The organism is Nocardia colli, from assembly GCF_008704205.1.
In the GTDB taxonomy this organism is placed as follows: Bacteria; Actinomycetota; Actinomycetes; order Mycobacteriales; family Mycobacteriaceae; genus Nocardia; species Nocardia colli.
The window spans coordinates 224,029-281,699 of sequence record NZ_VXLC01000001.1 but is presented as its reverse complement, the minus strand read 5'-3'; the positions used below and the strand labels follow the sequence as shown (position 1 = coordinate 281,699).

General features: G+C 68.0%; 51 protein-coding genes (2 of these 51 only partly in view). 31 read left to right on the top strand and 20 right to left on the bottom strand.

The features are described 5' to 3' along the window. The 6 genes from F3087_RS01425 to F3087_RS01400 all read right to left on the bottom strand — a co-directional run. Nucleotides 1-184, bottom strand: the 5' portion of a protein-coding gene (locus tag F3087_RS01425) for an endonuclease domain-containing protein (protein WP_150399925.1). It extends 683 nt beyond the left edge of the window; the window shows 184 of its 867 coding nt (coding positions 1-184); the start codon lies at nt 182-184; the stop codon falls past the left edge of the window. A gap of 1,098 nt (nt 185-1,282) precedes the next feature. Then, on the bottom strand, nt 1,283-2,110 hold the full coding sequence (locus F3087_RS01420) for a class II fructose-bisphosphate aldolase (RefSeq protein ID WP_150399924.1): 828 nt from the start codon (nt 2,108-2,110) through the stop codon (nt 1,283-1,285). A 42-nt stretch (nt 2,111-2,152) separates the two neighbouring features. Next, on the bottom strand, nt 2,153-3,106 hold the full coding sequence (locus tag F3087_RS01415; RefSeq protein ID WP_150399923.1) for a 1-phosphofructokinase: 954 nt from the start codon (nt 3,104-3,106) through the stop codon (nt 2,153-2,155). Then, on the bottom strand, nt 3,103-4,254 hold the full coding sequence (gene nagA, locus F3087_RS01410; RefSeq protein ID WP_150399922.1) for an N-acetylglucosamine-6-phosphate deacetylase: 1,152 nt from the start codon (nt 4,252-4,254) through the stop codon (nt 3,103-3,105). The genes F3087_RS01415 and nagA overlap by 4 nt, the downstream gene beginning before the upstream one ends. A gap of 274 nt (nt 4,255-4,528) precedes the next feature. After that, a complete protein-coding gene (locus F3087_RS01405) occupies nt 4,529-5,569 on the bottom strand; it encodes an ROK family protein (protein WP_150399921.1) in 1,041 nt (346 codons plus the stop codon). Nucleotides 5,570-5,642: 73 nt separating this feature from the next. Beyond that, complete coding sequence (locus F3087_RS01400; protein WP_191093731.1) at nt 5,643-6,587, bottom strand: SIS domain-containing protein; 945 nt, start codon at nt 6,585-6,587, stop codon at nt 5,643-5,645. Nucleotides 6,588-6,715: 128 nt separating this feature from the next. On the opposite strand from F3087_RS01400, the gene F3087_RS01395 reads away from it, so the two are divergent. The 10 genes from F3087_RS01395 to F3087_RS01350 all read left to right on the top strand — a co-directional run bounded on the left by F3087_RS01395 (nt 6,716) and on the right by F3087_RS01350 (nt 19,529). Then, on the top strand, nt 6,716-7,966 hold the full coding sequence (locus F3087_RS01395; RefSeq protein WP_223884762.1) for an extracellular solute-binding protein: 1,251 nt from the start codon (nt 6,716-6,718) through the stop codon (nt 7,964-7,966). 1 nt (nt 7,967) lies between these two features. Next, entirely contained in the window at nt 7,968-8,849 is an 882-nt protein-coding gene (locus F3087_RS01390; protein WP_150399920.1) for a carbohydrate ABC transporter permease, read from the top strand. Next, nucleotides 8,846-9,754, top strand: coding sequence for a carbohydrate ABC transporter permease (locus F3087_RS01385; protein WP_191093730.1), 909 nt, complete (start codon nt 8,846-8,848; stop codon nt 9,752-9,754). The genes F3087_RS01390 and F3087_RS01385 overlap by 4 nt, the downstream gene beginning before the upstream one ends. 134 nt (nt 9,755-9,888) lie before the next feature. Further along, nucleotides 9,889-11,286, top strand: a complete 1,398-nt coding sequence (locus F3087_RS01380) for a lipase family protein (protein WP_150399919.1) — start codon at nt 9,889-9,891, stop codon at nt 11,284-11,286. Nucleotides 11,287-11,353: 67 nt separating this feature from the next. After that, nucleotides 11,354-12,007, top strand: coding sequence for a TetR/AcrR family transcriptional regulator (locus F3087_RS01375; protein WP_150399918.1), 654 nt, complete (start codon nt 11,354-11,356; stop codon nt 12,005-12,007). Between the two features lie 139 nt (nt 12,008-12,146). After that, nucleotides 12,147-13,793 (top strand): AMP-binding protein, encoded by a 1,647-nt coding sequence (locus tag F3087_RS01370; protein WP_150399917.1) that lies wholly within the window; start codon nt 12,147-12,149, stop codon nt 13,791-13,793. Beyond that, a complete protein-coding gene (locus tag F3087_RS01365) occupies nt 13,793-15,898 on the top strand; it encodes a CocE/NonD family hydrolase (protein ID WP_191093729.1) in 2,106 nt (701 codons plus the stop codon). Before F3087_RS01370 ends, F3087_RS01365 begins: the two co-directional genes overlap by 1 nt. A 112-nt stretch (nt 15,899-16,010) precedes the next feature. Continuing rightward, a complete protein-coding gene (locus tag F3087_RS01360) occupies nt 16,011-16,802 on the top strand; it encodes a DeoR/GlpR family DNA-binding transcription regulator (protein ID WP_150399915.1) in 792 nt (263 codons plus the stop codon). A 436-nt stretch (nt 16,803-17,238) separates the two neighbouring features. Beyond that, on the top strand, nt 17,239-18,780 hold the full coding sequence (locus F3087_RS01355) for a cytochrome P450 (protein WP_150399914.1): 1,542 nt from the start codon (nt 17,239-17,241) through the stop codon (nt 18,778-18,780). An 8-nt stretch (nt 18,781-18,788) separates the two neighbouring features. Then, the gene (locus F3087_RS01350) at nt 18,789-19,529 is read left to right on the top strand and encodes a TetR/AcrR family transcriptional regulator (RefSeq protein ID WP_150399913.1); all 741 of its coding nucleotides are present in this window, start codon (nt 18,789-18,791) and stop codon (nt 19,527-19,529) included. A 25-nt stretch (nt 19,530-19,554) separates the two neighbouring features. Here F3087_RS01350 and pnuC read toward each other — a convergent pair whose 3' ends face one another. Then, the gene (pnuC, locus tag F3087_RS01345; RefSeq protein ID WP_150399912.1) at nt 19,555-20,271 is read right to left on the bottom strand and encodes a nicotinamide riboside transporter PnuC; all 717 of its coding nucleotides are present in this window, start codon (nt 20,269-20,271) and stop codon (nt 19,555-19,557) included. Nucleotides 20,272-20,398: 127 nt separating this feature from the next. On the opposite strand from pnuC, the gene F3087_RS01340 reads away from it, so the two are divergent. The 4 genes from F3087_RS01340 (at nt 20,399) to F3087_RS01325 (ending at nt 24,221) form a co-directional block, all read left to right on the top strand. Beyond that, on the top strand, nt 20,399-21,241 hold the full coding sequence (locus F3087_RS01340) for an ABC transporter ATP-binding protein (protein WP_150399911.1): 843 nt from the start codon (nt 20,399-20,401) through the stop codon (nt 21,239-21,241). Nucleotides 21,242-21,368: 127 nt separating this feature from the next. Then, nucleotides 21,369-22,115 carry an ABC transporter permease gene (locus F3087_RS01335; RefSeq protein ID WP_150399910.1) on the top strand — a complete coding sequence of 249 codons (747 nt, stop codon included), beginning with the start codon at nt 21,369-21,371 and terminating at the stop codon, nt 22,113-22,115. Between the two features lie 133 nt (nt 22,116-22,248). Beyond that, on the top strand, nt 22,249-23,046 hold the full coding sequence (locus tag F3087_RS01330; RefSeq protein ID WP_150399909.1) for an ABC transporter permease: 798 nt from the start codon (nt 22,249-22,251) through the stop codon (nt 23,044-23,046). Nucleotides 23,047-23,126: 80 nt separating this feature from the next. Further along, on the top strand, nt 23,127-24,221 hold the full coding sequence (locus tag F3087_RS01325; RefSeq protein WP_150399908.1) for an ABC transporter substrate-binding protein: 1,095 nt from the start codon (nt 23,127-23,129) through the stop codon (nt 24,219-24,221). On the opposite strand, the gene F3087_RS01320 is transcribed toward F3087_RS01325, so the two are convergent. Beyond that, nucleotides 24,218-25,240, bottom strand: coding sequence for an XdhC family protein (locus tag F3087_RS01320; RefSeq protein ID WP_150399907.1), 1,023 nt, complete (start codon nt 25,238-25,240; stop codon nt 24,218-24,220). The genes F3087_RS01325 and F3087_RS01320 overlap by 4 nt on opposite strands. 13 nt (nt 25,241-25,253) lie before the next feature. Then, nucleotides 25,254-25,853: a nucleotidyltransferase family protein gene (locus F3087_RS01315; protein ID WP_150399906.1), complete on the bottom strand. Its 600-nt coding sequence runs from the start codon at nt 25,851-25,853 to the stop codon at nt 25,254-25,256. A gap of 150 nt (nt 25,854-26,003) precedes the next feature. On the opposite strand from F3087_RS01315, the gene uraD reads away from it, so the two are divergent. Genes uraD through F3087_RS01295 form a run of 4 tightly spaced genes read left to right on the top strand, consistent with a single transcriptional unit; the run spans nt 26,004 to nt 29,083 of the window. Further along, the gene (gene uraD / locus F3087_RS01310; RefSeq protein ID WP_150399905.1) at nt 26,004-26,507 is read left to right on the top strand and encodes a 2-oxo-4-hydroxy-4-carboxy-5-ureidoimidazoline decarboxylase; all 504 of its coding nucleotides are present in this window, start codon (nt 26,004-26,006) and stop codon (nt 26,505-26,507) included. After that, nucleotides 26,504-26,821 carry a hydroxyisourate hydrolase gene (uraH, locus tag F3087_RS01305; RefSeq protein WP_150399904.1) on the top strand — a complete coding sequence of 106 codons (318 nt, stop codon included), beginning with the start codon at nt 26,504-26,506 and terminating at the stop codon, nt 26,819-26,821. Before uraD ends, uraH begins: the two co-directional genes overlap by 4 nt. 7 nt (nt 26,822-26,828) lie before the next feature. Continuing rightward, nucleotides 26,829-27,734, top strand: a complete 906-nt coding sequence (gene pucL / locus F3087_RS01300; RefSeq protein ID WP_150399903.1) for a factor-independent urate hydroxylase — start codon at nt 26,829-26,831, stop codon at nt 27,732-27,734. Continuing rightward, on the top strand, nt 27,722-29,083 hold the full coding sequence (locus F3087_RS01295; protein ID WP_150399902.1) for an 8-oxoguanine deaminase: 1,362 nt from the start codon (nt 27,722-27,724) through the stop codon (nt 29,081-29,083). Before pucL ends, F3087_RS01295 begins: the two co-directional genes overlap by 13 nt. 4 nt (nt 29,084-29,087) lie before the next feature. On the opposite strand, the gene F3087_RS01290 is transcribed toward F3087_RS01295, so the two are convergent. Next, nucleotides 29,088-29,474 (bottom strand): hypothetical protein, encoded by a 387-nt coding sequence (locus tag F3087_RS01290; RefSeq protein WP_150399901.1) that lies wholly within the window; start codon nt 29,472-29,474, stop codon nt 29,088-29,090. A gap of 231 nt (nt 29,475-29,705) precedes the next feature. On the opposite strand from F3087_RS01290, the gene F3087_RS01285 reads away from it, so the two are divergent. Next, nucleotides 29,706-32,591, top strand: coding sequence for a tetratricopeptide repeat protein (locus F3087_RS01285; protein ID WP_150399900.1), 2,886 nt, complete (start codon nt 29,706-29,708; stop codon nt 32,589-32,591). 4 nt (nt 32,592-32,595) lie between these two features. On the opposite strand, the gene F3087_RS01280 is transcribed toward F3087_RS01285, so the two are convergent. Then, the gene (locus F3087_RS01280; RefSeq protein ID WP_150399899.1) at nt 32,596-33,828 is read right to left on the bottom strand and encodes a M20 family metallopeptidase; all 1,233 of its coding nucleotides are present in this window, start codon (nt 33,826-33,828) and stop codon (nt 32,596-32,598) included. Further along, nucleotides 33,821-34,546, bottom strand: coding sequence for a 2OG-Fe dioxygenase family protein (locus F3087_RS45795; protein WP_191093728.1), 726 nt, complete (start codon nt 34,544-34,546; stop codon nt 33,821-33,823). The genes F3087_RS01280 and F3087_RS45795 overlap by 8 nt, the downstream gene beginning before the upstream one ends. Before the next feature lie 576 nt (nt 34,547-35,122). Here F3087_RS45795 and F3087_RS01270 point away from each other — a divergent pair. The 6 genes from F3087_RS01270 to F3087_RS01245 all read left to right on the top strand — a co-directional run bounded on the left by F3087_RS01270 (nt 35,123) and on the right by F3087_RS01245 (nt 42,454). Beyond that, nucleotides 35,123-35,980 carry an FAD binding domain-containing protein gene (locus F3087_RS01270; RefSeq protein ID WP_150399897.1) on the top strand — a complete coding sequence of 286 codons (858 nt, stop codon included), beginning with the start codon at nt 35,123-35,125 and terminating at the stop codon, nt 35,978-35,980. After that, a complete protein-coding gene (locus tag F3087_RS01265; protein ID WP_150399896.1) occupies nt 35,977-38,895 on the top strand; it encodes a molybdopterin-dependent oxidoreductase in 2,919 nt (972 codons plus the stop codon). The genes F3087_RS01270 and F3087_RS01265 overlap by 4 nt, the downstream gene beginning before the upstream one ends. Before the next feature lie 114 nt (nt 38,896-39,009). Next, entirely contained in the window at nt 39,010-40,200 is a 1,191-nt protein-coding gene (locus F3087_RS01260; protein WP_150400834.1) for a DUF6986 family protein, read from the top strand. Further along, nucleotides 40,197-41,165 (top strand): allantoicase, encoded by a 969-nt coding sequence (gene alc / locus F3087_RS01255; RefSeq protein WP_191093727.1) that lies wholly within the window; start codon nt 40,197-40,199, stop codon nt 41,163-41,165. Before F3087_RS01260 ends, alc begins: the two co-directional genes overlap by 4 nt. Next, nucleotides 41,162-42,082, top strand: a complete 921-nt coding sequence (gene puuE / locus F3087_RS01250) for an allantoinase PuuE (protein WP_150399895.1) — start codon at nt 41,162-41,164, stop codon at nt 42,080-42,082. The genes alc and puuE overlap by 4 nt, the downstream gene beginning before the upstream one ends. A gap of 177 nt (nt 42,083-42,259) precedes the next feature. Further along, nucleotides 42,260-42,454 (top strand): hypothetical protein, encoded by a 195-nt coding sequence (locus F3087_RS01245; protein WP_150399894.1) that lies wholly within the window; start codon nt 42,260-42,262, stop codon nt 42,452-42,454. A gap of 52 nt (nt 42,455-42,506) precedes the next feature. Here F3087_RS01245 and F3087_RS01240 read toward each other — a convergent pair whose 3' ends face one another. Beyond that, the gene (locus tag F3087_RS01240) at nt 42,507-43,640 is read right to left on the bottom strand and encodes a lipase family protein (RefSeq protein WP_150399893.1); all 1,134 of its coding nucleotides are present in this window, start codon (nt 43,638-43,640) and stop codon (nt 42,507-42,509) included. Between the two features lie 500 nt (nt 43,641-44,140). Between F3087_RS01240 and aceA the strand changes: the two genes are divergently transcribed. The 4 genes from aceA (at nt 44,141) to F3087_RS01220 (ending at nt 50,823) form a co-directional block, all read left to right on the top strand. Further along, nucleotides 44,141-45,430: an isocitrate lyase gene (gene aceA / locus F3087_RS01235; protein ID WP_150399892.1), complete on the top strand. Its 1,290-nt coding sequence runs from the start codon at nt 44,141-44,143 to the stop codon at nt 45,428-45,430. A gap of 195 nt (nt 45,431-45,625) precedes the next feature. After that, nucleotides 45,626-46,498, top strand: a complete 873-nt coding sequence (locus F3087_RS01230) for a 3-hydroxybutyryl-CoA dehydrogenase (protein WP_150399891.1) — start codon at nt 45,626-45,628, stop codon at nt 46,496-46,498. A gap of 90 nt (nt 46,499-46,588) precedes the next feature. After that, nucleotides 46,589-48,892, top strand: a complete 2,304-nt coding sequence (gene metE / locus F3087_RS01225) for a 5-methyltetrahydropteroyltriglutamate--homocysteine S-methyltransferase (RefSeq protein WP_150399890.1) — start codon at nt 46,589-46,591, stop codon at nt 48,890-48,892. 323 nt (nt 48,893-49,215) lie between these two features. Continuing rightward, entirely contained in the window at nt 49,216-50,823 is a 1,608-nt protein-coding gene (locus tag F3087_RS01220) for a DEAD/DEAH box helicase (protein WP_150399889.1), read from the top strand. Between the two features lie 33 nt (nt 50,824-50,856). On the opposite strand, the gene F3087_RS01215 is transcribed toward F3087_RS01220, so the two are convergent. Genes F3087_RS01215 through F3087_RS01205 form a run of 3 tightly spaced genes read right to left on the bottom strand, consistent with a single transcriptional unit; the run spans nt 50,857 to nt 52,594 of the window. Further along, a complete protein-coding gene (locus F3087_RS01215) occupies nt 50,857-51,885 on the bottom strand; it encodes a serine hydrolase domain-containing protein (protein ID WP_150399888.1) in 1,029 nt (342 codons plus the stop codon). Continuing rightward, on the bottom strand, nt 51,885-52,361 hold the full coding sequence (locus F3087_RS01210; protein WP_150399887.1) for a Clp protease N-terminal domain-containing protein: 477 nt from the start codon (nt 52,359-52,361) through the stop codon (nt 51,885-51,887). The genes F3087_RS01215 and F3087_RS01210 overlap by 1 nt, the downstream gene beginning before the upstream one ends. A gap of 2 nt (nt 52,362-52,363) precedes the next feature. After that, nucleotides 52,364-52,594 (bottom strand): hypothetical protein, encoded by a 231-nt coding sequence (locus F3087_RS01205; protein ID WP_150399886.1) that lies wholly within the window; start codon nt 52,592-52,594, stop codon nt 52,364-52,366. 73 nt (nt 52,595-52,667) lie between these two features. Here F3087_RS01205 and F3087_RS01200 point away from each other — a divergent pair, with 73 nt between their 5' ends. After that, nucleotides 52,668-53,081, top strand: coding sequence for a VOC family protein (locus tag F3087_RS01200; protein ID WP_223884761.1), 414 nt, complete (start codon nt 52,668-52,670; stop codon nt 53,079-53,081). Nucleotides 53,082-53,085: 4 nt separating this feature from the next. On the opposite strand, the gene F3087_RS01195 is transcribed toward F3087_RS01200, so the two are convergent. Together F3087_RS01195 and F3087_RS01190 are read right to left on the bottom strand one after the other, a co-directional pair. Further along, nucleotides 53,086-53,817 (bottom strand): ZIP family metal transporter, encoded by a 732-nt coding sequence (locus F3087_RS01195; protein WP_150399885.1) that lies wholly within the window; start codon nt 53,815-53,817, stop codon nt 53,086-53,088. Between the two features lie 79 nt (nt 53,818-53,896). Then, nucleotides 53,897-54,454: a TetR/AcrR family transcriptional regulator gene (locus tag F3087_RS01190; RefSeq protein WP_150399884.1), complete on the bottom strand. Its 558-nt coding sequence runs from the start codon at nt 54,452-54,454 to the stop codon at nt 53,897-53,899. 96 nt (nt 54,455-54,550) lie between these two features. Here F3087_RS01190 and F3087_RS01185 point away from each other — a divergent pair, with 96 nt between their 5' ends. Continuing rightward, nucleotides 54,551-55,864 carry a phthiocerol/phthiodiolone dimycocerosyl transferase family protein gene (locus tag F3087_RS01185; RefSeq protein WP_191093726.1) on the top strand — a complete coding sequence of 438 codons (1,314 nt, stop codon included), beginning with the start codon at nt 54,551-54,553 and terminating at the stop codon, nt 55,862-55,864. On the opposite strand, the gene F3087_RS01180 is transcribed toward F3087_RS01185, so the two are convergent. Continuing rightward, complete coding sequence (locus F3087_RS01180; RefSeq protein ID WP_150399882.1) at nt 55,839-57,050, bottom strand: AI-2E family transporter; 1,212 nt, start codon at nt 57,048-57,050, stop codon at nt 55,839-55,841. The genes F3087_RS01185 and F3087_RS01180 overlap by 26 nt on opposite strands. A gap of 68 nt (nt 57,051-57,118) precedes the next feature. Continuing rightward, a protein-coding gene (locus F3087_RS01175; RefSeq protein WP_150399881.1) for a hypothetical protein crosses the window boundary here: on the bottom strand, nt 57,119-57,671 show its 3' portion. Its footprint extends 3,446 nt past the window's final position; the window shows 553 of its 3,999 coding nt (coding positions 3,447-3,999); its start codon lies beyond the right edge, outside the window — the gene reads right to left on this strand; its stop codon occupies nt 57,119-57,121.

The window sequence follows — 57,671 nt, the reverse complement described above, 5'->3', positions numbered from 1 at the left end:
GAATCCCCGCACCCTTCGCCCAATATCCAGCGGCATGCGCGCGCCCCTTCGCATCCAACTGGATGCCCTTGCGCTGATACACATCCGGATGCACGCGTTCGAACTCCGTGCGCAACTGCCACGGGCGCACCAGCCCGGCGCGCAACGCCCAACTGCCCGGAAACGGTTCGTCAAGTTCCCCCATGCGTGCGATCCTGCCTGCCCGCCTCCACGGCGATCCCACCCTCGACGCGAGTTATCCCCAGTTCTCCCCAGAAATCGAGTTATCCACAACCCCGGCCCGCTCAATGTCCCAGCACCCCGCTCGCATAGCTGAAGACTTGGGTCTAGACACCGGTTTCATCGGCGAGCGGGACGTGACCAAGGCAAACCCCGAGTGCCCGCTCCGCCATGTGCCGTCGGAGGCCGGGTTTCCTCACCGAGCGGGACATGGCTGAGGCAATCTCCGAGTGTCTGGTCTGCCATGTCCCGTTCGCTGTCTGGCCTCGCGTCGAGTGGGACGTGATGGAGCGGGCGGGCGAGTATTTCCGCCGCGATGTCCCGTTGCGTGGTCGGCGGCCGGGGATTCGTCGGCGAGTGGGACTTAGGTGCGGCGAACTCCGAGTGCAGGCTCCTTCATGTCCCGTTCGCGCAGCTAGACGCCGGGTTTCGTTGGCGAGCGGGACCTGACTGCGGCAAATCCCGAGTGTCTGCGCCGTCATGTCCCGTTGGCGTCGGTTGAGGCCAGGTTTTGTCGGCGAGTGGGACCTGGTTGTGGCAAACGTCGAGTGCCAGTCCGTCATGGCCCGTTCGCGTGGTCGGCAGTCGGATTTGTCGGCGACTGGGACCTGACTGCGGCGACATCGTGTAGTCGTTCTGTTCATGCCTTGTCTGGAAGACGGGTTTTGTTGTCGGGCGGGACTTGGCCGTGGCAAACGTCGAATGCTGGCTCTGTGGTGTCCCGGTCCCGTGCTCGGATGCCTGGGTTTGTTGGTGAGTGGGACGTCGCTGTGGCAAAGGTCGAGTGGATGCTCTGTCATGTCCCGTTTGTGCAGCTGGACGGCTGGGTTTGTTGGTGAGTGGGACGTGGTGGTGGCGGGTTGTGAGTGTTGGCGCGGTGATGTCCCGTCCGACGGGTGTGGTGTTTCCTAGGGGACTCTCAGGTGTTGCAGGGGGAAGTGCTCAGGTGGGGTGGGCAGGGTTGGGGGTGAGCTTTGGTGGATCGGCTGCCCCGGTTCACCCCTCCCCGCGGTCGGCGGCGTTACTCCTGGCGTCGCCGACCGCATACTTCTGTCGGGTGTGGTTAGAGCGCCAGTAGCTGGAGGAAGTGTTCGACCTCGGCTTGGATGGCGGCTCGGGCGGGGGTGAGGTATTTGCGGGGGTCGGAGAGGGTGGGGCTGGTAGCGAGGGTGGTGCGGATCGCTTCGGTCATCAAGACGTTGAGGCGGGTGGCGATGTTGACCTTGGTGATGCCGTGTTCGACCGCGGCGCGGAGGCCGTCGTCGGGAACACCGGAGGAGCCGTGCAGGACCAGCGGGACGGGGACCTTCGTGGCGAGGTGAGCGATTAGGTCGTTGTCGAGGGTGGCGGTGCGGGTGTGCATGGCGTGCGAGGAACCGACGGCCACGGCCAGCGCGTCTACGCCGGTGCCGGCGACGAATTCGACGGCTTCGTCGGGGTCCGTGCGGACACCGGGGGCGTGCGCGCCGTCCTTGCCGCCGATCTCGCCGAGTTCGGCCTCGACATGCACGTCACGCTCGTGACACCAGCGGGTGATGTCGGCGGTAGCGGCGACGTTGGCGGCGTAGTCGAGGGTGGAACCGTCGTACATGACCGAGCGAATACCGAGTTCGACTGCGGCCCGGACCAATTCGGGCGAGGTCGCATGGTCGAGATGAACGGCGATGTCGGCAGTGCTGTCCGCCGCGATGCGCAGGCAAGCCAGGGCCAGCGGCGCGAGACTGCCGTGATAAGCCGCCGTGTTCTCCGAAAGTTGCAACACGACAGGCCGTTTCGCCGACTCCGCCGCCGCCGCGATAGCTTCGGCGTGCTCCAAGGTGATCACATTGAACGCACCGAGCCCACCCGGTCGCGCAGCGGTGATCAAGTCGGAAACGGGTGTCAACGGCATAGGTACATCTCCTGAGAAATCAACACATCCGCCCCGGTGGATTCACGGGGTGGTTTCTTGGCGGGTAGGTAGGTCCAGTTGGGTGACGCGGACGGTGGGGGCGATGCGGGTGCGCAGGCAGCGGTCGATCTCGCCGGCCACGGGGATCACCACGGCGGCGGCGGAGGTGGCTACGGCGTCGGTGAGGATGGCTGGCCAGTCGGGGACTTCGTCGGCGGTGAGCGAGGCGATGACCGCGGCGGTGGCGGAATCGCCTGCGCCGGTTGGGTTTCCGGCCAGCGGCTCGGGCAGGGTGGCGTACCAGGCGCCGTCGGCGGTGACGGCGACCATGCCGTCGGCCCCGCGGGTGGCGATGACCGCGCGGACACCGCTCTCGATGAGGGGATAGGCCGCGGTGACGACCTCGTCGGCGGTGGCGGGCTTGATGCCGGTGAGGCGGTGCAGTTCGTCGCCGTTGGGCATGAGGATGATGCCGGGGATCTGGGCGGCCAGGCGCAGGGCCTCGCCGTCGACATCGCAGATGGTGGGCACGTCGGCGGCGATCGCGGTGCGGGCGATCTCGGCGGGCAGCGACGGCGCGATGCCGCCGGGCAGCGACCCGGAGATGACCAGGCCGTCGACGTCGGGCAGCATGCCCGCGACCCGGACCGCGAGCTGTTCGGCGGCGTGCGGGTTGGAGACGCGGGCGCCGGGCTCCCACAGGGCGGTCGCGGTGCCGTCCTCGGATTCGCTGATCACCACGGTGCGGCGGACCCAGGGGAGCGCGTGCACGAAGTCGACCGGCATCTCCAGCTCGGCCGCGGCCGCGAAGGCGTGATCGGAGAAACCCGTTGCCCTGGCGTACTTTCCGAGTTGATTCAGCACCCGCGTGACGTTGATGCCCTTACCGCCGATGCGTTGTTCGACCGAGCGGACCCGATGTGCCTGGCCTCGTTCGAAGTGCTCGACGCGATAGGTCATGTCGTAGGCGGGATTCATCGTCACGGTGAGGATCACGACAACCACTCTCCTCGCCTGAGCACCCGGCGCAACCGCAGGCTCTCCTCAACGATCAATAGGTCGGCGAAGTACCCCGTTCGCAGGTCACCGACCTCGGGTAGGCGCAGCGCCGCCGCGGGCGTGGACGTCGCCGCCAGGACGGCATCGGCCAGCGACACGCCGGACTCGCGCACCGCCCGCGCCACGTTGTCGAGCAGCGTGCTGACGCCGCCCGCGATCGATCCGTTCGCGATCCGGGCGACCCCGTGCCGCACCGTCACGGATTGCGGACCGAGCTGATATTCACCATCGGACAGCCCGGCCGCCTGCATCGCATCGGTGATCAGCGCGACCCGCCCCGGCGCGGCCGCGAAGACCAGCGCGGCGAAACCGGGGTCGACATGCACACCGTCCCCGATCAACTCGACCGTCGCCTGCCCAGCGGACGCGGCGACCAGACCCGCTCCGACCGGACCGGGATCGCGATGATGAAGCGGCGGCATCCCATTCGCCAGATGCGTGACCAAGGCGCCGAACCCGTTGGGCTGCAAAGCCTTCAGGAACGACGCATAGTCAGCATTGCTGTGTCCCAGCGAAACCACGACATCGTGTTCGGTAAGTCGTTGCGCGACAGCGTCATAACCGGATCGCTCCGGCGCCAGCGTCATCACCCGCAGATGTCCGCCGCCGGCCGCGAGCAGCTGTTCGGTGAGCTCGAGATCCGGATCGCGCAGGAACCGCGGATCCTGCGCCCCGCACCGCGCCTCCGACAGAAACGGCCCCTCGGCATGAATCCCGCCGATCACGCCGTCCGAAGCCAACTCTCGCAACACGGCGGTCTGCGCGACCATGTCCGCAGCGGCCGCGGTGACAATGCTCGCGACCACCGTCGTGGACCCGCTCGCATGATGAAACTCCGCCGCCGCCCGAGCTTCCGCCACATCGACGGTGTCGAACCGATGCCCGAACCCGCCGTGATTGTGAATGTCCACGAGCCCAGGCAGCAGTGTTCCGGCAAACGGCGGCTCCGGCGAATCCGGATGCGCCGCAACCCACTCCGCGAACGGCAGCACGGAGTCGATCCGATCGCCCGCGATCGTGACCACGCCGTCGTCCAACTGTGCTGCCGCCGAAACGACCCGCCCGCGGATTATCTCCGTCAGCATCCGGACACCTCCCGACGTCGAATCAGGCTGCGCTCGTGCCGATAGGGCGTCGCGTCTACGGTGTCGCGCCACGGTCGCGCGCCTTGACGCATGACCAGCGGCATCGTCAACCGACCGACCGGCGAAACAACGTACCGGTGCGGACTGCGCCGCATATTCTGTGCGGCCGTCACGTAACCGGCGCTCGACGCCGGGGACGTATTCGCCCCGGCAGCAGTCGATTCCATATCCCGCCGCACCGCGCCGGCGCGGTACCCGGCAAGCGCCGACCCGGTCATTCGAGCGCTCCCTGCCGAGCAAAGAGCGCAGCCCCGGTCAGCCCGGCGCGCGCACCGTACTCACCGAGAACCACGCGCGGAGCCGGAACCAGCCGAAGCCGGTCGGCAATGGCTTGATGCAGCGGATCGGTAAGTGCAGCACCAGCACCCGCCAGTCCACCGCCGAGAATGATCAGCTCGGGACATGCGGCGTGCACGATCCCGATGAGTCCATCGGCCAGCGCGTCGACCGCGTCCGCGAGCACCGCCTTGGCATCCGCATCGGTGTCCACCAACGCGAATACCTCAGCGGCACCATTGATTTCCCGCCCGGTACGACGGGTGTAAGCACGGGCGATCGACGCCCCGGACGCAACGGTCTCGACGCATCCGGTGTTGCCGCACGGACACGGCAGCCCATCCGCGCGAACCGGGATGTGCCCGTACTCGCCGACCTGACCGTAAGTACTACGCAACAACCGCCCGCCGACCGACAAAGTCCCGGAGATCCCGGTCCCGAGAATGACCACGCACACGTTGTCGTAACCGCGCCCGGCCCCGAACCGCCACTCGGCCCAACCCGCAACGGCCACATCATGTTCGATCAACACCGGGACACCCCAGCGATCGAGGAACCGATCACCGACCGCGAAGTCCCGCCACCCGACATTGCTGCTGAACACCGCGATCGATCGAACGGTATCCACGATGCCCGGCAGCACGACGGCGGCCCGGCCGACTCGACCCCGCTGCTCCGCGGTCAACTCGCCGAGCAACTGATCGCCGAGCGCCCCCATCACCTCGAACGCCGCCTCACCCTGCGGTGTCGCGACGGTTCCGACCGCGAGCACAGTGCCCGCGACGTCGGTGATCTCTCCTTTGATCGTGGTGCCGCCGACATCGAGCCCGAGCACCAGCGCGTCCTCGGCCAACGCGTCCGGCTGCGGCGATACCGCAGCCGAACGCGTCGCAGTGCCGCCGCGGTGAGCCGCGGCCGACCCGGCAGTCCCGGCCGCGCGGGCGGCACTCGTCGAGGACGTCTCGTTCGCCACTCCCATGCTTGGCACAGTAGTTCCCGGCGCGCCGTGCGGGGTGGCTCCAGCTTGGTCGAGTTTCACCGGGCCGGTCCGATCACTGATCGAGGACGACCGAGCGATTGAGCCCACGCGGGTGGTCGGGGTCGAGGCCGAGGTCGGCCGCGCGCAGCACACAGAGCTGGTGCACGCGGAGCAGATCGGCCATCGGGTCGATGTCGCGGTGCTCGAAGTGCGCGCCGGTGCTGGCGATGTCCCTGGCGAAGTTCGGGACCAGTGGGCCGAAGGCCCAGACCGCGCGGCCGGGGGCCGAGATGGCGACCGGACCGTGGCGGTACTCGGTGGCCAGGTACGACTCGGTCCAGGACTGGCAGGATTCGCGCAGCTTGAGGCCGGATTCCTCGGCGATCGCGGCGGCGAAGCCCATGCCGACGAAGCTGATCTCCTCGGCGTGGCGGACGTCGGCGAGCGAGACCGCCGGATCCTCGGCGAGCACCTTGCGTCCCTGCTCGATCACCGGGGCGAGGTCTTCGCCGAGGTGCCAGCGCAGGATCGCCAGGGTGGTGGTGGCGAAGCGGGTCTGCACCACCGACTCCTCGTCGACCTCGTCGATCAGGATCGGGTCGCCCAGCTCGAGCACGGGGGTGCCCGGACTGGAGCAGATGACGGTGCGCGGAATGTGTGCTGGGATGTCCCGCATGGCGTTGACCACCTCGGTGGTCGTGCCTGACCGGCATATCACCAGGTAGCGGTCATAGTCGCGGCCGTAGCGGACTTCGCTGGCGGGCCAGGCGTCGGTCAGACCGTGGCCTGCGCCCTCGCGCAGCGCCGCAATCGCTTTGGACATGAACAGGGAAGTGCCGCAACCGATCACGGCGACTCGCTCGCCCTTGTGGGGGAGGATGTCGCGATGTTCGGCAGCGATCGTTTCGGCGCGCGCCCAGTCGTCAGGCTGGGTGGCGACCTCGTTGGCCAGATGGGTGACGGGGGTGGGTTCGGCGGAGATCGGCACAACAACAGAATCCGCCCGGTGATCGTTCATGTCAAATTTACGAGCGAATCGGTCACATATGATCAAGCTTGGGTCTATGTTGATAGTCGGTCGATCAGTTCGATCCCATCATCGGCTGTCCAGTGGCGCCCGGTGTGCAAATTTGAAAGGTTCTACTCGTGAAAAGACCACTCCACGGCGTGCTTGCGGGGGTCGCGATGTTCACCGGCCTCGCGCTGGCGATCTCGTCCTGTGGGTTCGGCTCGAAAGATAACGCCGATTCCGACAACACGATCAACTTTTTAGCCCCGGCCTACAGCGACGGGGCCAACGGTACGAAGGCGCTGTGGGACGGGATCATCGCGGACTTCCAGAAGTCGAACCCGGACATCAAGGTGAACCTGCAGATCGAGTCCTGGAACTCGATCAACGACGTGGTGCGCACCAAGCTGCAGTCGAAGTCGACCACCCCGGACATCCTCAACATCGACGCCTACGCCAGCTTCGCCAGTGACGGCCAGCTGTACTCGGCCTCGGAAGTCGTGTCGCCGCAGGTGCTTTCGGACATCCAGCCCGGCTTCGCGAAGAACGCGTCGCTGAACGGCACGCAGTACGCACTGCCGCTGTTCGCCTCCACCCGCACCCTGTTCTACAACACCGACCTGTTCACCAAGGCCGGCGTCACCGCGCCGCCGAAGACGTGGGCCGAGCTCACCGACACGGCGAAGAAGATCCAGGCGCTCGGCGGCGGGGTCTCCGGTTACGGCCTGCCGCTCGGCAGCGAGGAAGCCCAGGGCGAGACCTCCATCTGGACCTTCGGCGCGGGCGGCAAGTGGGCCGACGGCGACAAGGTCACCGTCGACACCCCGGCCAACCTGGAGGGCGTGCGCGCGATGCGCGAGATCGCCGATGCCGGTGTCACCCAGCCGAATCCGGGCGCGACCGACCGCAAGGACGTGATCAACGCGTTCATCCAGGGCAAGATCGGCATGATCGAGGGCCTGCCCCCGACCATCAGCCAGATCGCCGCGAAGAACCCGGCGCTGAAGTACGCGACCGCGCCGACGCCGACCAAGTCCGGCACCCCGGTGACCCTGGGCGTGGCCGATCACCTGATGGCGTTCAAGAAGGACGGCAAGAAGACCGAGTCGATCAAGAAGTTCCTCGACTTCTTCTACGGCGCCGACGTCTACTCGAAGTTCGTCTCGACCGAGGGCTTCATCCCGATCACCAACACCGCGGCCGCCAAGCTGGCCGCCGACCCGGTGACCAAGGCGTTCGGCTCCACCCTCGCGGTGGCGCAGTTCTACCCGAGCAACAACCCGAAATGGGCTGCGGCGCAGGGCGCGATCCGGCAGCAGATGGGCACCATCGCACAGGGCACCGACCCGGCCCAGGTGCTGCAGCGCATACAGGAAGCCGCGAAATAGCGTGCGACGGAAAGGAACTCTGGCGGCGATACCGTGGATCGGGCCCTCGCTGGTCTTGATCGCGGCTATCGTCGCCTTTCCCGCCTGCTACATGCTGTGGACCAGTACCCGGGATCTCAGCGCCTACGGTCAAGACCGGGGCGCGGCCGGCCTGGAGAACTTCCGCACGCTGTTCGGGATTTCGGAGCTGGGATCCGTACTCGCGCACACGGTGATCTGGGTTGTCGCCGTCGTGCTGATCACCCTGGTGATCTCGGCGGGGCTGGCCCAGTTCCTGAACAAGGATTTCCCCGGCCGCACCGCGGTGCGGATGGCGATCCTGGTGCCGTGGGCCGCCTCGGTCGTGATGACGACGACGATCTTCTACTACATGCTCGATCCCGACGTCGGCATCGCCAACCGGTTCCTGGTCGATATCGGCCTGCTGGACCGGGGTTACGGCTTCACCAAGCAGCCGACGCCGGCCTTCCTGGTCGCGATCGGCGTCGCGGTGTTCGTCTCCATCCCGTTCACCACCTACACGATTCTGGCTGGGCTGCAATCGATTCCGGCCGAGATCAACGAGGCGGGCCGGGTCGACGGGGCCAGTGCGTGGCAGCGTTACCGCTTTCTCACGCTGCCGCAACTGCGTCCGGCCATCGCGGTGGCGACGATCATCAACATCATCAACTCGTTCAACTCGCTGCCGATTCTGCAGGTGATCACCGGCAGCATCGCGGGTTTCCAAGCCGACACCACAACCACGTTGATGTTCAAGCTGATTCGGCAGAATCAGCAGATCGACACGGCGGCGGCGATGAGCGTGCTGAACTTCGTGCTGATCATCGTCATCATCGCGATCTACGTGAAGGTGGTCCGGCCGACTCAGGAGGTCGACGGATGACCGCGGCGGATGTGACGCACATCGAGAAGGTCACGGGCGCGGTGGCGGTGGCCGATTCGGACGCGCGTCCCGGCGCCCGGGCGAAGCGGCGGCGCTGGGAACTGACCGCGGTCGGCGTCGTGCTGGCCGCGCTGTTCCTGCTGCCGTTCATCGTGATGGTGCTCGGCTCGCTGAAGAGCAGGGCCGAAATCCTGCGCATCCCACCGACATACATCCCGGAGACCTGGCATCCGGACAACTACTCCACCATGTGGGACACCCCGGAAACGCCGCTGCCGTTCAATCTGGCCAGCACGGTGATCATTTCGGTGTTCGCCACGGTGCTCGTGCTGCTGGTCGCCATCCCGGCGGCGTATTACACGGCGCGGCACAAGTTTCCGGGTCGTGCGGTGTTCCTCGGTCTGGTGCTGGTCACTCAGATGTTGCAGCCGACGGTGCTGGTCACCGGTTTGATCCGGGAGTTCTTCGCGGTCGGCATCAACGACACCTGGCTGGCGATGATCCTGGTGAACGCGGCGTTCAACCTGTCGTTCGCGGTGTGGATCCTGCACAGCTTCTTCGCCTCCATTCCGGTGGAGATCGAGGAGGCCGCGATGCTGGACGGGCTGAGCCGCTGGCAGATCCTGGTCCGGGTGAGCCTGCCGCTGGTCTGGCCGGGCATCGTGACGGCGACGATCTTCGTCATCGTCTCCTGCTGGAACGAGTTCGCGGCCAGCCTGGTGGTGCTGACCACCCCGGAGAATCAGCCGCTGTCGGTCGCGCTGACCAAGTTTGTCGGCCAGTACGACACCTCGTGGCAATACGTGTTCGCTATCTCCACGGTCGGTATCATCCCGGTCGTGATCCTGTTCGCGTTCATCGAGAAGCGCCTGGTAGCAGGGCTTACCGCGGGCAGCGTCAAGTAGTTCTGCCGAAGCGGGTGGTGCGCTGCGCCACCCGCTTTCGGCGTGTTATGAGCCGAACCACTGTCTGAGTCTGGACTTCTTGCCGGTTATCTGAAAATATCCCTTACCGGTATCGGTAACGGGAAGGCACTTCGATGAACGTGCGCAATGGTGGGCGCGTGGTAGTCCTCGGCGTCATCGCGCTGATGGCGGCGTGGGCGGCATTCGGTTCGGGGCAGGCGGCGCCGGGGGAGCGGGAGAGTGTCCGGATCGAACCGGCTCCCGCGCTCACCCTGCCGCCCGAGCTCGACGACTTCTACAAGCCGGCGGCGGGGGTGGTCGCCGCGGCACAGCCCGGCGAGATCCTGCGCGCGCGGGCGATCTTTCCGGCGTTCATGGGCATCGTGCAGCTGAATGTCGATGCGTGGCAACTGCTTTACCGCACCACCGACAGCCACGGTGAGCCGATCTCGACGGTCACCACGATCCTGAAGCCGCGCGGTCCCGCGCCGGCCGGCGGGTCCAAGCTGCTGTCGTATCAGATCGCCGAGGACAGCGTCGCGCAGTATTGCGCCCCGTCGTATGTGGCCCAATCCGGCGCCATCCCGGTCGATTACGTGAACGCGGCGGAGACGCTCATTCCGATCGCCGCGGGTCTCGGGCAGGGCTGGACGATCGCGATGCCCGACTATCAGGGGCCGAATTCGGCGTACGGCGCGTCCCGGATGAATGCGCAGGCCACGCTCGACGGAATTCGGGCCGCGGAGAACTTCGCGCCCGCGCAACTGAGCGGGCCGGAAACACCGGCGGCACTGTGGGGTTACTCGGGCGGCACGATTCCGTCCGCGTTCGTCCCGGAGATCAAAGAGAGTTACGCGCCCGAACTGAATATCGTCGGTATCGCCGCGGGCGGTGTCGCGGCCGGCGACTATGCCGGGGTGGTGCGGCACAACAACGGCGGTGTCTACGCCGGGCTCATTTCGGCCGCGATCGTCGGCATCTCGACCGAATACCCGGAAATGCAGCGCGTGATGCGCGAAAGGGTGGATCTGCTCGGGCAATTCGTCATGGCGTCGAAGAAGGTGCTGTGTCATCCGCAAGGAGCGATCCTGTTCCCCGGGTTCAACTACTTCGGCACTTTCCAGGGCGGTGATCCATTGTCCCTGCCGGAGATCCGGGAGGCGATCGCGGATAATTCACTCGGACAACAGAAGCCGAGCGTGCCGATCTACTTCTATCACGCGCAGAACGACGAACTGATTCCGATTGCCGGTACCGACTCGGCCGTGCGGAAATACTGTGCCGAGGGCGCGCCGAGCGTGACCTATGTCCGGGAATTCGCGGCCGAACATCTCTCCGGTGTGCTCTCGCATCTGCCCGGCGCTTTCTATTGGCTCAAAGACCGGCTCAACGGTGTCGCCGCGCCGCAGGGCTGCTCGATCACCAATCCGGTCAGCACCATCGGTGAACCGCAGTTCGGCCAGGCCCTGGCGGAGATTCTGCCGCCGATGGCACAGGCCCTCGTCGGATATGCCATCGGCCAGCACAACTAGTCCGCGACCCCGGCTCGGACCGATGTCCGTGCCGGGGTCGGGGCGGGTCAGCGGGTAGCATCGAACGGTGGCACGGCGGGAAGAGGAATCGAAGGACGGTCGCAGCTACGGCGGGCTGTCACGGGAACAACGAGTGGCGCAGCGGCAGACTCGTTTGATCGATGCCGCCCTCGAATTATTCGGAACCCAGGGTTACGCAGCCACTTCCATCGAGCGGCTGTGTGCGGTCGCGAATGTGTCCACGCGCAGTTTCTACGAAGATATGGGCAGTCGTGAGGCTTTGCTCATCGCGCTGGTCAATCGGACCACCTCGCACGCGGTCGAGCGGGCCTTGGAAGCGCTGGCGAAAACCGAGAATGATCCGCTCTCCACCCGGGTGGTCGAGAGTTTCCGCGCTTATCTCTCGGTGACCTGCGCCGACCATCGGTCGGCCCGGGTCTGTTATGTCGAAGTGGTCGGCGTCAGCCACAAGGTGGAGGAGTGGCGCAGGGATCAGCGGCGCCTGCTTTCTGCCTTGATCATCAGCGAGGCGGAGCGCGGGGTCGAACGCGGCGAGGCCAAGCCGCGGCGGTTCGATCTCTTCGCGCTCGCGGTGATCGGCGCGGTGAACTCGCTCGCGCAGGAATTGGTGCAGAGCACGCTGCCCGATTCGGTGCTGAGCGTGGACGAAATATGCGAGGAGATCGCGTATTTCGTGAACTCCGGGCTCGCGCTCACCTGATTTGAAACCAGTGGAACCGGTTGGTGGTTCAGTTGTAATGTTCATCTGAAAAGATGTATTGCCGAATTGACGGAAATCTCCTACAGTCGATTCGGCTCCCTTGTTCGAGGGGGCCGACGATTCTCTGGACGGAGTGTTCATGTCCTCCATCGGAAGTGCCGTTCGCGCGCTGGTGGTCAGTCTGCATTCGGTGGGCGTGCTGCAACGCGCCGGGGTGCTGAATCTGCTCGCGCCGGTCGACCTGGTGCGAGCCTCGCGGGCGGTCCGGCAGTTCGGCGGGATCGCCGGGCCGGTGCGGATGTCGGCACGGCGCGAGCCCGATCGGGTCGCGCTGATCGATGAGCTCGGTCCGCTGACCTACCGGGAGCTCGAGGCGCGCGGCAATGCGCTGGCCCGCGGGTTCACCGCGCTCGGGCTCGGGGCGGGCGATACCGTCGCGGCGCTGGTCCGGGACCGGCGCGAGCTGGTGGACACCATGCTGGGCGCGGCGAAGATCGGCGCGCGGCTGGTGCTGCTCAATACCGGGTTCGCGGGGCCGCAGCTGGCCGATGTGGTGGCGCGCGAAGGTGTGCACGTCGTGGTGCACGACCAGGAATTCGGCGAGCTGTTGCAGGTATTGCCGGCGCAGGTGCGGCGGGTGCTCGCCGTGCACGATGGCGTCGGGGTCGACGGCCTCCCGACCGTCGCCGAGCTGATCGCGGGCAACGACCCGGCCGAGCTGGCTCCGCCGCTGCGGCAGGGTGGATTCGTGCTGCTGACCGGCGGGACCACCGGGACGCCGAAGGGGGTGCCGCGTGAGATCAAGTCGCCGCTCGCCGCGTCCGCGCTACTGGAGCGGATTCCGTTGCGCCGCAATCAGACCCTGGTGCTGGCCGCCCCACTGTTCCACGGCACCGCGCTGAATCAATTCGTCCTGGCCTTGTCGCTGGCCTCGACGGTGGTGCTGCGCAGGCGATTCGACGCCGAGGCGACGCTGGCCGCCGTGGCCGATCACCAGGCGCAGGTGCTCGTGCTGGTGCCGACCATGCTGCGCCGGATCCTCGAACTCGGTCCGGAGATCTTGGCGAAGTACCACACGGAGAGTCTGCGCATCGTGTTCAGTGCGGGATCGGCTCTGCCTGCCGCGCTGGGGAATTCGGCCACCGAGGCGTTCGGTGACGTGCTCTACAACTTCTACGGATCGACCGAGGTCGGCGTGGCGGCCATCGCGACGCCCGAGGACTGGCGAGCGGCGTCCGGGACGGTCGGCAAGCCGCCGACCGCGGTGACGGTCCGGCTCTACGACGAGGACGGCAAAGTAGTTACCGAACCTGGTGTGCGCGGCACGATTTACGTGCGCAGCCGGCTGTCGTTCGCCGGGTACTCCGGTGGCGGCAACAAGGACGGCATCGATGGCTTGTTGTCCTCCGGCGATGTGGGGCACTGGGATTCGGGCGGGCGGCTGTTCATCGACGGACGCGACGACGACATGATCGTCTCCGGCGGCGAGAACGTCTTTCCCGGCGAGGTCGAGGAGCTGCTGTACGCCCATCCGGCCATTGCGGAGGCGGCGATCGTCGCGGTGCCGGACGACGAATTCGGCCAGCGGCTGGCGGCTTTCGTGGTGCGGCACCCCGATCAGGAGCTGGACGCCGATGCGGTGCGGGCGCATGTGAAGGCGAATCTGGCGCGGTTCAAGGTGCCGCGCGATGTCACCTTCCTCGCCGAGCTTCCGCGCACCAGCACCGGAAAGCTCTTGCGCCGGGATCTGACCGTTGATCACCGATGGGCTGGCGGTGATCAATGATGATGACCGATAGCCGGCCGAGGCGGCGTGGGTTCGCCACGGCCACGTCGATCGCGGCTCGAATCGCGGTGGGCATTCTCGCGGTTTCCTCGATGCTGCCGATCGCCGCGCCGTCCGCACTCGCCGATCCGTTGCCTGCCAACGGGTTTCCGAAGGCGGATGCTCGCACCGGATTGCCCGAGGGGTGGAATCCGGGACCCGAACGTTATGGCGTCGGCGAGCAGAAGAACGTCGAGCTGCCGATGGCGGACGGCGTGGTGCTGCGCGCGGACGTGCGGTACCCGACCGACGCGTCCGGCGCGCCCGCACCCGGCCCGTTCCCGATCGTGTTGACCCAGACGGCATACGGCAAGGACAGCGCAGGCTTCGTGCGGCTGCTGTCCTACGAGGGGCTCGGTCCGCTCGTGCAGAACGCACTGCCCAGCGTCATCGACGTGGCCGAGCAGATCAGCGATGCGGCGGGTTACGGCGACTACTTCGTCAAGCGCGGGTACATCAGCGTCATCGTGGATATTCGCGGCACCGGATCCTCGGGCGGGCAATGGAGCATCCTGCAACCGCAGGAGCGGACGGACTCCAAGCGGGTAATCCATTGGGCCGCAGGGCTACCCAACTCGACCGGTGAGATCGGTCTGTGGGGCCTGTCGTATCTCGGGATGAGCGAACTCTTCACCGCCGGTGTGCTGGAACCGGATTCGCCGGTCAAAGCGCTGTTTCCGCTGATGCCGGGCAACCACGCGTTCCAGGATCTGCTGGACCACGACGGGTTCTACAACATCGCCTTCCTGGCTTCGATGCTGCAATTCCCGATCACCCTGCTGCCGCAGATCGATCCGATCCTCGGGTTGTACCGGGAGCCGGACAAGCTGGCCGGCGTCTTCGTCGACCATCTGATCTCGCACTTCCGCACGGACGGCACCTGGCACTCGGTGTTCAACGCTCTGCTCGATGGTGACAAGGCATACAACAGCCCGTACTGGGAGTCGCGCGCGATCGACAACGTGGTGGAACAGATTGCAGCGAACGACATTCCGACCTACCTGATCAGCGGGCAATACGACCTGCTCCAGGACGGGACGCCGCGCACCTTCGCCGGACTACAGAACGCGTACGCGGGACGCTCGCACAACGGGCCGATGCCGGCGGACGCGCCATCGAGCGGACGCTTCCAAATGCTCACCGGCCCTTGGTTCCACATCCAGCCCGGCGAGCAACGCAACACCGACATCGACATGCACTCCCTTCAGTTGGCCTGGTTCGACCGGTGGTTGAAGAACGACCGCAACGGGATCGATGAGACGAAGACACCGCTGCACGCGATCGACGTCAACGGCAGCGTGATCGAGAGCGCTACCTATCCGATGCGGGAAACACCCACGCAGGACTTGTATTTGGCGGCCGGTGGCCGGTTGACGCCGGATCGTCCGGTGGATCGGGCAGGTTCGGACCGGGTGACCTTCAGCCCGGTCAACGGCGGCACCATCTGCAATGCCTCGTTCTCCCGGAACTTCTCCGGCGTGTACGAACTGCTCACCACGATGGCCGGTATCGATGACCCCTGTGCGCAGTTCCCCGCGCACCCGGATGTGCCTGGGCTGCTGGACAATCCGCAGTACACCACCGACGCGTTCACCGAGCCGACGGTGCTCGGCGGTCCCATCGGCGCCACCCTGTTCGCTACGTCGAGCACGCCCGCCTCGGCGTTCGGCGTGACCGTTCAGGACATCGCGCCCGACGGCACGGCGCTCGCGCTGACCGACGGCCAGCTCGCCGGCAACTTCCGCGCGCTGGACGAGGATCGGACGTGGCGTGCCCCGGACGGCAGCGTGCTCGGCGCGTTTCATCCCGGCACCCGGGAGTCGATGCTGCCGGTGATTCCCGGCCAGGTGACCGAGTACAACGTCAAGATCCGCCCGGCCGTCCACGTCTTCGAGCCGGGCCACCGTTTGCAGATCACTATCGGCTCCGGTGACGCGCCCACCCACATCGTCAACCCGAAGGATTATCCGGCGCTGCTCGGCGGCGTCTATGACGTTCAGCGCACCGAAGGCGCGGCCTCGTTCCTCACCGTGCCGCTGGCCGGCGCCTCCGCGATGCACCGCTGAGGCGGCGTCGCTTGGCATTGCCGCACCGGAATCTCTACGGTCGGCAGCGTGCCTATGGTCAGATTGTGCGCGTGCCTAGAAAAACAGCAGGTCGGGTCCGGGGTGGTGTGAGATGACCGGACCAACCGACCGCCCCCAGCGGTGGAACCGGCTGCTCGAACTGCTCGCCGAATCCGGGCGGCTGTCCGTGGAGGAGGCAGCCGAGCGACTCGGCGTGTCCTCCGCCACGGTCCGCCGCGACTTCACCGCGCTCGCCGAACAGCAGCTGGCGACCAGGACTCACGGCGGTGTCGTCGCGACCTCCGTCGCCTACGACCTGCCGGCTCGCTACCGGCAGACCGGCGGCGAGGCGAAGCAGCGGATCGCCGAACATGCTGCGTCCCTGGTGGATCCGCACAAGGTGATCGCGATGAACGGCGGCACGACCACCACCGCGGTGGCCCGGGCCCTGGCCGGCCGCACCGATCTCGGCATGACCGGCGACGAACAACTGACCCTCGTCACCAACGCGCTCAACATCGCCGGCGAAATGGTATTGCGCCCGCACATGCGCACCGTCGTCCTCGGCGGCGTGGCCCGCCGCGAGTCCTACGAACTGCACGGCCCGCTGGCCGAACGCGCCCTCGCCGAACTCCGCCTCGACGAACTGATCCTCGGCGTCAACGCCATCTCCGCCGAGGGCGGCGCCCAATGCCGCCACATCGACGAGGCCGGCGTCACCACCGAAATGGTCCGCCGCTCCCGCCACGTCATGGTCGTAGCCACCGCCGACAAACTCGAACGCACCGCCCTGGCCCGAATCTGCACCATAGAACAGGTCCAAGTCCTGGTCACCGACACCGACGCCGACCCCTCCGCCGTGGCCGCCATCCGCGCCACCGGCGTCCGAGTGGACGTCGTCTAGCCCCGACCTGTTTGAAGGTGGTTTTGGCGGGCATGTCGGTGGCCATGACCACTGAGCCCGGTACAGAGCGTTCGGATGACACTGAGGTGGACCGCGACGACGTTGATCAGCCGGATTCGACCGGGGATGCTGCGGCTACCACGGAGGATCAGGCGGCGGATATGGATTATGAGGGCGATACGCCCAACTAGGGATTCTGTTCGCGCAGCACCGATTTGTCGATGAGACTTGTTCTTTCGCGCCGCCACGCTTAGTTCCGCTTGATTGCGGGGCCGTCGATGATCCAGCCCGGTAGGCCTTGGATGGCTTGCCGGGCTGTGCTGTGTCCGGGGGAGGTGGATGGGTGGTGTTCACCCATTGACCGGGTCACGGTGTCTCACTACTCTGAGTGGGACAGCACGTCCCACGTGAGTGTGTAAGGCAAGGTGAGCCTGCTATGGCCGATGTCGAGTCCGTTGATTCCGTCGTTGATTCGACATTGCATCCACCCCGGTGGGCGCCCACGTTCATCCGCTGGCACGGCACGCCGGTGACCTGGTGGGAGTCGGTGAAACTGTCGATCGGGATCCTGCCACGGGTGCGCGATCACACGGTGCTGGATTACGTGACGAACTTCCCGGGGCAGGACGACGTGATCGTCGCCCGGGTGCCGTTCGCGAAGTTCGTCATCGTGCGGAGCCCGGAGTTGGCCCGGCATGTGCTGGTGACCAATCAGAACAACTACACGAAGAGCCCGGACTACGACATGCTCGCGGTGGCGTTCGGGCGCGGACTGGTCACCGACCTGAACGATGAACTGTGGCAGCGCAATCGGCGACTCGTGCAGCCGATCTTCGCCAAGCGCAACGTGGACGGCTTCGCGCCGGTGATGGTCGAGGCGGCGCGCGATGCCGTCGCGCGGATCCGGGAGCTGTCGGCGGGGGACGGCGTCGTCGACGTGAACGCCGAAATGAACCGGCTCACTTTGGATGTCACGTCGCGGACGATGTTCGGCACCGACATCACCGGCCCGATGTCGGAGGTGGTGCTGTATCGGCTGCTACGCTTCTTCGGCCGCGGATTCATGACGAACCTCAGCCATCCGCTGCACCACTTCGCGACCTGGCTGCACAAGCGCGGGCGCAACCGCGACGATGCCGGGAATTCGCGGCTGCCGATGCGGGTCATGCGGGCGGCGGGCTGGGTGATCGAGCCGCGCAGCATGCGCGACCTGCGGCATGCCGAGCGCGTGGTCGACGGCCTGATCGCCGACCATCGCGCGGGGCGGATCACCCGCAAGGACAACCTGCTCGCCGCCCTGATCGACGCGTCCGACCCCGAAACCGGTTACAAATACACCGATCAGGAGATCCACGACGAGCTGATGACGTTCATCGGCGCGGGCATGGAAACCACCGCGACCGCCCTGACCTGGGTCTGGCAGATGCTCGCCGAACATCCGGAGGCCCGCGACCGCCTCCGCGACGAGGTGACCTCGGTGCTCGGCTCGCGCCCCGCCACCGCCGCCGATCTCGACCGGCTCCCGTGGACCCAGGCCGTGGTCGCCGAGACCATGCGCGTGCTGCCGCCGGTGGTCGGCCTGGCCAGAACGGCGAAAGAGCAAGACTCGCTGGGCGGTTACCTGATCAAGCCGGGCACCACGGTGATCACGCTCATCCACGGATCGCACCACAACCAGCGGGTGTGGGACCGCCCGGACGAGTTCGACCCGAGCCGCTACCTGCCGGAAAACGTTGAGCGCGAACACAAGCGGGCCACGATGCCGTTCGGTGCGGGCAAAAGAATGTGTGTCGCTTCGGGATTCGCGAACATGGAGGCCTCGCTCGTGGTCGCCACCTTCGCCCAGCAGCTGCAATTCGACGCGGTGTCGGATCAGCGCGTGCGCCGGCAGATCTCGTTCACCGGCGGCCCGGACGGCCCGCTGCCGATGCGCCCCCGGTTCCTGCCGGAACTGGAGCGTGCGGACACCGCCGTATAGTCGAATCCGTGAAACCGCCCGCCCACATGCGTACCCATCGCAGGCGTTCGGGCGGACAACGCTGGGACGAGCACAACTCGACCCGGCAGGCCCAGATCCTCGAGGCGGCCGTCGCGCTGATCGAGGAGAACGGCCCCACGGCCGAGGTATCGATCCAGCAGATCGCCGAGCGAGCCGGCCTGGCCCGCTCGGTGGTCTACCGGCAGTTCGACAACCGCGAAGACCTGGACGCCCGGGTACGCGAGTACATCATGGATCATTATGTGTCCGAGGTGGAGACGCTGCTCGTGCTCGACCCGGCCAAGACCGCGGAAGAGATGTTCCACGAGGTGATCCGCCGGGTGGTGAGCTGGGCCGCGGCGCACCCCAATCTCTACCAGTTCGCGCAGAACGGCCCGGGGCGCTCGTCGGGGGAGACCAGCCTCACCATCGGCAGGCACCGGGTCGCCGAGACGCTGTGGCAACAGTTTTCGTCGTGGACCGGCATGCTCGCCATCGATGTCGAACCGTATCGCCCGCTGGCCTACGGGCTGGTCGGCTTGGTGGAGGGCATCGTCACCCAGTACCTGAGCACGCCCGCCGGAGCCGATCGGCCGGACCAGGAAACCATTGCCCGCATGCTCACGGCCTCCGCCTGGCACCTGTTCGCCGGCCACGCCGCCGATCTCGGCTACCACTTCGACCGATCCGCCAACATCGCGGAAGTCCTGGCCAAGCTCTTCGCCGACGCCGCGGCCCAGCAAGACTGAGCCGCAAGCTCTTTCGGCCCGAGGCTCAGGACGCCGAAGCCACCGGCACGGCCTTCGGTAACGCCTCCGCGCGAATGTTTCGCATCCAGACCAGGAATCCCCACGCCACGAACCCCGCGTAGACGAAGTACAGCGTCGCCGACGGGTAGTAACCGGCCTTCACCAACAGCGGGATACCGACGATGTCGACGGCGATCCAGATCAGCCAGAACTCGGCGAGACCACGCGCCATCCCATAGGTCGCCAGCACGGAACCGGTGAAGATCCAGGCTTCGGCCCACGGCCCATACGAACCGATCAGCGCGAAGAGCTGGGCAAAGGCCGCGGTTCCGACCAGCATCGCGGCGATCAGCACGAGCCGTTCGCGATTACTCGCCCAGCGCGGTTCGACGCCGCGATGCTCCAGGCCGGTCTCGTTGGCGTGCCGATGCCAGCTCCACCAGCCATAAACGCTGACCGCGATGAACATCAGCTGCCGCCCGGCCTGCCCCGCCATGTTCAGATGCTGCGGAGTGTTGAACACACCGCCGACGAAAACGGTGAACAGCAGCGCGTTCCCGGCGATGCCGATCGGCCAGGCCCACACCCGCCTGCGCATGCCGCCGAGCGCGGAGGCGAGGCCGAAACCGTTGCCGATCACCTCGCGCCAGAGAATCTCCGAGCCGGCGATGTGCAGCTTGGCGTCGAGCAGCGCGTAGATCGGGTTCACCTGTGGTGCAACCAGCGCACGCACCGATGTCATCCATCGAGCGGATATCGGCTCGCGACGATCGGAAATCCGGTGTGCACGCGGGTTCGCGTAACGATCGCGAAATCTGGGGTCGCGATTCGCAATATCTGTGCAACGGACCCCTTCTAGGGTGACTTTCATGAGCGTGGAAAGCAGTGCCGGGGGGACCGGAATTCACATCAGTGGGTTGACCAAAACCTTCAAGGTGGGGCGGAAGACGGTAGAGGCCCTCGACTCGGTCGACCTGCACACCGAACAGGGCACCTTCCTGTCGCTGCTCGGCCCGTCCGGCTGCGGCAAGTCGACCGTCCTGCGCATCCTCGCCGGACTGGAGACGCCGAGCGCGGGCAAGGCGCTGATCGATGGCCAGACGCCCGCCGAGCTGGTCCGCAGGCACGAGCTCGGCATCGCGTTCCAGGACTCGGCGCTGCTGCCGTGGCGCACGGTGGAGTCGAACATCAAGCTGCCCTTGCAGGTGGCGGGCCTCACCCCGGACCCGGCGCTGATCGCCGACCTGATCCAGCTGGTCGGCTTGGACGGCTTCGAGAAGGCCAAGCCGGCGCAGCTGTCCGGCGGCATGCGCCAGCGCGTCTCGATCGCCAGGGCGCTGGTGGTGAAGCCGACCGTGCTGCTGCTCGACGAACCGTTCGGCGCCCTGGACGACATGACCAGGCAGCGGCTCAACCTGGAACTGCTGCGGATCTGGACGGAGAAGCCGGCGACCACGCTGATGGTCACGCACGGCATCGCCGAGGCGGTGTTCCTCTCCGATGTGGTCGCGGTGATGAGCCCGCGCCCGGGCCGGGTGCTGGAACTGGTGGAGATCGACCTGCCCCGCCCGCGCACCCCGGAGATGATGCGCACCCCCGAATTCCACAAGCTGCACGACTACCTCTCGGAGCTGCTGTTCGGGAAGTCCGGCACCGGCGGCGCACTGGGCACCGACGCGGGGAAGTCGAGCACGGGCGCGGTGCAGGCATGAGCAACGACAGACAACGACCGGCGCGCTGTCAGTGGCAGGCGAGACCGGGGTGGCAGCGGGTGCGGTCGTACGGGCAGCCGATGCGGTCGGTCGCGCTGTGCGTCCGGCGTGGTCAGGGAGGCCGGGCATGAAACGGATCGGCGGATTGCTCGGCGTCGCCGGGTTGATCGGGGTGTGGTGGCTGCTCGCGGCGCTCGGTGTCGCGGGTGGCACCGTGCCCAGCCCGTGGACGGTCGTGCACACGATGTACACCGACGGATGGGGGCTCTACGGCCCGAACTTCCGGATCACCGCGCTCGGCGCGCTGAAGGGATTCGTCTGGGGCAACGGGATGGCCATCGCGCTGGCCATCCTGATCATGTTGATCCCGCAGATCGAATCGCTGGCCACGCAGCTGGCGATCCTGAGCTACTGCACGCCGCTGCTCGCGCTCGGGCCGATCATCCTGGTCGTGTTCGGCGGCCGCACCCCGACGGTGTTCCTGGCCGCGATGTACTGCTTCTTCACCACCATGGTCGGCACCGTGACCGGATTACGGTCGGCGGACCGAACGAGTCTCGACCTGGTGCGGGCCTACGGCGGCGGGCGCTGGCAGCAGCTGTACCGGGTGCAATTGATCTCGGCGTTGCCGAATACGTTCGCGGCGTTGAAGATTGCCGCACCCTCGGCGGTGCTGGGCGCGATCATCGGCGAGTATCTCGGTGGTGTGGACAGCGGCATCGGCGTCGCGCTGACCGCCGCCCAGACGGCCTACAACGTGCCCCGCACCTGGGGCATGGCCCTGGCCGCGGCGGCGCTGGCCGGCCTCGGCTACGCGATCGTCGCACTGGCCGCCCGCCTAGTCGCCCCATGGACCACCCAGGAGTCCCGATGACCACCGTGAATGCTCCCTCCCGCGCACGAATCCGCATGGTGCGCACGAATTTGCCGACGAATTCGTGCGCGGCGGCATGGGATGTGCGCGGCGGACGAGAACGTGCGTTGCGCGGTTGCGCGGAGGAGGGGCGATGAAGGTTGTGCTGCGGATCGGGAAGTTCTTGTTCCCGTTGGTCACCTCGCTGCTGTTGATGCTGGCGATCTGGTATGTCTTCCTGAAGGCGTTTCCGCAGGTCGGCCCGCGGGTGGGCAAGTCGCCGGAAGACATCTGGCGCTACCTGGTGACCTCGCGCGGCGCGAGTGCGGCGCGCGCGGTGATCATCGACGACTTGCAGATCACCTTGCGGGACGCGGCCATCGGGTTCGCGCTCGGCATGGTGGCGGCGCTGGTGGTGGCCGCGCTGTTCGTGTCGTTCGCCGCGGTGGAGCAGACCTTCCTGCCGGTGGCGATGCTGCTGCGCTCGGTGCCGCTGGTGGTGCTCGCCCCGATCATCGTGCTGGTGTTCGGCCGCGGGCTCGGCGGGGTCACGGTGCTGGCCGCGATCGTGGTGTTCTTCCCGGCGCTGGTGATGATCATGGCGGGGTTGCGCGACGCGCCGCGGCAGGCGCTGGACCTGGTGGCCGCGTACGGCGGGTCCAAATGGACCGGTTTGCGGATGGTCGCGGTGCCCGCCGCGCTGCCCTCGGTGTTCGCGGCGGCCCGGATCTCGGTGCCCGGCGCGCTGATCGGTGCGCTGCTGGGCGAATGGCTCGGCAGCGGAACGGGGTTGGGCGCCAGCCTGATCCGGGCCATTCCGACGTTCCAGTACAACCAGCTGTGGTCGTCGATCGTGATCGTCACGATCGTCTCGGTGCTGCTCTACGCGGTCGTGGGCGTCATCGAGAATCTGGTGCTGGCCCGCTTCGGCGCCGACGCCGGCCGGTCCTGAATCCCGGTGAAATTCGAGCAAATCACCGCTCGGAACGTCAAAGTAAAGAAAATGAAACGCAATCGACCTAGATTCGGCGCATGACACCCGTGCAACGCTCTTCGTTCGGGCCTTCACTGAACCGACGGTCTCTGTTTCGTTACTCCGCAATGGCCGGCGCCGCACTCGGCGGTGCGGGCCTGCTCGCCGCGTGCGGCGACAATGCCTCCGACTCCTCGGGTGGTTCCACCGCGGACGGCTCCAAATACGGCACCGTCGCGGTGCAGCTGTCCTGGCTGAAAAACATCGAATTCGCCGGCGAGTACTTCGCGGACAGCAAAGGCTATTTCAAGGAGGCCGGTTTCGGCTCGGTCAATCTCATCGCGGGCGGCGCGGCCAGCACCTCGGTGGAGGCCGGGCTGGACACCGGAAAGATCTGGCTCGGCCTGTCCGCCCCGCAGACCACCGCCAAGGCGGTGCTGGAGGGCCTGCCCGGCAAGATCATCGCGACCACCTACCAGAAGAACCCGTTCGCGATCGTCAGCTCGGCGGCCAAGCCGATCAAGACGCCAGAGGACATGCGCGGCAAGAAGATCGGCGTGCAGGACACCAACCAGCTGATCTTCAAGGCACTGCTCACCGCCAACGGCCTCAAGCCGAACGATGTCACCATCGTGCCCGCGCAGTTCGATCCGTCCCCGCTGGCCAACGGCGAGGTCGACGGCTGGGTCAGCTACGTGACCAACGAGCCGATCACCTTGACCGCCAAGGGATTCGCGAACACGCACTTCCTGTTCGCCGACTACAACCTGCCGCTGGTGGCCGAGACGCTCACGGTCAAGCAATCCACCATCGACAAGGAGCGGGAGAAGCTGAAGGCGTTCCTGGTCGCGGAGATCAAGGGCTGGAAGGACGCGGTGGCCAATCCGGCCGAATCCGCCCGGCTCGCGGTCGAGGTGTACGGCAAGGATCAGAAGCTCGACCTGGACGAGCAGACGAAAGAGGCAGTGGCGCAGAACGATCTGGTCACCTCCGCGGACGCGACCGCCAACGGGCTGCTGACCATGACCGACAAGCTGATCGAGCAGAACATCACCGCGTTGCGGGCCGCCGACCTCGATATCAAGGCCGAGGAGTTGTTCGATCTCTCGGTGCTGCGCGAGGTGTATGCGGAGAACCCGGGGCTGAAGGCTTAACTACTCAGTCCGACAGCCGCTTTCAGCGGCGACTGGGTTTGGGAGTGATCGAGCGAGTGCCGCCCGGACTGTTCGGTTCTGGCGGCAATCAGCTCGGCGGCGATCGCGACGGCCATCTCGGTGGCGGTGCGGGCGCCGAGGTCGAGTCCGGCGGGGGAATGCAGGCGGGCCAGGGTCGCTTCGGTGAAGCCGCCCGCGCGTAGGTCTTCCATGCGCTGGGTGTGCACGGTGTGCGCGCCCATGGCGCCGAGGTAGCCGAGCTCGGGTAGTCGGAGCGCGACGGTGAGCAGCGGGATCTCGAACTTCGGGTCGTGCGAGGTGACGACAATGCCGGTGCTGCTGTCGATTTCGCCCGCCGAGGACAGCGTGTTCAGGTAGCGGTGCGGCCAGTCGACGACCACCTCCGCGCCGGGGAACTTCTCCGGTTTGGCGAAGTTCTCCCTGGAGTCGCAGATGGTGACGCGGTAGCCGAGCAGCCTGGCCTGCACGGTCAGCGCGGCGGCAAAAGAGTTGGCGCCGAAGATGATCAGGCGCGGCGGCGGGGCGAACGACGCGACGAACACATCCGAATCCGGCAGCGCGAGCAGCTCGGTGCCGTGCTTCTTGTCGGTGACCAGGTGCTGACCGATCAGGTCCGCGTCGGAGTTCCACACGACGGTGAACACGGTGATCCGCCGGTGCGCGGCGATCTCCGCGGCGACGAGGGGAAACTCGGGAAAGTGCCTGCGCGAGAACGGCTCGGTGAACACATCCATCGTGCTGTCCCGGTCGGCGACGGTTGCCACGCCGTAGCGGTGCATCGCGCGCCGGCCTGTGCGGGCAGCCTGGAGCACCGCCTCGTAGGCGATCTCCTCCAACCCGCCGTCGGTCACCGCGCCGTAGACGCCACCGTCCGGATCGACCAGCATCGCGGACCCGATCGGCAACGTCGCGGAGCCCATCGTGCGCACGATGGTGGCCAGCCCGCCGGTACGCCCGGAATGCCACACCCGCAATAGGTCATCGACGATGTCCCGCATCTGCTCGCTCCGATCACCGTGCGGACGAGGCCGGGTAGTCACGATCGACGCCCGTCGCCAAATCGTCGCACGTGACGCACACCATATCTGTCTTGCGAGACAAATAGGTGCGCGCGCCTGAATCTCCTACGGCCTCCTGACATATCGAGGTCCAGTGCTTGTGCGCGAGCACAACCGGATGCCCGGGTGTGTTGTGGAACACAGCCCGCGCGAGGCCGCTCGACGAGGCGAACGCGGCGGCGGTGACCCGGGCGACGACCTCCGCGCCTACGTCCGGCGTATCCACCGGCATGATCGCGGCGTAGCGCGCCGGGGTGCGCGCGGCGGCGATCAGCCCGGCCCGGACGGACGCGCCGAGCCCGGTGGCCCAGTCCGCGGCCCAGACGTGCTGGACGCCGGCCGGAAGGTCGAGCGGGCGCGGATCGGGTCCGGTGGCGCCGAGGACCACGATCACCGGATCGCAGCCGCCGTCGCGCAGCGCGGCCACCGCGCCGCGCAGCCAGGCGCCGCCCTCGGCCAGTGCCTTCGGCCGCCCATACCGGGTTCCGGCGCCCGCGGCGAGCACGATGCCCGCGCAGACGGGCGGGGCGGCCGGGCGATCGGGTACAGCCATGGCTACGACGGTAGCCCGGAACCGCGGCGCGCGCGTGCCGGAAGAGTGCTGCTCGGGGACCTGCGGGGCCGCATTCATTGCGGCGACACGCCGAGGGTGATCTATCTCTTTCGGGTGGCGGCCGGGCGGGTCGTATTCGATGCTGTTCCGATGACAGACGACGAGGCGGGCCTCGCCGGGTTCGACGCGCTGCCCGACGGCGCCGCCACCGAGGCATTGCTCGCGTGTTGCTCTTCGCCCGAATGGGCGCGGGTGCTGGCCGCGGGGCGGCCGTATCCGAGCGTCGATGCCCTGCTCGATGCCGCGGACGCCGCGCTGGCCGGACTGCCCGAGTCCGAGATCGATCGAGCGCTGGCCGGGCACCCGCGGATCGGCGAGCGGCCGGACACGGCGGCCTCGGCGCGCGAGCAAGCGGGGGTCGCCACGGCCGCGGACGCGGTACGGTCGGCGCTCGCGGACGGGAACCGGGCCTACGAGGCGCGGTTCGGGCACATCTATCTGGTCTGTGCGAGCGGCAGATCGGGCGGTGAGCTGCTCGCGATCCTGGAGGCGCGACTGGGCAACGATGCCGAGACCGAAAGGCGGGTCATGCGAACCGAACTGGCGAAGATCAATCGAATCCGGTTGCGCGCGTTGCTGGCGGCGACCCGATGAGCTCCCTGAGTACGCACGTGCTCGACGCGATGCGCGGCGCGCCCGCGCAGGATGTCGCGGTCACGCTGTATCGCGGTGCCGAGCAGCTGGATTCGGGTACGACCGACGCGGACGGCCGGATCGGCGCGCTGGGCGGCACGCTGCCGGCGGCCATCTATCGCCTGGTGTTCGCGACCGGGCCCTATTTCGCCGGGCAACAGGTCGACACCTTTTACCCCGAGGTCTCGGTGAGCTTCGAAGTCACCGAGGAGCGGCACTACCACGTCCCGTTGTTGCTGTCGCCGTTTGCCTTTTCCACCTATCGAGGGAGCTGAACCGAGCATGGAACTGACCGGGCCGATCGAGTTGTCCGACCACCGATACGGCAAGGCGGAGAACCGGATCGTCCGGATCTGGCGGCAGCACTCCCGCCACGAGATCCGCGACGTGAACGTGTCCACCGTGCTGCGTGGCGATTTCGCCGAGGCCTACACCGCCGGTGATCAGCGCAAGGTGCTGCCGACCGATACGCAGAAGCAGACCGCCTACAGCTACGCGAAACAGCCTGGGCTACAGACGATCGAGGATTACGCGCTGGCGCTGGCGGGGCACTTCGTCGACGATGTCGAGCCGGTGACCGGCGCGCGGATCGAGGTCGACGAGTATGCCTGGCAACGGGTTTCGGTCGACGGCAAGGAACACGACTACACCTGGGTCCGGCAGGGCCCGGAGGTGCGCACCGCGGCGGTCACCGTGGCGGGCAAGGGCACGGACCGGCAGGCCTGGGTGATCGGCGGGGTGAAGGATCTGACCATCCTGAAGTCGACCGGTTCGGAGTTCGCCGACTTCCTGACCGACGAGTTCACCGTGCTCGCGCCGACGCACGACCGGATGCTGGCGACGTCGCTGGTCGTGGAGTGGCGCTTCGCGGGGACCACCGGCATCGCCTGGGACGAGGTGTACGCGGGCATCCGGGCGCGCTTGGTCGAGACGTTCGCGACCCAGCATTCGAAGGCATTGCAGCAGACGCTGTTCGAGATGGGCAAGGCCGCACTCGAGGCGTATCCCGTGCTGGCCGAGATCCGGCTGGCCGCGCCGAATAAGCACCACTTCGATTACGACCTGCAACGCTTCGGCATCGAGAACAACGGCGAGGTTTACCATGCCGCTGATCGTCCCTACGGTCTGATCCACGCGACTGTGCAGCGGGCCGACGCACCAGAGGCAGGACCTGCATGGACCCAGTGACAGTCATCGAGGGTTGCGCCATCGCTACCGTCGACGCGGCCGGCACCGAATACCGCGACGGCTATGTGGTGTTGCGCGGCAACCGGATCGAGGCCGTCGGCGCGGGCGCGGCGCCCGCGCCGGACGAGGAGGCGCTGCGCATCGATGGCCGCGGCTGCCTGCTGACGCCCGGTCTGGTGAACACGCACCACCATCTCTATCAGTGGATCACCCGCGGCCTCGCCGCGGACAACACGCTGTTCGAGTGGCTCACCACGCTCTATCCGATCTGGGCGGGCATCGATGAGGAAGCGGTGCGGATCGCGGCGACCGGTGGGCTCGCGTCGCTGGCCCGGACCGGTTGTACCACCACGACGGATCATCACTACGTGTTCCCGCGCGCGGGCGGGGATCTGCTCGGCGCCGAGATCGACGCGGCGGCCGAGGTGGGCCTGCGCTTCCATCCGTGCCGAGGCTCGATGGATCTGGGCGCGAGCTCCGGTGGCCTGCCGCCCGATCACGTGGTGCAGACGCTGGACGCCATCCTGGCCGACAGCACGGTGGCTATTGCCCGCCACCATGATTCGTCGTTCGACTCGATGCTGCGCATCGCGCTCGCCCCGTGCTCGCCGTTCTCGGTGACGCCCGACCTGCTGCGCGAATCGGCGGTGCTGGCGCGCGAGGCCGGGGTGCGGTTGCACACCCACGTCGCGGAGACGATCGACGAACAGGACTATTGCGCCGAAACATTCGGCTGTACGCCCGCGCAGTACATGGAGCAGCTCGGCTGGGTGGGCGCTGATGTCTGGTGGGCGCACGCGATCCACCTGGACGACTCGGCGATCGAGACGATGGCGAAAACCGGCACCGGAGTGGCGCATTGCCCCACCTCGAACGCGCGCATCGGCGCGGGCATCGCCCGCACCGCCGATCTGGTGCGGGCCGGGGTGCCGGTCGGTCTCGGGGTGGACGGCGCGGCGAGCAACGAGTCCAGCTCGATGATCGAGGAGCCGCGCAACGCGCTGTTCTTCGCCCGCAACAAGGGCGGCCCGCGCGCGATGACCGTGCGAACGTCGTTGGCGCTGGCCACGATCGGCGGTGCCCGGGTGCTCGGCCGGGATGCCGAGATCGGCTCGATCGAACGGGGCAAGCTGGCCGATCTGGCGCTGTGGCGGCTGGACACCCCGGCGCACGCGGGCATCGACGATCCGGTGACCGCGCTCGTGCTCGGCTCGGCGCCACCCCTCGCGGCGCTGATCGTGAACGGTCGCGAGGTCGTCCGCGACGGCAGGCTGCGCACCGTCGAGGAGGAGACCGTCGGACGCCAAGTGGCCAGGGCGCAAGCCGCTTTGGTGGCCAAAGCGGGTTAGGGCCCTACGCGGCGAAGCACCGCATGCCGTGCATCAGCGCCGCCGCCGATCGCGCCCGGTCATCGGCCGGGCACCAGTCCGCGTCCGGCTCCGGAGATTCGGCGGGTGCCCGTAACGCGAGCAGGCTCATGATGTCGTGCAGGGTGCTGCCGAGTTCGGCCGCATGCAGTTGCGCGACTTCATGATTCAATCCGGCCGGGTACAGGCCGCCGAGCACGATCATCTCCGCCAGCACCATGCCGGCCATCGCCTGGTTCTTGCTGAGCCGCCGGTTGGTCGGCAGGTAGGACAAGATCCAGCTGCCCCGGTCCTGCTCGGGCAGATCGACCCGGAACGCTGCCTCGTGCGCGACATCGCTGGTGATGAGCCAGTCAGTGGCTTTGATCGTCATCGCGGGACCCCCTTTCGTCCGCCTTCGTCACATTGTCCAGGTGACGTCCTTCAGGGTGCCAGTTCTTTTCGGCGCGCCGCGATCCCAGCGGGCGCGGCGTTTTATCGGGTAGGCCCAATTACTTGACCTGGGAAAACGGCACTGCTACCAAGGAATTAATCACAATCAGCGTCTCGATTCTCCGGTTCCGGCGCACCCTGCCGGACCCATCGCGCGCGGGAGGGTGGCGGGATGGATCGATCCGGCCGAACCGAACGATGGCGTCCCGGCGGTAATTTGACCGCCGAGCAGCGGCGGCGGCTGCGGGATCGGCTGGCCGATCTCGGTCTGACCGAGGTGCAACTGCTCGAACCGCTGGCGGCGGAGCTGCGCCAGCGCGGCTATCGGCCGCGGGCGGCCTGGCGCTATGCCAACGGACTGACCCAGGCCGCGGTCGCCGAGCGCTACAACGAGGTGACCGACAGCGCCCGGGCGGCGATGAAGGCCAGCCGGATCTCCGAATACGAGGCGTGGCCGTTCGCCAGGGACGGCGCGGATCCGGACGACGAACAGCACCGGCCCAGCGGCGCCCGCCCGACCATCCGGGTGCTGAAAAACCTTGCCGCCATTTACGGTACGGCCTGGGACCAGTTGGTCGACGTCGCGGATCTGGCGTACATGCCGCATACCGAACGGATGGAATATCACGAGGCGGTGGCCAGGCGATCCATCGGCCGTCAGCCGGTGCGGGCCGGCCGTGACCTGCCTGCGGAGGTGCCGCATTTCACCGGCCGGGAAGGGCCGAAAGCGCAACTGCGCGAACGAGTTACCGCGCACCTGAGCAGCGGGGCGGTGGCCGCGCACGTCATCGTCGGGCTCACCGGGATCGGCAAGACCGCGCTGGCCAGATACGCGGTCGCGGTATTCGGCAAGCACTATCCCGACGGCACCCTCTGGATCGACCTGCACGGCTACACCCTCGGCCGCGAGCCCCGCGAACCGGTCGACGTGCTCGAACAGCTGCTGCTCCAGATCGGCGTGCCGCGCGAGACCATCGAAACGGACCTGGCCGGGCGGGCCAACCGCTGGCGCACGGCGACCCGCCAGCGCCGGATGCTGATCGTGTTCGACAACGCGCTCGACAGCGCGCAGGTGAAACATCTACTGCCCCAGGCGCCCGGCTGCTTCGTGCTGATCACCAGCCGCAGCAAGCTCACCGGGCTGGCCGAGGCCGTTCCGCTGCGCCTGGATGTGATGGAGTGGGCCGAGGCCGAGGAACTGCTGGTCAAACTCGGCAACCTGCGCGCAGGGTACGACCGGGACGCGGTGCGCCAGATCCTGCACACCGCAGGACGATTGCCCCTGGCGATCCGGCTGATCGGCGGGCAGATCGCGCATCACGGCGAGGCCATGCTGGCCGACAGCGCGGCCGATATCGCGCAGCTGACCGAACGGATCAAGCGCGCGCCGGCGGACCGCACGGACGGCTCCGCGGCCGAGCATCTGCTGGATCGGTTCACGGCCGAGGACGAATCGCTGCGGGCGGCGTTCGAGCTGTCCTACCAGCGGCTGCCGGATGCCGGGCAGCAGCGCGCCGTCCGGCTGCTCGGCTGGTTTCCCGGCCCGGAGATCACCGCCGAGGCGATGTCGACCATGGCCGCGGTGCCGCTGCGGGACGGGAAGATGTTGGTGCGCAGGCTGTTCGAGGCGGGATTCCTCGATCCGTCGCCCGGTGGCCCCGGCGGGCCGCGTTATCGGATGCACGACCTCACCCGGCTGTGTGCGCGCCTGCATGCGGAGCGGGAGGACTCGACGGTGGAGTACGCCGCCGTCATCGATCGCCTGGTCGGTGACAGCCTCGAGGTGGCCCGCCGGGCCAACACCAACCAGGTCTTCGATCCGGCGGGCAGCGAACACCTTTCGAATCCGTCGGCGGACGCGGCCCGCGCGCGGGCCTGGCTCACCAGGGAGCGCGAAATGCTCGTCGGCTGCCTGCGCGACGCCGAACCGAGTGCGGCGGCAGCGGAATTGGCTACCCGGCTGGCCTCGCATCTGTCCGGCGTCGGTCACTGGTCGCTCGCATTGCGGCTCTACGCAAGGGCATTGGATATCGCGACCAAGGTCGGCGACCGGCGCGCGCAGGCCTGGGTGCTGGTTGGCAAGGGCCGAGTCGATCGGCTGATCGGTCAGCATGAGCAGGCGTGCACCGGCTTTCGGCAGGCGCGCAAGATCGCCGTCGAGCTCGGCGACCGGCAATGCCAGGCGGCCGTGCTCTGCGAGCTGGGGCAGACGGCACGGGTCACCGGCGACCATGCGGCGGCGCGGGGCTATTTCAGCGAAGCCCTCGGCATCGCGCGGGACATCGACGATCAGCCGACCGAATGCGATGCGCTGGACGGGCTCGCGCATGTCGAGCGCGCCTCGTCCGAATACCGTGCGGCCTGGAACTGTTCGGCGCAGGCGCTGGCCATCGCGGAGGCCATCGACGATCCGGTGCGGGTGGCCAGCGCGCAGTGGGGATTCGCAGAGGTGATCCGGCGGCTCGGCGATCCGGAGGGCGCCGAGCGCAGGTACGCCGAGGCGCTGGAGATCGCCAGGGGGCTGAATCATCAGAAGCTGGAGGGCGATGCGCTGCGCGGGCTCGGGCACATCGAACGGCTGGTCGGCGATCACGAGACCGCGCGCCGCTACTTCGACGACGCGCTGGAGATCGCCCGCCGCATCCGCGATCGCTACGGCGAGGGCTGGACCCTGTGGGGGCTGGGCAATCTCGCGCGCAAGGCGGGGGATCACGCCGAAGCGCTCGGCCTGTTCCAGCTGGCGTACAAGATCGCGGTGGAGATCAACGATCCGCTCGGGCAGGTCGATGCGCTGCGCGGGCTGGGGCACATCGACCGGCAGTTCGGCCGATTCGATGCCGCGCGTAAGTATTACGTCGAGTCGATGGACGTCGCGCATCGGATCTGTGACCCGCTCGGGCAGGCGGACGCGCTGCGCAGCCTGGCCGGCCTCGAGACGGCGACGGGTTCCGGAGCGCAGGCCGATGCGCTGCTGACGCAGGCGCTCGCGCTGTACGACGGCATCGGGTTACAGCTCGCGGCCCAGGTGCGAGCGGAACTACGCAGCAGGGGCCGGTGAGTGGTCACCCGCAGCGGCGTGCCGCCAACAGGGCGAGAGTGTCTGTGCAGGCACGCATTTCGCTGATCAGGACGTGGTGTTCGGTGTCTGGGGTATCGCCGCGCGGCCCGAACAGGCAGCATTCGATGCCTGCCCGGCTCAGGTGCGTGGTGTCGTTGCCGCAGTAGGAGTAGGGCAGTGCCAGCCCGGTCTCCTCGACCTGGAAATCCGAGACCTGCGGCAGTAATTCGGCGATATCGCGGACCACCGAGCAGTCGGCCGGCATGTCCATCGGCGGCATATCGGTGCCGCCGACCCGGAACTGCGGATCGACCGGATGCTCCATGGTGATCTGCGCTTGCGGGAAGGTGTCGCGGGCGTGCTCCAGCACGGCGTCGATGGCTTTGCCGACATGGTGCGGCTCGTAGGGCGGCGGATAGCGCAGATCGATCAGCGCGGTGGCCTTGTCCGAGCAGTAGCTCACGCCGGACAGGTCGTGGCCTTCGCCACGTCCCGCGATCAGGCTGGCCACCTGAAGCCTTGGCAGCGGCGGGAATTCGTGGTTGTGCAGGCCGAGGTCGGCGGTGTCGAGCAGATCGAGCACGCGGCGCAGGATCGCGACCGCGTCGACGCCCTCGTGGTGCCTGCTGGTGTGCGCGGTGGTGCCGCGCACGACTACGGCGAACTTGTGCACCCCGGCGGTGCGGGTGATCACCCGGCGGACCGAATACGGTTCGGGGACCACGGCGGCGTCCGCGGTGAGGCCGCTGCGCAGGGCGTGCCGGGTGCCGACCCCGCCCTGTAGCTCGCCGACGACGAACTCGAGCAGTAACGGCCGGTGCAGCGCAATGCCGCTGCGGCGCAACGCGATAGCCGCTCCGAGTATCGCCGCCAGGCCGCTCTTCATGTTGTGCAGACCCGCGCCGTAGAGCCGATCGCCGTCGCGCCGGGCGGCGAACGGCTCGCCCGGGAAGTCCCGGCCGAGCGGATCCATGTCGAGGTGACCGTTCAGCAGCAGTGCGGGGGTGCCGTGTTCGGGGCCGAGGCGTGCGATGGTCTGCAATCGGCCCGGCGCCACCTCCTGGTGGTAGGAATGAATGTCGTTGCGGGCAAGGGTGTTCCGGACATGGAAGGCCAGCGGCGTCTCCTGCCCGGTGAAGGAGGGGACCGCGGTGAGCCCGGCGGCGAGCTGGACGAGTTCGTCGTCGGGCAGCAGCCGGGGCAACTGGTCGACGAAGGTCGTTGTGGAGCTATTCACGCTTTCTGAATCCGATCAGCAGGACATCGCGTAACCCGGCGCCCTCGGCGGGATCGGTCACCGTGATTGTCGTCGTGTAGTGCAGTACCCGCTCGTCGTCGAACACGTAGGAGTCGAGTGGTTGCTCGAGCACGAACTTACCTAGTTCCCGCTCCGGTTCGTAACGGTCGTAGAGGGCGGAGATGCCGCCGGTGATGTTGGTCCGCTGGATCAGGTGCGCGGAGCCGGCGATGAGGCCGTCGCGGTGCTTGCCCTCGGGGGCTGGGTGGCCCGGTGCGATCAGCCGCATGTAGTGGGCGTCGACCAGGCAGTGCGGGGTGGTGTCCGCGGACAGCACGCCGTTGGCCGCGAGCAGCCGGGCCACCGCGGCGGCGATCTGCCGGGTCGGCTCGGTCGCCGGGTGGTCGGGCGCGATCAGCTTGAAGGCGCGTTCGATACCGCCGGCCACCGGATTGACCTGCTCGGACTGCACGTAGGGCGGCGGGTCGCCGATCGCGGTGAGCGCGTTCGCGCCGTCCTCGGCCAAGCAGGCCAACGCGAGGTCGAAGCACTGGTAGGCCCGCCGCCGGTACTGCTCGCCGCCGGGCAGCCAGTGGTCGAGCTCGGTGTAGTCGCGGAACGTGCGGCGTAGGACGTGCAGGTCGCGGTCGGTGAGGGGGAAGTCGGCCGCCGACATCATCCAGGAGGACGGCTCGTCCGCGGAGCGGGGCGCTGGCAACTCGTGGTCGGCCGTCGCCGCCCGCTGGTTGGCGTTTATCGGTGGCCCTTCCGCGTCGGGACATGGGCTGCCGACAGCGGGGCCGTCGGTGGCACACATCAGTAAGGGGACGGCCCGCGTATGCGTGGGAAATGTCACACAGACCGGGCCGCGATGGACATTAATCCGGCAACCGCCCGGTTGTCGAGTGTGGGACGTGCTCGATCTCGCGTGTCGACAGCGCGCCGCGGACCGGGGGCTCGGTGTGTTGCGCCGAGGTGGCGTCCCAGGCGGGTGTTCGCGCCGATTCCGTCGCCTGCGCAGGGGACCAAGATAAATAGACCGGCAGGTATTGAATCGGCATTGGGCCAGTTCAGGGCACATGCGGGATACTGGAACAGTGGTGTCTCTGACTGTCAGGGGCGCACGGAACGGACGTCGAGTGTCGCGGGGCGCGCGGACGATCCGCGGGAGTGGAATAGGCCGGTCGGACGCCGGCCAGGTAACGGCCGCGCAATCTGGGCGGGAGTTGCGCAACATCGCGGCAACTCCCCGCTCCTAGGGTGGCCGGAACACGGCAGTGGAGTGAGGTGAGACGTGGACCTGGACACGATCCGGGAGGTGGTGCCGGCGCGGGAACGAGCGGACCTGAGTGCGATCGGCGGTTCGTGCGCGGTGCTCGCGGGCGGAACCTTCCTTTTCTCCGAGCCGCAGAACCACCTTGACCGGCTGGTCGACATCACCGCGCTGGGCTGGTCCGCGTTCACCGCGGTGCCGGACGGACTGGAGATCGCGGCGACCTGCACGCTGGCCGAATTCGCCGGGTCGATGCCCGGACGTGAACTCGGTGCGCCGGTGTTGCGCGAAGAGTGGCCGGGCACAAAGTTGTTCGCACAGGGTTGCCGGGCATTGCTTGCCTCGCACAAGATCTGGCGGACCGCGACGGTCGGCGGCAACATCTGCTTGTCCCTGCCCGCCGGTGGGGTGCTCGCCGCGCTGACCGCGCTCGACGGGGTCGCGCTGGTGTGGAGTGCGGACGGCGCGGATCGACGAATTCCGTTGCGGGAGTTCGTGCTCGGACCCGGTCGCAATGTTTTGTTGCCCGGCGAGGTGCTGCGGTCGATCACCGTGCCGACGTCGAGTCTGCTGGCGTGCACCAGTTTCCGGAAGATCGCGCTGGCGCCGCTCGGACGGTCTGGATCCGTGGTGCTGGGGCGGCGCGATCCGGACGGTCGATGCGCGGTCACCGTCACCGCCGCCACCGAGCGGCCCGTTGTGCTGGATTTCGGTGCCGCGCCGAGTGATGCGGAGATCGCGGCAATGCTCGGCGGGATCGATCCGTCGCTGTGGTTCGACGATCCGCACGGTACGCCCGACTGGCGTCGTCATGTCACCGGTGTTCTCGCTCGTGAAGTGGCCGCGGAGCTACGGGGCGCGGATCGGGAGCGACTATGAAGTTCGAGGTCGACGGCAGGCCCGTGGAAGCCGACCCGCGCCCAGGGCAATGCTTACGCACGCTGCTGCGCGAGCAAGGCACGCTCTCTGTCAAAAAGGGTTGTGACACAGGGGATTGCGGCGCTTGCTCCGTGCAGGTCGATGGAATGACCGTGCACTCCTGCCTGATTCCCGCCCATCGCGCTGCCGATCGGGCGATCACCACCGCCGCCGGCCTCGGCACCGCCGAGGAGCCGCATCCGGTGCAGCGCCGATTCGTCGAGAACGCGGCCTTCCAATGTGGGTTCTGTACAGCGGGAATGGTCGTGACCGCGGCCGGACTCGGCTGCGGGGGATCCGCGAACGGACCAGCGGCTGCGCCTTGCGGCGATGCCGGTGCAGGCGCGCAGCTATCGGGCGAAGCCACCGCGGCGCCCGATGATGTGGTGAAGCCGGATCGTTCCGACGCCGAGCTGGCCGAGCTGATGAAGGGAAACCTGTGCCGTTGCACCGGGTATCGGTCGATCGCCGAGGCGCTGGCCGGTGGACGAGCTGACGGAGCCGATCGACGCGGCGCGGCATCCGCGGGCAGTGGCGGATCGGGTGATGCGATCGCCGGTCGAGCCGGTAGCGGGGTAGGTGCGCCCGCCGGGCCGCGGATCGTGCGTGGGATGGAGCCGTTCACCTTCGACATTCGGCCGGGTGCAGGTGCAGGTGCGATCGCGGCGGACGCGAGTTCGCCTGGCGAACCGGAGGTTTCGCCGCCCACCGCACCGCTGCACCTCGCGGTGCTGCCGAGTCCGCACGCGCACGCCCGCATCGTGTCCATCGACGCGACCGCTGCCGAGGCCCTGCCCGGAGTGCACGCGGTGCTCACCTATGCGGACGCCCCTGACGTAGCGTTTTCCACCGCACGACACGAATTGCGCGCCGACGACCCGGACGACACCTACGTGCTCGATCGCACGATGCGCTTCGTCGGACAACGAGTCGCGGCAGTGGTCGCGGACAGTTCGGCGGCCGCCCGCGCGGGCTGCCGCGCCTTGCGCGTCGAGTACGACGTGCTGCCCGCCGTGTTCGATCCGGCCGAGGCATTGACGCCGGCGGCACCGAAACTGCATGGCGAGAAACCGGATTCGGCACGGATCGCCGACGCCGGACGCAATCTGATCGCCGAAGTGCACGGCGAGGTCGGCGACGTGACCGCCGGTCTCGCCGTGGCGGCGAAAGTGGTACGCGGCGTGTGGCATTCGCCGCGCGGACAGCACGTGCACCTGGAGACCCACGGCGGCATCGGCTGGCTCGACGCGGACGACCGACTGGTCATCCGGTGCAGCACCCAGGTCCCGTTCCTGGTGCGCGACGAGCTGTGCCAGGTGTTCGGGCTGCGACGCGAACAGGTGCGGGTGTTCGCCACCCGGGTCGGCGGCGGGTTCGGCGCCAAGCAGGAGATGCTGGCCGAGGACCTGATCGCGCTGGCGGTGCTGCGGACCGGGCGTCCGGTGCAGTACGAGTTCACCCGGGCCGACGAATTCGCCTCGGCCACTTGCCGGCACCCGATGCGGGTCGAGGTGACCGCCGGGGCCGACGCGGACGGCGTGCTGACCGCGCTGGCGGTCGACGTGCTCGCCGACGCGGGCGCGTACGGAAACCACAGTGCCGGCGTGATGTTCCACGGTGTCGGGGAATCGGTCGGCGTCTATCGCTGCGCCAACAAGCGGGTGGACGCGCAAGCGGTCTACACCAACAACATTCCGTCGGGCGCGTTCCGCGGCTACGGCCTCGGCCAGGTCATCTTCGGGATCGAATCCGCGCTGGACGATCTGGCCCGCGCGCTCGGCGTCGACCCGTTCGAGTTCCGGCGGCGCAACGTGGTGGTGCCCGGCGACGAGTTCGTCGGCGCCGAGGTGGACGAGAGCGACCTGTCGTTCGGCAGTTACGGCCTGGACCAGTGCATCGACCTGGCCGAACGAGCACTGTTGCGCGGCAACGAGATCCCGAGCCCCGGCTCAGAATGGCGGGTCGGCACCGGCATGGCGGTGGCGATGATCGCGACCATCCCGCCGCGCGGGCACGCCGCGGACGCGACGATCACTCTCCTGCCCGACGGGCGGTACGAACTCCGGGTCGGCACCGCCGAATTCGGCAACGGCACCACCACCGTGCACGCTCAGCTCGCGGCCTCCGCGCTGGAGACCGACGCGGCGCGCATCGTGGTCCGGCAGTCCGACACCGACCTGATCGGCCACGACACGGGCGCGTTCGGTTCCACCGGAATCGTGGTGGCGGGCAAGGCGACCTATGCGGCCGCGCTCGAACTGCGCAGACTGCTGCTGGCCCGGGCGGCGAAGCTGGCCGGACTGCCCGAGCGGGACGGCGTGCTCCAGTCGGACGGAGTTCGTTGCGGCGACCAGGTATTCGGCGTCACCGAGCTACTGGCCGACGGTGATCTGATCGCGCACGGCGAGCACTCGGGCACGCCGCGCTCGGTAAGCTTCAACGTGCACGCCTTCCGGGTCGCCGTGCACCTCGACACCGGCGCGATCCGCATCCTCCAGTCGATCCAGGCCGCCGACGCCGGGACCGTGCTCAATCCGGTGCAGTGCCGCGGGCAGGTGGAGGGCGGCGTCGCGCAGGCCCTCGGGACGGCGCTCTACGAGGACATGCGCAGCGAAGCGGGCGTGATCACCACGCAGTCGCTGCGGCACTATCACATTCCGCAGTTCGCCGACGTCCCGCACACCGAGGTGTACTTCGCCGACACCGCCGACGCGTTCGGCCCGCTCGGCGCCAAGTCGATGAGTGAATCCCCGTACAACCCGGTCGCCCCCGCGCTGGCGAACGCGATACGGGATGCTGTCGGGGTGCGGCCGGATCGGCTGCCGATGACCGCCGACAGGATCTGGCGGGCCATGCAGGAAGGAGACACCAGGTGACCCAGCGTCGTGAGCCTCAGGACCGGAGGAGGCAGCTTGCGTAACCACGGAGGTCCGGCGAACGACGCTCATCGGACGCAGCTGCCGGAGAATGTCCGGGCTGGCATCGACGCCATGCTCGACACCGTCGACGCTCAGTTGCGCGCGAACTACCCGGGGCCGGACGGACGAGCACAGCCGATTCACACCGCGTATGTGCCCGCCGACCGCATTGCCGAGGACACCCCCGAGGTCTGGGGCACCGCCGCGATCGAACTGCTGGACCGGCACGCCGGCCTGCTCGCCGAGCTGGACACCACCGGATCGCTGCCCGACGTGCGCAGGCGACTGGAGCGCGACCCGATCCAGGATCTGCGGATCGACTTCGAGGACGGTTACGGCTTCCGCTCCGACGCGGAGGAGGACGCGGCCGCCAGCGCGGCCGGCGCCGTGCTGGCGACCTGGGCGTACACGCCGTACCGCCCGCAGAGCTATGGCATCCGGACGAAGGGGCTGGCGGTCAGCGAGCGGAACCGCACGCTGCGCACCCTCGAACTGGTGCTGGCCGCGATGGTCGACGTGCCACCGGGTTTCGTCTTCACCGTGCCGAAGATCCGTGCGGCCGAGCAGGTTCCGCCGCTGGTCGCGCTGTGCGAAGGACTGGAGAACGGTTACGGTCTCGCCGCGGGCACACTGCGCTTCGAATTGCAGATCGAGAGCCCGCAGGCGATCATCGCCGCCGACGGCACCGCGCCGATCGCGCGGATGATCGGCCTGGCCGACGGCCGTTGCAGCGCTTTGCATTTCGGCACCTACGACTACACCGCCGCGTGCGGTGTCGCCGCGCCGGATCAGGCCCTCGATCATCCGGCCGCGGATTACGCGAAGGCGGTCATGCAGGTCGCCGCGGCGCAGACCGGCGTGTGGGTGTGCGACGGCTCGACCCAGATCGTGCCCGACACCGATCCGGAAGCGGCGCTGCGCAATCACCATCGCCTGGTCAGCCGGTCGCTGCAACGCGGCTACTACCAGGGCTGGGACATGCACCCCGGTCATCTGATCACCCGCTGGCTGGCGACCTACGACTTCTTCCGGCAGGCGATCGACGTGGCCGTGCCGCGCTTGCAGGCCTACCTCGACCGTCGCTCGGGCGGCGTCATGGACGAACCCGCCACCGCGGAAGCCTTGGCGGCCACCGTTTTACGCGGCGTCGAGTGCGGCGCGCGCACCGCCGAGGACCTCGCCGCCCGCGCGCCCGAATTGTCACCGGCGGTCTTGCGGGCACTGGTCACCCGTTCGCCGATTCCCCAGGAGGTGCGGTCGTGATCGACCGGGAAGAGTTCACCCTGCTGCCCGATCTCGCAGTCCGCCCGCTCGGCGGCTCGGTGATCTGGGCCAACGACGAATTCTTCGCGGAGAAGGAGAATTTGATCAACCCGGGTCCGGCCGAATATCAGCCGTCGACCTTCGGGCACAAGGGCCAGGTCTACGACGGCTGGGAAACCCGCAGGCACCGTGGCCGGCCCGGCGACGACTCGGCCATCGTGCGGCTCGGCGTGCCCGGCGTGATCCGCGGCGTCGTGGTCGATACCGCGTGGTTCAAGGGCAACTACCCGCCCGCGGTGTCCATCGCCGCGCTGGAGATCGACGACTATCCGACGGCGGAAAGCATTGCCGCACGCGATGACTGGGAGGTGCTGGTCGATCGGGCGCCGGTCGAAGGGGACAGCGGCAATCCGTTCGCCGTGGCGAGCGAACGCCGGTGGACCCACGTCAAACTCACCATGCATCCCGACGGCGGCGTGGCCCGGCTGCGGGTGCACGGCGAGGGCAGCCCCGATCCGCGCCTGCTCGGCCTCGGACCGCTCGACCTGGCGGCGCTGGAAAACGGTGCGCTGGTGATCGATTGCTCCAACCGCTTCTACAGCTCGCCGAATCAGCTGCTGTACCCCGGACTGGCCAGGAAGATGGGCGACGGCTGGGAGACCGCCCGCCGCCGCGACGACGGCAACGACTGGGTGCAGATCCGGCTCGCCGGACCCGGCCTGATCCGGCTCGCCGAGATCGACACCTCCTACTTCCTCGGCAACAGCCCCGGCGCGGCCCGGCTCACCGGCCGAACCAACGACGGCACCGAACTCGAATTGCTGCCGCGCACCGAGCTTTTGCCCGATACCAGGCATCAATTCGCGATCGCGCCGATGGCGGCCTCGGTCGAGGAGGTGCGCCTGGACATCTATCCGGACGGCGGTCTGGCCCGGCTGCGCCTCTACGGAGAACTCGGCGGATGAGCGAACCCTACGAGCCCGCCCGCGAATTCATCGGCTACGGCCGCACGCCGCCCGACCCGCAGTGGCCGGGCGGCGCGCGGATCGCCGTGCAGTTCGTGCTGAACTACGAGGAGGGCGGCGAGAACAACGTCCTCGACGGCGACCCGTCCTCGGAGACCTTCCTCTCGGAAATGACGCCGGCCGAGGCCTTTCCGAACCGGCACATGAGCATGGAGTCGCTCTACGAGTACGGCTCCCGGGCCGGGCTGTGGCGCGTGCTGCGCGCCTTCGAACGCCGCGGCCTGCCGCTGACCATCTTCGCCGTCGCGCACGCGATGCAGCGAAACCCGGAGGCGGTGGCGGCTTTTCGTGAACTCGGCCACGAGATCGCCAGCCACGGCCTGCGCTGGAAGTCCTACCAGCTGACCGATCGCGACACCGAGCGCGCGGACATGGCCGAGGCGGTGCGCCTGCTCACCGAGCTCACCGGCGCCGCCCCACTCGGCTGGTACACCGGCCGCGACTCCCCGAATACCCGCGAGTTGGTGGTCGAGCACGGCGGTTTCGTCTACGACTCCGACTCCTACGCCGACGACCTGCCGTACTGGGTCACCGTGCAGGGCCACGACCACCTGGTGGTGCCCTACACCCTGGACACCAACGACATGCGCTTCGCGTCGTCGGCCGGATTCCCCACCGGCGAGCAGTTCTTCGCGCATCTGCGTGACGCCTTCGACGTGCTGTATCGCGAAGGCGCGGAGGGCAGTCCGAAGATGCTGTCGATCGGCCTGCACTGCCGCATCGTCGGCCGCCCGGCCAGAATCGCCGCGCTGGAACGGTTCCTGGACCACGTCCAGTCCCACGATCAGGTCTGGATCACCCGCCGCATCGACATCGCCGAACACTGGCGCCGGGCCCATCCGGTGAAGAGCTGCTGAATCTCCGTCTACTCGATTGAGAGACAACACAATTCGGGTCATGCACTACACGTGCGCGCCGACTATGTTCGGCCGACGGGCATGACGCGGCCGGTTATTCGGGGATCGGCCGCGCCGGGGGCAGCGGAAATCATGTCCGGCGCAACAACCGCCACAAACCATATGAGGAGTTTCCGGATGTCCGTATTACGTGGAATCGTCGTCGGCGCTGTCATCGGCGCGGCAACCCTGATCGGCGCGGGCGCCGCCACCGCTGCGCCGCTTACGCTCGAGCCCGCAGCTCCGGCAGCTGAGCCGGTCGCCAAGGATTGCACCGGGGTGATCCACCCCCTCGCTCAACTGACCTGCACCCTCAGCAGCCTGTCCGGCTAGCGCTATGACGGCGCGGCCGGCCGGCGAGGGCCGGCCGCGCACGCCAGGGCGATCAGCTGAACAAATTACGCACGAACGGCACCGAGTCCGGCAGTGACGCGTTCACCGTGCCGCTGTGGTCCTCGGGGTAGGTGTGCAGCTGCACCGGCTGCCCGTTCGCCTTCAGCACCGCGGCGAACCGCAGCGTCTCCGGCGTGATCACGTCGGTGTCGCGCAGCCCCTGGCCGAGGAACAGCGGCTTGTCGTAGCCGGACTCCGGCAGCCCGAGGTAGCGGCTCAGCAGCCCGTGCAGATCGGGGATCTGGCTGAGCGGCTTGGTGAACAGATTGCCGACGACCACGCCCTGCGCCGCGAGCTCGTCGCCCAGCGGAACCAGGCACTGCTCCCGCGCCGTCGCCAGCCACGCGCGGCCCGCGTCGGTCAGGTAGGAGTCGATGTTCAGTTCGGGATACGTGGTGCGCAGTCCATTGAGGATGTAGAGCACGTAGCCGGTCGTGTGCGGGCTCAGCTTGATCGGCGGCACGCCCGGACCGAGCGGCACCAGGATGTCCTCGATATAGGCCGGTGTGCCGGTGCCGACCGCGCCGCGATAGTCGAGTGCCGAACCACCGAACTCGGTGGCGTAGCGCGCCGTGAAGACCGCGGCCCCCGCGCCCTGTGACTGCCCGACGACCGCCCACTTCTTCGACAACGACGAATACTGCTCGGTGGCCGCCTTGACCGCGTCGACGACGTTGTGCGCCTCCACGACACCGTTCAGGTACGGATGCTCACCCGGTGTGCCGAGCCCGGCGTAATCGGCGGCCACGATCGCATAGCCCTGCTGTAACCAGGTGCCGAGATAGGCCCAGTCCCGCTCGACCGCGCCCGGCCCGGCGATGCTGTACGCGCAGTCGTCGCCCAGGCCGACGGTGCCGTGTGCCCAGGCGATGACCGGCCAGCCGCCCGCGGGCGGCGCGCCCGGCGGGAAATAAACCGCCGCGCTGGCCGTGGTCGGCACGTCGTTGGCGGTGGTCGAGCTGTACAGAATGCGCGACGAATTCACCGAGCCGGGCAGCGTCGCGGCCGGGGCCAGCGGCGCGACCGACACGATCGTGCCGGTGGGCGCGCCCGAGGCGACGGGCAGATTCAGCAGGCCGGCGGTGCAGGCGAGAGTGAACGCGGCGGCGATGACCGATTTCCGCATGGGTGGATCTCCTGTCCGGGGTGCGCGTGGCGCCGGATGCTTCCCCAGCGGAAGCCGGACGCCCGTCCAAGTTCGGATTCGACCCAGTCTGCCCGAACCACTGTCCGCCGCCCACGTGCGGGTGGCGTGGCCCACACAGTCGGCACCCGCCCGTACTTGTGAACGTCCTCACAACCCGGAATGGATGGCGGAGTCGATGGCCGGCACGCGGCGGATGTCTAACAGTACGGGCGTTACGCTAAAACCGCATGTCAGGGCTACTTGCCGGTAGGTTCCATCTTTGCAATTTGCTCGCAAATTTCGCAGAGTTAGCAAACGGGGATCGAAACCTAGCTTAGATTCACATTAGCAACAGGTAGACGGCCATTTCGCATTGTGCAATCGTGTGGAAGTACACCCCATGGGCCTAGCAAGCCTGCAAATTGCCGCTCCAGCAGTTCGAGCTGTTTCACCGCTCGGCCGTGGGGCAATCGACTTAAAACGAGGAAGTGGAGTCAGAGATGTCGAACGCCGGCACCCCGAAGACCGCTGCGGAAATCCAGCAGGACTGGGACACCAACCCCCGCTGGAAGGGCGTCACCCGTAACTACACCGCCGAGCAGGTGTCGAAGCTCCAGGGCACCGTCGTCGAAGAGGCCACTCTTGCTCGCCGCGGTTCGGAGATCCTCTGGGATCTCGTGAACAACGAGGACTACATCAACTCCCTGGGCGCCCTCACCGGCAACCAGGCGGTCCAGCAGGTCCGCGCCGGCCTGAAGGCCATCTACCTGTCCGGTTGGCAGGTCGCCGGTGACGCGAACCTGTCCGGCCACACCTACCCGGACCAGAGCCTCTACCCGGCCAACTCGGTCCCGTCCGTCGTGCGTCGCATCAACAACGCGCTGCTGCGCGCCGACGAGATCGCCAAGGTCGAGGGTGACGACTCGGTCAAGAACTGGCTCGCCCCGATCGTCGCCGACGCCGAGGCCGGCTTCGGTGGCGCGCTGAACGCCTACGAGCTGCAGAAGGCCATGATCGCGGCCGGCGCCGCGGGCGTGCACTGGGAAGACCAGCTCGCCTCGGAGAAGAAGTGCGGCCACCTCGGTGGCAAGGTGCTGATCCCGACCCAGCAGCACATCCGCACGCTGACCTCCGCGCGCCTGGCCGCCGACGTCGCCGACGTGCCGTCGGTGATCATCGCCCGCACCGACGCCGAGGCCGCCACCCTCATCACCTCCGATGTGGACGAGCGCGACCGTGAGTTCCTTGACGGCACTCGCACCGCGGAAGGCTTCTTCGGCACCAAGAACGGCATCGATCCCTGCATCGCGCGCGCCAAGGCCTACGCCCCCTACGCCGACCTCATCTGGATGGAGACCGGCGTCCCGGACCTCGAGGTCGCGCGCAAGTTCTCCGAGGCCGTCCGCAGCGAGTTCCCGGACCAGCTGCTGGCCTACAACTGCTCGCCCTCCTTCAACTGGAAGGCCCACCTGGACGACGCGACCATCGCGAAGTTCCAGCGTGAGCTCGGCGCGATGGGCTTCAAGTTCCAGTTCATCACCCTGGCCGGCTTCCACTCGCTCAACTACGGCATGTTCGACCTGGCCTACGGCTACGCCCGCGAGGGCATGACCGCCTTCGTCGACCTGCAGGAGCGCGAGTTCAAGGCCGCTTCCGAGCGTGGCTTCACCGCGGTCAAGCACCAGCGTGAGGTCGGTGCCGGCTACTTCGACACCATCGCCACCACCGTTGACCCGAACACGTCCACCGCGGCGCTGAAGGGCTCGACCGAAGAAGGCCAGTTCCACTGAGCCACTCGTGATTCGCCAAGGGAATGAGGTTCCCGACGTGAATACCGATAGCCCCCAGTAGGGGTGTACCGCCCTCCCCGCTGAACAGCCCCAGCGGGGAGGGCATCCCTATACCTTGGACCACCGAGGGGCCGCTCACACCAGAGCACACCCCCTCCAGCCACCGACTAGCCAGACCAACAGCAGGAGCGGGACGTGAGCAGCGAGAAGATTCAACGCGTCGGCATCATCGGTGCCGGACAGATGGGTGCCGGAATCGCGGAGGTGTGTGCGCGAGCGCACGTCGACGTGCTCGTCTTCGAACAGACCAGGGAATTGGCCGCCGCGGGTCGCTCGCGCATCCTGCGTTCGCTCGACCGCGGCGTCAGCAGCGGCAAGATCACCGAGCGGGAACGCGAGCAGGCCGCCTGGCGACTGCGGTTCACCTCCGACCTCAACGACTTCGCCGACCGCCAGCTGGTGGTCGAGGCGGTGCTCGAGGACGAGAAGGTGAAGACCGCCATCTTCGCCGAGCTGGACAAGGTCGTCACCGACCCCGAGGCCGTGCTGGCCTCCAACACCTCCTCCATCCCGATCATGAAGATCGCGGTCGCCACCACCCAGCCCGAGCGCGTGGTCGGCATGCACTTCTTCAACCCGGTGCCGGTGCTGCCGCTGGTCGAGCTGGTCACCACGCTGAAGACCAGCGAGGCCGTGTCCAAGCGGGCCGAGGCGTTCGCCGGCGACGTGCTGGACAAGCAGGTCGTCCGGTCGGCCGACCGCTCCGGGTTCGTGGTCAACGCGCTGCTGGTGCCGTACCTGCTCTCGGCCATCCGGATGGTCGAGTCCGGCTTCGCCACCAAGGACGACGTCGACAAGGCGATGGTCCTGGGCTGCGCGCACCCGATGGGTCCGCTCGCGCTCACCGACCTGGTCGGCCTGGACACGGTGAAGTCGATCGCCGACTCGATGTACCAGGAGTTCAAGGAGCCGCTGTACTCCGCTCCGCCGCTGCTCATGCGTATGGTCGAAGCCGGGTTGCTGGGCAAGAAGACCGGCGCGGGTTTCTACCAGTACAACCGGGCCTGAGCTCGTTTCGATTCAACCCAGGCGCTATAGCGTGCGGCGTCCATTGTTTCCGGTGGGCGCCGCACAGCCATCGAAGGGAGCAGCGCGCTCATGGTGAACGTGACCGACGGCTACGGGTCGAGCATCCTCGGCTACCCGCGGATCGGGCCGCATCGAGAACTCAAGCGGGCCCTCGAGGCCTACTGGCGCGGTGCGATTCCCCGCGCCGAATTGCTCGCGGTGGGCCGTGACATTCAAGACCGGCAGTTCAACGAACTCGCCGCCACCGGGTTGACCCAGGTCCCCGGCAATACCTTCTCCTTCTACGACCACGTGCTCGACAACGCGCTGCTGTTCGGCGCGGTGCCCAAGCGGTTCGAGCAGTATCGGGACGAGCTGGATCCACTCGACTTCTATTTCCTGATGGCGCGCGGCAATCCGGACGTGCCGCCGCTGGAGCTGGTGCGGTTCTTCGGCACCAACTATCACTACCGGCAGCCGGAATTGGACGCCGACACCGAATTCTCGCTGCATCCCGAGGCGCTGCTGGCCGAATTCGACCGGGCCAAGGAACGCGGCATCGAACTGCGCCCGGTGGTGCTCGGTCCGCTCTCGCTGCTGCTGCTCTCCAAGGCGGGGCAGATTCCCGGTCAGGACGAGTTCGACACGCTGAAGCTGCTGGACAAGCTGCTCCCCGCGTATGAGCAGCTGTTCGAGATCCTGGCCAAGCGCGGCTCGACCTGTGTGCAGTTGGATGAGCCCGCGTTCACCAGCGAGCGCTCGCCGGCTGAGCTGGCCGCGTTCGAGGCTGCCTACCAACGACTTTCGAAGGCGCCGCTGCGGCCGCGGATGCTCGTCACGGGTCAGTACGGCGATTTCGGTGAGGCGCTGCGGATCCTGGCGGCCAGCAATGTGGAGGCCATCGGCCTCGACCTGGCCAGTTACCGGATCTCGCCGGAGGACCTGGCGGAGATCCCGGGGATTCGCCGCAAGCGGCTCTACGCCGGCGTGATCAGCGGCCAGAACGTCTGGCGGGCCGACCGGCACGTCACGCTGGAGTACCTGAACCGGCTCGCGCAGGTGTGCCCGGACCTGGTCGTCTCGACCGGCACCACGCTGCTGCACGTGCCCTACGACCTGCTCATCGAGTACGACATCCCGGGCAACGTGGCCGACCGGCTCGCCTTCGCGAAACAGAAGGTGGGCGAGGTGGTTTCGCTCGCCAAGGCGCTCACCGACGGCCCGTCGGAGAGCTGGCGCAAGCGGCCGACCGAGGTGCACTTCAAGCAGAAGCACGCAGTGCGGCAACGGGTTTACGCGGTCACGCCGCAAATGCGGGAGCGCGAACCGTATTCGGTGCGCCGCACGGCGCAGCAGGCCAAGCTGAACCTGCCGCCGGTCCCCGCGACGACGCTCGGTTCGTTCCCGCAGACCGGCAAGATCCGGCAGGCGCGCTACGAGCTCGGCCAGGGACGGCTGTCCTTCGACGACTACAAGAAGCGCATCGAAGCCGAGATCGAGGCGACCATCCGGTTGCAAGAGGACATCGGCCTCGACGTGCTGGTGCACGGCGAGCACGAGCGCAACGACATGATCCAGTACTTCGCCGAGCTGCTGGACGGCTTCGCGACCACGCACTTCGGCTGGGTGCAGGTGTACGGGTCGCGGTGCGTGCGGCCGCCGATCATCTACGGCGACGTGTCCCGGCCCGCGCCGATGTCGGTGGAGTGGATCAGTTACGCCCAGTCGCTGACCGACAAGCCGGTCAAGGGCATGGTCACCGGGCCGGTCACCATGCTGGCCCGCTCGTTCGTCCGCCAGGATCAGCCGCTGCACGAGACCGCGGACCAGGTGGCCCTGGCCATCCGCGACGAGCTGACCGACCTGGAGAAGGCGGGCATCGCGATCATCCAGGTCGACGAGCCCGCGCTGCGGGAGATGCTGCCGCTGCGGCCCGCGGGCCGGGCGGAGTACCTGCGCTGGGCGGTCGGCGCATTCCGGCTGGCCACCTCGGGGGTCAAGCCGGAGACCCAGATCCACACGCACATCGGGTATTCCGGGCGGGCGGAAGTGGTCGAGGCGATCGAGGAGCTGGACTGCGACGTCACCGCGATCGTGGCGACCCGCTCGATCGAATGGGTGGTGAAGGCGCTCGCGGCGGACAGCGGCACCGATCACGGACTCACCCACGGCGTCGGCCCCGGCGTGTACGAGAGCCGCTCGGCGCGTATCCCGGACATCGACGAGCTGGACGAATTGCTCACCGCCGCAGCCGAAGCCATCACCCCGGAACGACTATGGGCGAATCCGGACGGTGGTTTGAAGACGCGGCACTACTGGCAGCTGGAGCCGTCGTTGCGCAATCTGGTCGCCGCGGCGCGCCGGGTGCGCAGGCGCGCGCTGGCCGGCGAGTAGCCGAACTACGTTGGCCGCCCCCTGTTTTCGCAGGGGGCGGCTCTCGTTGGGCATGGGCCGGCGCGCCGGTGGGTTATGCCCGGTTCGGCGCGCCGTGACGTAACCCACTACAGACCTCGCGGTCCGAAGGCGAGGAATACGCGAGGTTGCGGTAGAGTTACCAAAGGCAAGCGTTGATCTTCACGCTCCCTCTCGATCCGTCGTGGATGTCTTACCTTTCGCGTCGGCGCCTCAGCTGGGTGTCATAACACCGAACGCACGGACCTGCAATCCTGCGCAGCGCTGGGGTACACCCCGATGCCTGGAAGGCACACCCACCAAATATGACCACCCCCGTTTCGAGCCCTGCCCCCACCACGTCGTTCGCCGCCCTCGGCGTCGGCGCGAAGCTGGTCGGCGCCCTCACCGCGAGCGGCATCACGGCTCCGTTCCCCATCCAGGCGGCCACGCTGCCCGACACCCTCGCCGGTCGCGACGTGCTCGCCCGCGGCAAGACGGGTAGCGGCAAGACGCTCGCCTTCTCCATCCCCATGGTCGACCGCCTGGCCGGCGGCGATCAGCGCCCCGGCCGCAGGCCACGCGGCCTGATCCTCGCGCCGACTCGTGAGCTGGCCACCCAGATCGCCACCGCGCTGGAGCCGATGGCCACCGCCGCCGGGCTGAAGGTGACCACCATCATGGGTGGCGTCTCCCAGCACCGGCAGGCCAAGGCCTTCGCCGCCGGCGTCGACATCGTCGTCGCCTGCCCCGGCCGGCTCGAGGACCTGATGCGTCAGCGCGTGGTTTCGCTGCAAGACGTGCAGATCACCGTGCTGGACGAGGCCGACCACATGGCCGACCTCGGCTTCCTGCCCGCGGTGACCCGCATCCTCGCGGCCACCCCGGGCGGCGGCCAGCGGCTGCTGTTCTCGGCGACGCTGGACAACGGCGTCAACAAGCTGGTCAAGCAGTTCATGCGCAACGCGGCGACGCACTCCGTGGACACCGCGGACTCGCCGGTGGCCGCGATGACCCACCACGTCTTCGAGGTCGGCGGCGTCGAGGCCAAGCGGGTGCTGGTGGAGACCCTGGCCGCCGGATCCGGCCGCCGCATCCTGTTCATGCGCACCAAGCACCAGGCGCGCAAGCTGGCCAAGCAGCTGACCACCGCGGGCATTCCCGCAACGGACCTGCACGGCAACCTGTCCCAGGTCGCTCGCGACCGCAACCTGGCCGCGTTCAGCAACGGCACGGCCCGGGTGCTCGTGGCGACCGATATCGCGGCGCGCGGTGTGCACGTCGACGACGTCGAGCTGGTCGTGCACGTCGACCCGCCGGCCGAGCACAAGGCGTACCTGCATCGTTCCGGTCGGACCGCGCGTGCGGGCAGCGCCGGTGATGTCGTCACCGTCGTGCTGCCCGAGCAGCGGCGCGATGTCGCGGCCCTGCTGCGCAAGGCGAACATCAATGTCGCGTCCCAGCGGGTGACCGCCGATTCGGCGCCGGTGACGGCGTTGGTCGGCACCATCGCACCGCGGGTCGCGCCGAGCGCGCTGCCCGTGGCGTCGAACTCCGACGGCCAGGGCAACCGGAATCGGCGCGGCGGCGGCGATCGCCGGTACAGCGCGCCCGCCGGTCAGGCGCGCAGCCGTGGCGAGCGTGGACCGCGTGACGGTGCCGCTGCCGGTGGCCAGCCGCGTACCCGCAGTGCGCGGGGCACGGATGACGCGTCGCGCGGTGCGACCGGTGGTCAGCCGCGTCGTGGCGGACGTGGCGCCGGTGACGTTGCCGGTGGTCAGCCGCGCAGTCGTAATGGCCGTGGCGCCAACGGTTCCGCCGCGCACAGCTTCGATGCGGCGGGTCGTACCGCGACTCGCTCCGCGCGTGGCGGTGCGCCGCGCACCCGCGCGACCCGTGAGCAGGCGCCTGCCGCTCGGGCCGGGCGTTCCTGAGTTCAATAGCTGAAAGATGAAGGCCGTCTTCCTTTACGGGAGGGCGGCCTTTATCGCTGCGCGGAAGACGTCCATCGGGTCGTTCCAGTCGCCGTTGGTGTGGGTCACCACGATGCGTGTGCCGTCTCGGGTGCCCATGGCCCAGGTCCAGGAGCCCATGGTGGCTCCGGCCAGTCCGTAAACCGTTGGGCCGCATGGTATTTCCTGCTCGAAGACGCCTAAGCCGTAGCGGGTGTGCTCGACCCATTCCGCGCCGTCGGTCGAGACGGTGGTCCACATCTCGCGCTGCTGATCGGGTGGGAGTAGTCGTCCGGTCAGCAGGGCGTGCAGGAACACCTGTAGATCGCCGGTGGTCGAGACCATGTCTCCGGAAGCGCCCGACCAGGTTTGGTCGGAGTCGGTGATGTCGTAGATCTCCGCGTCGGGGGCCGGGTTGAACATGGTCGTGTAGTGCCGCGGGTGCGGACCGGCAATCACCGTTTCGATGCCTGCCGGATAGGTCGCGGTCAGGCCGAGCGGCTTGCTGATTCGTTCCGAGATCTCCTGGGCGAGTGGGTTTTCGGTCACCCGTTCGATCAGCATTCCGGCGATCACATAGTTGGTGTTGGAGTACCGGAAGCCCGCGCCGGGCGCGAAGTACGGTGGGTGGGTCATCGCGAGCCGCACGAGTTGTTCGGGGCGCCAGCCGGTTCCGGCGCGTACCTGGTCGTCGTCGGTGTGGGTGAACAGTCCGCTGGTGTGGTTGAGCAGTTGGCGGACGGTGATCGCGGTGCCGCCGTCGCTGGTGATCAGTCCGGGCAGCCACTTGTCCACCGAGTCGTCGAGGCTCAGCTCACCCTCGGCGACCAGTTGCAGCACTACGGTCGCCGTGAATGCTTTTGTGGCGCTGCCGATTCGGAACTGTTCCTGCGCAGCACGGGCGCGGCCGGCCGCGGTGTCGGACACGCCCGCGGAGCCGAACCAGCGACCGTGCTCGTCGCGGATCTCGCTGACGATGCCGGGCAGACCGCGCTCGCGTACCGCCTCGTCCAGCACGTGTTGCACCTCAGGGTGATCCGTCATCACGCTTCCTCGAGCGCGTGCTGAACCCGGGTCCGGAGATCGGTTCGATCCACCCCGGCCAGGGCGAGCGCGCGCGGCACGGTTCCGACGTCGGCGCGCAGAATGCCGAGGAGCACATGCGCGGGGCGTAGATCTCGTTTGCGGGGAACGGAATCGAAGCCGCGCTCCAGCGCGAGCTTCATCGATGCCCCGACATTCGGGGAGCCGTTGCGGAAGCCCTGTGTGCGCGGCATGTTCAGCTCGCCGAGCGACACCCCGGCCGCGCTCAGGCTGTGCTCGAACTCGCGGTGCAGTGCGTCGCGAATCGCCTGATGGTCGAGGCCGACCGAGGCCAGTACCCGCTGCGGCGCGGTGCCGATCTGTGCGGCGATCGCCAGCAGCAGGTGTTGCGCCTCGACGGTCGGCGACCCGTCGCGCTGCGCCTCGCTGCTGCCCTCGGTGATGACCGTGTGCAGGTATTCGTCGAATGGGGTCATGGTCAGCGCCTCCTCAGGCTGACGCCGGCGGCGATGAGCCGCTTGGCGTGTTTCTTGTGCACCGCTTGCCGGGTGACGCCGAGCGCCTCGGCGACCTGCGGCCAGCTCCAGCCCGTCCGCATCGCCTCCTCGACGGCGCTGTCCTCCAGCTGATCGGCCAAGCGACGCAACGCGACCACGGCCGCGAGCCGGTCCGCGGGACCGCCGGAGTCGGGGATTTCGGGGGTGAGCATACAAGCAACTTTAGTTGACTAAATTCGAGATAGTCAACCCTGGTTGCTAATCGGTCGGTCGTATCGTCGGAATGTGGAAGCAGACAGTGGCGCATGGCCGGTGGCGCAGGTGCGGATCGCCCGGCCGACGGATCGGCTCGATGAGGTGGTGCGGTTCTATGTCGAGGGGCTCGGGTTGCGCGAGCTCTTCCGGTTCACGAACCACGACGGCTACGACGGGGTGATGGTCGGGCTGCCGGGGACCGGCTACCACCTGGAGTTCACGACGCATGTGGACGGCAGCCCCGGTGCCGCGCCGAGCGCGGAAAACCTGCTGGTGCTGTACTTCTCGGCGGCCGCGCAGATGTCCGCGGCGGCGCGGCGGCTCACGGAGTTCGGCGCCGAACCGGTCGAGGCGGAGAACCCCTACTGGACTGCCAACGGCGGCTTGACCTTTCCTGATCCGGACGGCTGGCGGGTGGTGTTGATGCCGCGGCCGGTGTTCTGACCGGTCAGTGGTTGAGCGCGGCCACGCCGAGCATGAGGCCCGCGCCCGCCACGGTACAGGCGAGGGTGAGGCGGGACGGGTGCACGGCGTGTGCCTCGGGGAGGATGTCGGCGGTCGCCAGATAGAGCAGGAAGCCGGCGAAGTAGCCGAGGTAGAGGCCGACGACGCCGTGTGGCACGTGGATCAGCGAGCCGAGTATCGCGCCGATGACGGGGGCGACGGCGTCGAGCGCGAGCAGGGTCAGCGCGCGTTTGCGCGCGTTGCCGTAGAGCGTCGAGATGGTGAAAGTGTTGAAGCCGTCGGCGAAGTCGTGCGAGATGACCGCGATGGCGACCGCGGCGCCGACGGTGGCGCCGGCCTGGTAGCCGAGTCCGATACCGAAGCCGTCCAGGAGGCTGTGGAAGATCAAGCCCGCCGCGGCGAGTAGCCCGACGGATTCGAAACCGTGTGTGTGCGTGCCGAATTCCTGCTCGTGCCCGGTGTGGATGGCGACCGCGCGCTCGATCACGTGGATGGTCAGGAATCCGCCGACCGCGGCGATCAGCGCGGCGGGCACGCCGAGCACGTGCTGGCTGGATTGCTCCAGCGCCTCCGGCAGCAGATCGAAGAAGACGACGCCGAGCATCACGCCCGCGGCCAGGCCGAGCACCAGGTGTTTGCGGTCGCCGATGCGCACCGCGACGAGCCCGCCGACCAGCGTGGCGCACATCGACGCCAGCCCCAGCAGAATCGCCATCGTTCCAGCATGGGTGATCGGCACGGGCGGGAACGTTAGCACGGGCCGGTGAGTTCGCCGGACGGTCGCCCGGTGCCGGTCAGGCCGGGCGCGCGACCTCGCCCAGCGTGCGCAGGCCGGCGGTCAGGGTCTCGGCCGTCGGCGCGTTGTCCGGATCGACCAGCCATTGGATGAGCAGTCCGCCGATCATGGTCTGCAACACGGCGCCGACGGCCGGGTCGGCCGAGTCGTCGTCGAAGAAGTGCGAAAGACCTTCCCGCGCTTGGGCTTGCGCGATGCCGAACTCGGTGCGCAGCTCGGGGGAGTGCAGCGCCTGGGCGAAGCTCTCGGCGTTGGCCGACCACAGCGGCCGGTCCGCGGTGAACGAGTCGATCAGGCGTTGCAGGAAGGCGTGCAGCCGGATGGCCGGGTCGGCGGGATCGCCGGCGGGCGGCGAGTCGAGGATCTGCTGCACCGCGCTCGCGGTCGTCTCCATCATCGCCTGGGTGAGCAGCTTGTCCCGGGTGCCGAAGTGGTAGTTGATCGCCGCGAGGTTGGTGCCGGAGGCGGCCACGATGTCGCGCACGGTGGTGCGCGCGTAGCCGCGTTCGGCCAGGCATTGCTTGGCCGCGGCGAGTAGATCGTCTCGGGTTCCCACCTCCGCACGATAGCAGCCCGGCATACGTGTGTTTGTGACGAATGTTTCAAACGATCGTCTGTGACAAGTGTTTGAAACGTGCGTATGGTCGGGACCATGACCGCACAGCGACCCATTTCCCCCTTCGAGACCACGTTCTTCGGCACGGACACCAAGCTCGGCAGCGTCCCCACCGGCGGCATGCCGCTGTTCATCGGCTCGACCGTGCACGGTGCGCTCGAGCCCGAGATCCTGCATCGCGTACTCGGCGAGCTGGCCGCCGCCCACCCCTTGTTGCGCAGCACGGTGGTGACCGCGGCCGACGGCACGCTGCACCTGCGTCGCGACGACGACTATCGCCCGCGCCTGGACGTCGCCGACGGTGACGAGGTCGACTACCTGCGGCTGGTGAACGGCCCGCGGGACTGGACCGGCGGGTTGTTCCGCGCACAGTTGTTCCGGGCCGGGACACGTCAGCAGCTCGTGCTGGTGATCCATCACGGAATCTCCGACGGCCGTTCGGCTTTCGCGCTGCTGGCCGAGCTGTGGCAGCGCTACACCGCGCATGTCGCGGGAGGCCCGCTGCCGGTGGACGATTCGGATCAGTCCTTGCCCGAGGCGATGGATACCCGGCTCGCGGAGGTCTTTTCCGATGCCGAGGTGGCCGAGTTCCTGGAACTCGTGGCCGCGGGCGTGACGATGATCGATCCGGCGGCGGCGCCGCGTCGGCTGCCCTACGACGGTGTGGCCGACGATCCGCGCGGGCGATTCGCGGTGCGGCGCATCGAATTGGACACGGTCGAGACCGCCGCGCTGGTCGATTCCGCTCGGGCGCACGGCATCTCGGTCAACAGCCTGCTCGCCGGCGCCGCGCTGGTCGCGTTCCGCTCGCAGCTCGAGCCGGATACCGGTGCGCTGCCGATGATCTGCGGGCACGCCGTGGACGTGCGCGGTGAGCTGGTGCCGCCGCTGCCCGCGCGCACGATGCTGAACGTCGCGTCCGGCGTCGGCACCGCCGCCGAGGTCGAGCCGGACCACAGCCCGATCGACCTCGGCCTGCTGGTGGCGGCGGGCATGCGGGCCGCCGCCGAACGCCACGACGCGGGCCGGTTCCCGCTGGCCGCCCAGCGCGCGACGGACCCGGCGACGGTCGCCGCGTTCGCCGCGCCGCCCACCCTCGCGATGTCCAATATCGGCCGCTTGCCCGCACATTCGACCCCCGCGGGCGTCCAGCACATCCGCGACGACGTCTTCGCGATGGGTCCGGGCATGCCGCCGAAGCTCACCGTGTTCACCGTCGGCGACCGGCTCACCATCCAGGTCGAGCACGACACAGCGGAGCACAGTCGCGCGCAAATGGGGAAGATCGCGCAGGAGCTGCTCGAGCAGATCCGGCGGAGCGCGGCTACTTCGGCCGGTCGGCTCCGGTGAACCGAATGGTCAACTGCCGAGCCCACTTTCGATGCGGCTTCGGCGGCGCGGGCGGCAACGGCGCGTCGTGGTCGACGTCGGTCTGCACCTCGTAGCGCCGAATGTAGGCTCCGGCGAACGCCTGCACGGTCGCGGTGACCGGAATCGCCAGCAGCGCACCGGTCGCGCCGAGCAGGGCCGCGCCCGCCAAGACCGCGCCGAACGCGACGGCCGGGTGCATGTCCAGGGTGGTCGCGGTGATGCGCGGTTGCAGCACATAGTTTTCGAACTGCTGGTACACCACGATGAAGCCGAGCACCCACAGCGCGTCCGACGGGCTGTGCACCAGCGCGACGATGATCGGCAGCGCACCCGCCAGGTAGGTGCCGACGGTCGGGATGAACTGGGAGACAACGCCGACCCACAGCGCGAGCGCGAAGGCCGACGGCACATCGAGCACGCGCAACGCGACATAGTGCGCCACCGTCGAGGCCAGCGCGAGCAATCCGCGCGAATAGATGTAGCCGCCGGTCTTCTCCACCGCGATATCCCAGGCGCGCAACACATGTCGCTGCCTGCGCGGCGGCAGCAGCGAGCACACGGCGTTGCGGAAGCGCGGCCCGTCGGCGGCGAAGTAGTAGGTGAACAGCAGCACGCCGAGGGACTGGAAGACCACGCCGACCGTCCGCGTGCCGATGTCCCAGGCGTTGCCCGCCGCGCCCTCGAGGTACTTGCTCCAGCCGCTGGTGTACTTCTCGATATCGGTACCGGACAGGTTCGCGTCGAAGGTGCGGTTGATCCAGTCGATGCCCTGGTCGGCGTAGTCCGGCGCGTTGTTCACCAGGGTGGTGACCTGATCGATCAGCAACGCCCCGAGCGTCCAGAAGAACCCGACCACGACCGCGGTCAGCACGAGAAAGACTACGCCCGTGGCGAGTCCGCGCTTCATCCCGCGGCGGGCGAGCGCGTTCACCGCCGGCTCGATGGCGAACGCCAGGAACAGCGAGACCAGCAGGATGGTGAGCAACCCCTGTAACCGGGTCAGCACCCAGAAGCCCGCGAACAGCCCGGCCACCGTCGCCGCGGCGAGCAGGAACGCCCGCAGCAGCCACGGCGGCGGGCCGGTCGTCATCTCCGCGGTGACCACCGTCTCACCGGCGGCGACCGGGGTCGCGGCGGGAGGCGTCGTTTCGTCGTCCGCGGGCACAACGCCAACGTACCCACGATCGCGTACGCCCGCGCCCGCAACATGCGGGCGCGGGCGTACCCGCCTGATCAGATCTCGATCGAACCGGCGGCCGGCATCGGGGTGCGCCACAGCGTGCCGATGAAATCGAGCATGCGCTGGCGGACATCGTTGCCGTAGGACGGGTTGTTCCCCGCGATCGCGATCGCGACGAAGTAGGCCGACCCGCGACCGGTGCCGCGCAGCACCGGAGCGCTGCTCGACATCGGCAGGTAGTGCTTGCCGGCCAGGTTGTTGTGGCCGCGGATGGCCACCGCCTGGATGGTGATGGTGGCGAACAGCGCGTCCCAGTCGGCGTTGCTCGACGCGGTGGCGAAGTCGTCGTCGCTGGTCAGGGTGACGCCCTGGGCGGCAAGGGTGGTCGCCAGATTCGTCCACCGGTCCTTGACCGCGGTGATCCGGGCGTCGTCGCCCGCGTAGCCGCGGACGAAGTTCACGATCGGCAGGTAGGCGACCCGGCCGGTGGACTGGATGGCGCCGCGGCCGCGGAACTTGTAGAAGTCCGCTTCCTGCAGGAACGCGGTCGAGCTGTCGATCGAGGTCGGCACCCCGGCCGGCCAGGTCGTGCCCTTCCACTCGGTG

Bases quoted from the DNA above. Each gene is read 5' to 3' on its own strand.
- F3087_RS01420 (WP_150399924.1), bottom strand. From the start codon at position 2,110: ATGCCGTTGACACCCGTTTCCGACTTGATCACCGCTGCGCGACCGGGT.
- nagA (WP_150399922.1), bottom strand. From the start codon at position 4,254: ATGCTGACGGAGATAATCCGCGGGCGGGTCGTTTCGGCGGCAGCACAG.
- F3087_RS01405 (WP_150399921.1), bottom strand. From the start codon at position 5,569: ATGGGAGTGGCGAACGAGACGTCCTCGACGAGTGCCGCCCGCGCGGCC.
- F3087_RS01400 (WP_191093731.1), bottom strand. From the start codon at position 6,587: ATGAACGATCACCGGGCGGATTCTGTTGTTGTGCCGATCTCCGCCGAA.
- F3087_RS01385 (WP_191093730.1), top strand. From the start codon at position 8,846: ATGACCGCGGCGGATGTGACGCACATCGAGAAGGTCACGGGCGCGGTG.
- F3087_RS01380 (WP_150399919.1), top strand. From the start codon at position 9,889: ATGAACGTGCGCAATGGTGGGCGCGTGGTAGTCCTCGGCGTCATCGCG.
- F3087_RS01370 (WP_150399917.1), top strand. From the start codon at position 12,147: ATGTCCTCCATCGGAAGTGCCGTTCGCGCGCTGGTGGTCAGTCTGCAT.
- F3087_RS01365 (WP_191093729.1), top strand. From the start codon at position 13,793: ATGATGACCGATAGCCGGCCGAGGCGGCGTGGGTTCGCCACGGCCACG.
- F3087_RS01360 (WP_150399915.1), top strand. From the start codon at position 16,011: ATGACCGGACCAACCGACCGCCCCCAGCGGTGGAACCGGCTGCTCGAA.
- F3087_RS01355 (WP_150399914.1), top strand. From the start codon at position 17,239: ATGGCCGATGTCGAGTCCGTTGATTCCGTCGTTGATTCGACATTGCAT.
- pnuC (WP_150399912.1), bottom strand. From the start codon at position 20,271: ATGACATCGGTGCGTGCGCTGGTTGCACCACAGGTGAACCCGATCTAC.
- F3087_RS01340 (WP_150399911.1), top strand. From the start codon at position 20,399: ATGAGCGTGGAAAGCAGTGCCGGGGGGACCGGAATTCACATCAGTGGG.
- F3087_RS01335 (WP_150399910.1), top strand. From the start codon at position 21,369: ATGAAACGGATCGGCGGATTGCTCGGCGTCGCCGGGTTGATCGGGGTG.
- F3087_RS01330 (WP_150399909.1), top strand. From the start codon at position 22,249: ATGAAGGTTGTGCTGCGGATCGGGAAGTTCTTGTTCCCGTTGGTCACC.
- F3087_RS01325 (WP_150399908.1), top strand. From the start codon at position 23,127: ATGACACCCGTGCAACGCTCTTCGTTCGGGCCTTCACTGAACCGACGG.
- F3087_RS01320 (WP_150399907.1), bottom strand. From the start codon at position 25,240: ATGCGGGACATCGTCGATGACCTATTGCGGGTGTGGCATTCCGGGCGT.
- F3087_RS01315 (WP_150399906.1), bottom strand. From the start codon at position 25,853: ATGGCTGTACCCGATCGCCCGGCCGCCCCGCCCGTCTGCGCGGGCATC.
- uraD (WP_150399905.1), top strand. From the start codon at position 26,004: ATGACAGACGACGAGGCGGGCCTCGCCGGGTTCGACGCGCTGCCCGAC.
- uraH (WP_150399904.1), top strand. From the start codon at position 26,504: ATGAGCTCCCTGAGTACGCACGTGCTCGACGCGATGCGCGGCGCGCCC.
- pucL (WP_150399903.1), top strand. From the start codon at position 26,829: ATGGAACTGACCGGGCCGATCGAGTTGTCCGACCACCGATACGGCAAG.
- F3087_RS01295 (WP_150399902.1), top strand. From the start codon at position 27,722: ATGGACCCAGTGACAGTCATCGAGGGTTGCGCCATCGCTACCGTCGAC.
- F3087_RS01290 (WP_150399901.1), bottom strand. From the start codon at position 29,474: ATGACGATCAAAGCCACTGACTGGCTCATCACCAGCGATGTCGCGCAC.
- F3087_RS01285 (WP_150399900.1), top strand. From the start codon at position 29,706: ATGGATCGATCCGGCCGAACCGAACGATGGCGTCCCGGCGGTAATTTG.
- F3087_RS01265 (WP_150399896.1), top strand. From the start codon at position 35,977: ATGAAGTTCGAGGTCGACGGCAGGCCCGTGGAAGCCGACCCGCGCCCA.
- F3087_RS01260 (WP_150400834.1), top strand. From the start codon at position 39,010: ATGCTCGACACCGTCGACGCTCAGTTGCGCGCGAACTACCCGGGGCCG.
- puuE (WP_150399895.1), top strand. From the start codon at position 41,162: ATGAGCGAACCCTACGAGCCCGCCCGCGAATTCATCGGCTACGGCCGC.
- F3087_RS01245 (WP_150399894.1), top strand. From the start codon at position 42,260: ATGTCCGTATTACGTGGAATCGTCGTCGGCGCTGTCATCGGCGCGGCA.
- F3087_RS01240 (WP_150399893.1), bottom strand. From the start codon at position 43,640: ATGCGGAAATCGGTCATCGCCGCCGCGTTCACTCTCGCCTGCACCGCC.
- aceA (WP_150399892.1), top strand. From the start codon at position 44,141: ATGTCGAACGCCGGCACCCCGAAGACCGCTGCGGAAATCCAGCAGGAC.
- metE (WP_150399890.1), top strand. From the start codon at position 46,589: ATGGTGAACGTGACCGACGGCTACGGGTCGAGCATCCTCGGCTACCCG.
- F3087_RS01220 (WP_150399889.1), top strand. From the start codon at position 49,216: ATGACCACCCCCGTTTCGAGCCCTGCCCCCACCACGTCGTTCGCCGCC.
- F3087_RS01215 (WP_150399888.1), bottom strand. From the start codon at position 51,885: ATGACGGATCACCCTGAGGTGCAACACGTGCTGGACGAGGCGGTACGC.
- F3087_RS01210 (WP_150399887.1), bottom strand. From the start codon at position 52,361: ATGACCCCATTCGACGAATACCTGCACACGGTCATCACCGAGGGCAGC.
- F3087_RS01205 (WP_150399886.1), bottom strand. From the start codon at position 52,594: ATGCTCACCCCCGAAATCCCCGACTCCGGCGGTCCCGCGGACCGGCTC.
- F3087_RS01195 (WP_150399885.1), bottom strand. From the start codon at position 53,817: ATGGCGATTCTGCTGGGGCTGGCGTCGATGTGCGCCACGCTGGTCGGC.
- F3087_RS01185 (WP_191093726.1), top strand. From the start codon at position 54,551: ATGACCGCACAGCGACCCATTTCCCCCTTCGAGACCACGTTCTTCGGC.